Origin of the sequence: Dechloromonas denitrificans (genome assembly GCF_020510685.1) — a bacterium.
GTDB classification, from domain to species: domain Bacteria; phylum Pseudomonadota; class Gammaproteobacteria; order Burkholderiales; family Rhodocyclaceae; genus Azonexus; species Azonexus denitrificans_A.
This window is the reverse complement of sequence record NZ_CP075185.1, coordinates 2,616,055-2,673,725: the sequence shown is the minus strand read 5'-3', so window position 1 is coordinate 2,673,725 and position 57,671 is coordinate 2,616,055. Positions and strand designations below refer to the sequence as shown.

Genomic DNA, 57,671 nt, shown 5'->3' with positions numbered 1-57,671 from the left:
CGCCAAAGGCCCAGGCCAGCGGGTCGCCGCTGCCGTCGTCAAGGAACGCGTCGAGCGAAGCGAAGCGCGGGCCTTCCGGCAGGAAGTTGCGGCCGCAGATGCGATGGCCGATCGATGGGTCGCGGCCCTGCAGGAAGGCGACAGCCGGCGTGATGGTCGCCAGATAGCGGTCGAACTGGTCGGCAAAGCAATGCAGCGTGGCCGAACGTTTTTTCGCCGGCACCGTTTTCACCTTATCGAGAATGGCGCGCAGGCCGGCCGGCGAGAACAGCTCGAGCACCAGCTTGAGGGCAATGTCCTCCTGCTCGGCGGCGATTCCGCGCGAACGCAGAAAGCCGGTCAGATAGGCCGACGACGGGTAGGGAACATTGAGCTGCGTCATCGGCGGGATGAGACACAGGGTGCGCATGGTGCTGGGGAGCGTCATCGGAAAGGGCTGGGCTGTTTGGGCGGCGAATGCCGGCCCGGGCCGGTATTAGACCGGGCTAAATGATCATCGGCAAGTTGGCATGCGGGCACCGGCTGATGAATTTATCAAATATACAGGTTGGCAACAAAATATTTGCTCGAAATGTCAAAAGTGAAATCGTTAAAATGCAGTTTTCGTTTATTCTTCCCGGGTAAATCAGAGATTAATAATCTGGTTATCGACTAAAAGTCACTTCCCCTGGAGAACGTTCCGATGCGACTTGTTTTACCCCTCAGCCTGGCAGCCTTCGTCCTGCTCGTTCCCGCCGCGCACGCGCAGAGCGGAGCGAAAAAACCACAACTGGTCTTCGCGGTCAGCGAAGGCACATCCGGCGGCATCGACGCCGAAACGGCGCGTGCCAAATATCAGCCGCTGGCCGATGTGCTCGGCCGGGCGATCAATGCCGAGATCAAGGTGGCTTTCGTCCGCGAATTTTCGGCTCTGGAAAAGGGCATGAAAGACGACCAGTACGATCTGGTCATCGCCCGTCCCTCCGATTATCCGGCGCGCGGCCTCCGCGACTATCGCTACAACTTCGTCGCCACGGCGAAACCGGACGGTCAGTGCATACTGATCGTGCACAAGGATTCGCCGATCAAGAAAGTGGCCGACCTGAAGGGCAAGACCTTCATCTTCCCCGAGAAGAAGGCTTACATGACCCGTTTCTGCCGCGCCGAACTGCGTGACCAGGGCATCCTGATCGACAACGAGGCAGTCAGCTACGTGCGCGAACAGGGAGCGATTCCGTTCTCCATCGAGAACCGGATTTCCGACGTCGGCGGCATTGCCTCTTACTCCGGTGCCTACGCGCAGTGGATCAAGGGCGAGCATCGGGTCCTGCATCAGTCGAAGGCGCAGCCCTACATGCCGCTGGTCGCCTCGCCGCGCGTCACTGCCGAACAGGTCGGCAAAATGCAGCAGGCGTTGAACGAACTGGCCGGCTCGGCTGCCGGTGGCCAGATCCTCAAGCGGGTCGGCATCACCGGTTTCGTGACCACCGAGGAAGGCCGCCTGCGTAAACTCCTGGAGTGGCTGGGCGTCTGACGACAGGCCGGCCAAGCAAAAAGCCATCCCGCGAGATGGCTTTTTTGTTGCTGGCTGGGCGTCCGCGCTCCCGGGACTACCTGCCCAGTCTCTGGCGAATCTGCGGCAGGGCCGCCTGGGCGGCGCGTTCGCCTTCGAGAATGGCATCGTGGCGGGCGGTAAAGTCCCAGGATTTGACGTAGGGCAGGTTCGGGCGAATGACGATGTCGGCCTGGCGCAGTTCGGCTTTGCCCATGATGCCGCCCATGATGGTCGTCGTCTGCCACAACACGCTGCTCAGACTATCGATCGGCTGACCTTCCGGACGGGCCGAAATATCCACGGCAATGACGAAATCGGCGCCCATTTCGCGCGCCGCGAGGACCGGAACGGGGCTGCTCAGGCCGCCATCGACATAGGTTTTGCCGCGGAAGCGGGTCGGCTGAAAAACGCCGGGAACCGCCGCCGAAGCACGAACTGCCATGCCGGTATCGCCGGTCCGGAAAACCACCCGCTCGCCGCTATTGAGATCGGTGGCGACTGCCGCGAAAGGCTTGTTCAGGCCTTCCAGCGGCCGATTGCGCAGGTGTTGATTGACGAAGCCCTGCAGCGCTTCGCCTTTGAGAAAGCCCTGGCCGCTCAGGGTCCAGTCGGCAAAAATGGTTTCGTCGAGCTGCTGGGCGATCTTCTGCATCGCGTAGGCATCGTGGCCGCCGGCATAGAGCGCGCCGACCACGGCGCCGGCACTGGTGCCGACGACAATGTCGGGGACGATGCCCTGCGACTCGAGCATCTTGATCACGCCGATATGGGCAAAGCCGCGTGCCGCACCGCCGCCGAGAACCAGGGCGACTTTCGGCTTGGCGGGCGGTGGCACCGGCTTGTCGGATGACAGGCTGGCGCAGCCGGCCAGCAGCAAAAGGCTGGCCGTCAGCAGGCAGCGACGTAGGGTGGATGGCCGGGCGGCGCCGGCGAGTTGGCTGAAACTGCTGCTATTGCGCGTCGGACGGGGCGTCCTGGCGGGTTGTTCGTTCATTGTCTTTTCCGGGATCGATGCCATTTCCCGGTTCACGTTCAGACGGTGGCGGAAGCTGGGCATCGGGAAGCGAATGATAGGGGAAAAAGCGGGGCTTGCCCCAGCGCTTGCCCGAGGAAATGGCGCGAAATTACCCCGGGAATCCGGCTGGCATCGTGCGAATGTCATCGAAGCAACAAGTTTGAGGCACACTAGCGCGATATTTTTCGGCCAGCCCGTCAGCATCACGGGCTTTTCTTCTGATTCGGATCTTTTCATGGCATTCATTCAAACCAGCATTGCCGAGCACATCGGCACCATTACCTTGGCTTACCAGAGCAAGCGCAACGCCCTGTCGGAAGCTCTGATTACCGAGGTTTCCGAGGCGCTGCGCGAGTTTCAGGCGCAATCGGTACGCGCCGCCATCCTGCGGGCCGAGCCGGGGGCCAAGGTCTGGTCGGCCGGGCACAGCGTCGACGAGCTGCCGAAAGGCGGGCACGACCCCTTGGGCTGGCAGGACCCGTTGCGCATGCTGATTCGCGACATCGAGGCTTTTCCCGCGCCGGTCATCGCGCTGGTCGAGGGCGGCGTCTGGGGCGGCGCCTGCGAGCTGGTGTTCGCCTGCGACATGATCATCGCCACGCCGGACTCGACCTTCGCCGCCACGCCGGCCAAGCTGGGCGTCCCCTACAACGCCTCCGGCCTGCTTACCTTCCTCAATGCGACGACCCCGCATATCGCCAAGGAATTGCTGTTTACCGGCCAGCCGATGAGCGCGGCGCGCCTCGAGCGCCAGGGCATCATCAACCATCTGGTCGAGGCCGAGCAGATCGAGGCTTTCTCGCGCGACATGGCTCGCGGCATCGCGCTCAACTCGCCGCTGGCGATCAGCGTGATGAAGGAGCAGCTACGCATCCTGTCGGCCGCCCAGCCGCTCTCGCCGAACGACTTCGAGCGCATCCAGGGCCTGCGCCGGGTGGTTTACAGCAGTCGCGACTACAGCGAGGGCATCCGGGCGTTCACCGAAAAGCGCAAGCCGGTCTATCTCGGCGAGTAACCGGCCCGCCTGGCTGGTTTTCAGTCGGTGACGAAAACCAAGCCGAACGCGCCAAGCGAGGTGACTTTGTCGTTCACCGTGGTGTACGAGCCGACGCCAAAGGAGTGGTAGCGCGAGGCGAAGGAGGTCAGCTGGCCGATGCCGAAAACGCGCTCGAGCTGGCTGCGCTCGGCGATCACTTCCTTGATCTTCGCCCGGTGTTTCTCCGGCGAAGGATTGAGCACGAAGGCCAGGGCAATGACTACGGCCGCAACGATCGGGCCGGTAAAAGATTTCGACATGTGGTGCTCCTCGTTGGCGCCGGGCGGCTTCCCCGGCTGGCGCGGCAGACCGGCCTTAGACGTCGGCCTCGACCAGCCCGCCGTCCTTCTCCATCCACGCCCGGCGGCCGGCAGCTTCGCCTTTGCCCATCAGCAGCGTGAAAGTCGCGGTCATTTCCTTGATCGTTTCGCGGCTGGCCTGGAACGGCACCAGCCGGCGGGTATCCGGGCAGAGCGTGGTTTCCCACAGCTGGTCCGGGTTCATTTCGCCGAGGCCCTTGAAGCGCGAGACGGTGATCTTGTTTTCCGAAACGCCTTCGTCGCGCAGCTTGGTCAGCGTCTGTTCCTTTTCGGCTTCGTCGAGGCAATAGACCTTGCGGGTATGGCCGCGCGCCTCGACATCGACGCGGAACAGCGGCGGCTGGGCGACGTGGATGTGGCCGCGCTCGACCAGGGCCGGGAAGTGCTTGAGGAAGAGCGTGAACAGCAGCACCTGGATGTGACTGCCGTCGACGTCGGCATCGGACATCACGATGATCCGGCCGTAGCGCAGGCCGGACACATCGACCGTCCCGATCTGTTCGATGCCGTGCGGGTCTACGCCGACCGCCACGGAAATGTCATGCACTTCGTTGTTCTTGAACAACTGGTCGCGATCCACTTCCCAGGTGTTCAGCACCTTGCCCCTCAGCGGCAACACCGCCTGGGTTTCCTTGTCGCGGCCTTGTTTAGCCGAGCCGCCGGCCGAATCGCCCTCGACCAGGAAGACTTCGTTGCGGGAAATGTCGTCGGATTCGCAGTCGGTCAGCTTGCCGGGCAGGGTGGCGATGCCGGAGGATTTTTTCTTCTCGACCTTCTGCGTCGATTTCATCCGGTTCTGTGCCGCCTTGACCGCCAGTTCGGCGATCTTCTTGCCGTACTCGGCGTGGCTGTTCAGCCACAGCTCGAACGGGTCGCGCACCATCTGCGAAACCAGCTTGTAGGCGTCGCGGCTGGTCAGCTTTTCCTTGGTCTGGCCCTGGAACTGCGGGTCGAGCACCTTGGCCGACAGCAAATAGGTCATCCGGCCGCAGACGTCTTCCTGCGCCAGCTTGACTTTCGCCGGCAGGATGGCGTGGTGTTCGGCGAAAGTCTTGATCGCCTCGAAGACGCCGGCTTTCAGGCCGGCTTCATGGGTGCCGCCGTCCAGCGTCGGGATCAGGTTGACGTAGGATTCCGGCTTGCCGCCGCCTTCCTCGAACCAGGCCAGGGCCCAGGTGGCGCCTTCGCCGATGGCGAAGCCATTGGCCGTCTCGACGTATTTTTCGCTGACGAAAATCGGCGCCACCGGCTGGCCGACCATCATTTCTGCCAGATAATCGGCCATGCCGTTCTGGTAGCACCAGACCTTCTTTTCCTGGCCTTCGATGTCCAGTTCGACCGTGACATTCGGCATCAGCACGGCCTTCGAGCGCAGCAGATGCTCAAGCTGGCCAAGGTTGATCTTCGGCGAGTCGAAATACTTCGGGTCGGGCGAGATGCGCACCGTGGTCCCGGTATTGCGCTGGCCGCAGTCGCCGATCCGGGCCAGTTCTTCGACGACGAAGCCGGCCCCGAAGGCGATGCGGTAGACCCCACCGCCGCGCTTGATTTCAACTTCCAGCCGGGTCGACAGGGCATTGGTCACCGACACGCCGACGCCGTGCAGGCCGCCGGAAAAACGGTAGGCGTTGCCGGCGTCCTTCTTGTTGAACTTGCCGCCGGCGTGCAGCTTGCAGAAAACCAGCTCGACCGCCGGCTTGCCTTCTTCCGGGTGGATTTCAACCGGGATGCCGCGGCCGTTATCGCTGACTTCGATCACCCCGTCGGCCCGGACGATGACGCCGATTTTCTTGGCGAAGCCGGCCAGCGCCTCGTCGGCCGCATTGTCGATGACTTCCTGAATGATGTGGGTCGGACAGGTTGTCCTGGTGTACATGCCAGGACGTTCCTTGACGGGTTCAAGGTCTTTCAGGACGCGGATGGAGGAGGCTGAGTAGTCGGACATGTGCTTCAAATCTGGACAAAAGGGCAGGGGGCCGCGACACGCGGAGCGGGCCGAATTCTAACCCGAGGCCAGGGTGCGCGGGCGGGCGGTGTGGGGCGGGCCGGTTTAGGGTTTGGCCGGTGCGCCCAGGCCATCGATCATGGCGCGTACGGCGTGCATCTGGAGGCCGTCGCGGGTGTGGTAATCGCTGCCGGAATAACCCCACCAGTCCCAGCAGCCTTTCGGGTTGAGCAGCCACTTAAAGGACCAGAAGGCGAAGCCGTTGCGCGTCGTGGTTTGCGGATAGAGCACGATCAGGCGATTGCTGGCGGCCCAGCCGTTGTAACCGGCGCCTTCGACGAAGCGTCGGCCGATTTCGCCGGCACTCTGGCGGCAGCCGTGGAACGCCACATGGACGCGGCAGCCGCCGCCGCGACAGCTGGTCGGGACGAAGGCGTAACCTTCCTTGGCGAGGCTGGCATCGATCGGCAGGCCCTTGATGAAGGGCGCCTGATCGAAGGCAATGATTTCGCCGGCCGGCGGCGCGGCGGCCGGTTGCAGCGGGCCGAGCAGATGGGTCAGCAACTGGCCGGCGGCATCGAAATCCTGGCAACGGTTGATGAACGGCGGCTTGGAAGTATCGCAGGCATTGGCCTTGGGGTCGGCGACCGAAATCATCGCGTGGCCGGCATCCGGCAGCTTGACGTAGCGGATTGCCGACTCGGGCAGCGTGGTGCGGTAGAAGGCGGCGAGGGAATCCATCACCACCGCGTCCACCGTCTTGTCCTGGCCGCCGGCGAGCAGCCAGACCCGGTCGTCGCGCAGATCCTTGAGCGGATCGATCTTGCCCGACTCGGCCAGTTGCCGGATGGTCTTCAGTGTTTCATCGGCGCTTGGCGGCGCTTCCTTGCCGACCGGTTCCATGCAGTTGCCGAGCGCCCGGTTGACCGAGTCTTTGGCGCAGTAATAGGGACCGCCGGCAAGAATGCCGGCGCCGCGCACCAGGCTCGAATAGGCGACCTGAAACTGCACCGCCATGTAGGCGCCGGAAGAAATCCCGGAAACGGTCACCTCCGAGGTGTTGGCGGCCAGCCCGGGAAGTGGCGGGGCGGCGGCAACGCTGCTGGCCAGAAGCAGCAGCGCAAGGGCGAAGGCGGGCGCCGGATGGGAATGGATAGTCATAGAAGCAGTCCTCCAATCAGCAACAGGGCATACGGGAACGCGACGGTCGGTCTGGCCGCATTGCTCAGATATTCGCCGATCAGGCCGAGACTTCCCGGCCGACCGGCTTGCCATTCGCTATGCAGTTGATAGGCCGCGCCCGGCGCTGGCGGGTCTTGCCGGAGCAGCGCTTCGATGTGCAGCAGGCGGTCGCCGAGGCGCGACTGGCTGGTCCGCAGGATGCCCTCCATCAGCCAGAAGACGAACAGCGTCGGGCCGATCAGGACGACGGTGATGCCTTCGGCCAGGGCCAGCGCGCAGAGCACGGTGGCGGTCAGCTTGATCAACAGGCTGCTTTTTTCGTACTGCTCGTGGTTGTTCTGCAATGTCGTCCATTCGTGGCCGAGCGGGGAAAAGCTGTTCATCAAGGGGCAAACTCCGGAGGGGCGGGCGCGTTGCGCGGGCGGGCGTATTCAAACAGGATAGCAGATGCGTCGCCTGGCCCGGCGGCAAGTCCTGCCGGATCGCCCGCGGACAAATTAGAATGGCGTTTTTATTCGAAATGGAAACCGCCAATGGCCGGAGCCAGCCTGCTCGCCCTGATCGATGATATCGCGACCATCCTCGACGACGTGGCCCTGATGACCAAGGTTGCCGCCAAGAAGACCGCCGGCGTGCTGGGCGACGACCTGGCCCTGAATGCCCAGCAGGTCTCCGGCGTCCGGGCCGAGCGCGAATTGCCGGTGGTCTGGGCGGTCGCCGTCGGTTCGCTGAAGAACAAGCTAATCCTGGTGCCGTCGGCGCTGGCGATCAGCGCCTTCATTCCGTGGGCGGTGACGCCGCTGCTGATGCTCGGTGGCTTCTACCTGTGCTTGGAAGGCGTCGAGAAACTGGCGCACAAATGGCTGCACGGCGCCGCTGAGGATGCTGCGGCGCATGCCGCCGAAGTCGCCGCACTGGCCGATGAAAATGTCGATATGGCGGCCTTCGAGGCCGACAAGATCAAGGGCGCCATCCGCACTGACTTCGTGCTCTCGGCGGAAATCATCGTCATTGCGCTGGGCACCGTGGCCGGCCAACCATTCGCATCGCAGGTGACGGTGCTGGCCGGCATCGGCCTGATCATGACCGTCGGGGTTTATGGCATCGTCGCCGGCATCGTCAAGATGGACGACCTCGGGCTGTATTTGCTGGAAAAGGGCAACGGGCTGGCGCGAACCGTCGGCAAGGGCCTGCTGCTTGCCGCGCCGCAGCTGATGAAGGCGCTGACGGTGATCGGCACGGTGGCGATGTTCATGGTCGGCGGCGGCATCCTGGCGCACGGCATTCCGCCGGTCCATCACGGCATCGAGCAGATCGCCGCAGCGGCTGGCCTGCTGGGTGGCGTCATCGGGCTGGCGCTCGACGTCGCGGTCGGCATGGTTGGCGGCGCTCTGGCGCTGCTGTTGGTCAAGGGCGTTGCCCGGGCCGTCGCGGTCTTCAAAGGGGGTAAGTCATGAGCAAGGCGTTGCGTCTTTCGGAAAAATGGTTCCGCTTCGGTCTGTGGCTTGTCGCCATCGTCTTCGCCAGCTTCCTGATCGGGCTGGGCGGGACGATCGTGCAGAACCTGCCGCAGGTCGAACACCGCTACACGCTGGAAGATTTCATCGACAAGCCGCTTGCCGAGCAGACGCGGGCGGTCATCCGGCAAACGCAGAAAACCCGCCAGGATGCCCAGGAAAACCTCGATCAGAGCCGCCTGAAGCTCAATGCCGCGCGGGCCAATTCGGCGACGGCGCGTGACACCTTCAGCAACTGGTTGGCCACCCGGCATGCCACCAAGCAGGCCGATCAGGACCCGGAACTGATCGCCCGCACTCAGGAACTCGACGGCCTGAAAGCGGCCGAGCGCAAGTCGCTGGCCAGGGTCGAGGCCGAACAGCAAATCCTGCTCGATGCGCAGCAGGCCGAGGCCCACGCCCAGACCCGGCTGCGCGAACTAGAGCGGGCGGCTGGCGAAAAGCTGACGAGCGAACTGCGCAGCCAGGAACTGCGGGTCTTTCTTTACCGCCTGACGCTGACCCTGCCGCTGCTCGGCATCGCCGGCTGGTTGTTCGCGAGGAAGCGGAAGAGCACCTACTGGCCGTTTGTCTGGGGCTTCATCTACTTTGCGCTGTTCGCCTTCTTTGTCGAACTGGTGCCTTATCTGCCGAGTTACGGCGGCTATGTCCGCTACGTCGTCGGCATCGTGATCACCGTGCTGGTCGGCCGGCAGGCCATCGTTTCGCTGAACCGCTACCTGGAAAAGCAGAAGCTGGCCGAGGCCATGCCCGATGTCGAACGACGCAAGGAACTGAGCTACGACACGGCGCTCGCCCGGCTGGCCAAGAAGGTTTGCCCGGGCTGCGAGCGGTCGGTCGATCTGGCCAACACCGCGATCGACTATTGCCCGCATTGCGGCATCTGCCTGTTCGACCATTGCGCCCAGTGCCAGGAGCGCAAGAGTGCCTTCGCCCGCTTCTGCCATGCCTGTGGCGCGCCGGCGCGCGACAAGGGCGAGGCCTGAACGGCCGAGGGCTGGCGGCTGCGGCACTGTGCCGCACGTGACAACATGTCACATTCCAATTCGGTTCCCCGATCAATAGCATGCGCCGCCTGCGCGTCCTGCTTTAGGCGCCAGGCAGCATCTATCGGGGAGCCCACATGTCATCAGCAGTTACCGCCAAATCCTTTCCCTTCACGCCGCTGGCCCTGTCCATTCTTGGCCTGTTTCCGGTCGAGGCCTGGTCTGTCGCGGAAACGCCCAAGGAACTGTCGGAGGTTGTCGTTTCCGCTCAGGCCGACAGCAGTCCGGTCGGTCTGGAGAAAAAAAGCACGACGGCCAGCCGCCTTGGGCTTTCGGTTCGCGAGACGCCGGCCACGGTCACCGTCATCGACCGCGAACTGCTTGAGCAGCGCGGCATCGAGACGACGCAGGAAGCCTTGAAAAGCGTTCCCGGCATCACCACCTCGTCGGCCCCGGGGGCGCCGGGATCGGTGCTCTATCGCGGTTTTTCCGGCGGCAGCATCACCCAGTTGTTCAACGGCATCACGGTGCAGTACGACGTGATTGCGGCCCGCCCGGTCGATAGCTGGATCTACGATCAGGTCGAAGCCATCGGCGGACCGTCCACCTTCATGTTCGGCGCCGGTGCGGTCGGCGGCTCGATCAACTACCTCACCAAACAGGCCAATCGTGATGGTGACCTGACTGAATTCAAGGCCGGCTATGGCAGCTATCAATCCACCCAGCTCGCCGCCGGTGCCAATCGCCGGCTGGGCGACAGCCATTACCTGCGCCTTGACGTCAATCGCAACAGCATGGATGGCTGGAGCGACGACAGCAAACGCGAGGCTTGGCAACTGGCTGGTTCCTGGCTGTGGGATCTGACGCCGACGCTCAGCCATACGCTGGCTGTCGAATACCAGAACGAGCGCGTCGACCGGCCGTACTGGGGAACGCCATTGCTGCGTCCGGTTTCCGGCCGGATCGCCATTGACGACGATACGCGCTTCAAGAATTACAACGCCCATGACGGCCGTTATGAACAGACGGTGCGCTGGGCTCGTTCGATCGTCGAATACAAGGCGGCCGACAGTCTGCGCCTGCGCAATACCTTCTATCACTACGATGCGCTGCGCGACTACCAGAACGTCGAAACCTATGCCTTCAATGCCAGCAATACCGCCGTCACCCGGTCGAATGCCTTGCTGCAACGGCATGATCAGGATCTGAACGGCAATCGCGTCGAGTTCAGCTGGGACAGTTCGCTGGGCAGTTTGCCGAGCGCCTGGGCCGGTGGCTTCGATTACAGCGTGAACAAGCAGACGCGGTTTCCGTTGTCGGTGGCGGGGCCGTTCGGCACCGTCGATCCTTACAGCTTTTCGACCGCCGGTTTCTTCAGTCTGCCCGGGGTGAGTGCAACCTATACGCCGGACCGCAGCAACAAGGTCACGACCTTGGCGCTGTTCCTCGAAAACCGCACCCGTTTTACCGAGCGCCTGGCGCTGCTCAGTGGTCTCCGACGCGACGAAATCGATCTTGAAGTGACCAATCATCGTGCTGTCAGTGCGAGCAACCCGGCCTATTTCAAGCGCACCTACAGTCCGCTGACCGGGCGCCTGGCCCTGACCTACGATCTGACGCCGAATGCCAATGTTTATGTCCAGTACAGCACCGCGGCCGATCCGCCGGCCGGCATCCTGACCACGGCGATCTTTACCCAGGTTCGCGATTTCGATCTGACGACCGGCAAGCAATGGGAACTGGGCAGCAAGTTCAGTTTCGCTGACGGGCGGGGGGCGGGTACCGTGGCCTATTACGAAATCACCCGCAAGAACATCGCGGTCAGCGATCCAAACAATCCCGGAACGACGATCCCGGTTGGTCAGCAGTCGTCGCGCGGCATCGAGCTGACCGGGGCTTACCGCATTGCTTCCGGTTTGCAGGTGGCCGGCAATGTTTCGCTGGTCGCTGCCGAGTATGACGACTTCACCGAGACGGTGAGTGGGGTCGCCGTTTCGCGGGCCGGCAATCGGCCGAGCAATATCCCGAAGCGGGTCGGCAATTTGTGGCTGACCTATGCGCCGATGGCCAACTGGGAAATCGGGGCCGATCTCCGTCACGTCTCGTCGCGCTATGCCGATACCGGCAATACGGTCAGTGACGGGGCCTACAACCTGTTCGGCGCTTTCGTCAGTTATCGCCTGAACCGGACGACCAAAATCACGGCCCGCGGCAAGAACCTGGGCGACGAAATCTATGCCGAGAACCTGTCGGGAACGAACATGGCTTATCTCGGCGCGCCGCGCACTTTCGACATTTCCATCCAGACCGGCTTCTGAGCGTCGTTACATGAGCATTCGGCGCATTCTCTTCCTTGGTCACCGCTGGCTGGGCATCGCCTTGTGCCTGTTCATGGCCTTGTGGTTCGTCTCCGGCATCGTGATGCTTTATGTCGGCTACCCCAAACTGAGCAGCAGCGAGCGCTTGCACAGCCTGTCCGCCCTGGCCGGCGACTCCTGCTGTCGCTCGCCGGCCGAGGCCCAGGCGGCCTTGCCGAAGGATTTCGGCCTGCGTTCATTGCGCTTGACGTCGATTGCCGGCAAGCCGTTTTACATCGCGGGTGCCGGCAAACAGCGCTTTGCTGCGGTCGACGCCGAAGATGGCCGGCTTGTCTCGGCGGTCGATGAGCCGATGGCGCTTGCCGCGGCGCGTGCTTTTGCCCTCGCCGCAACAGTGGTCGGCAGCGAACGGCTGGACGAGGATGCATGGACCCATTCGCGGGCAATGGATGGGCACCGGCCGCTGTTCCGGGTCGAAATGGTCGGCGACGGGCTGAAATACCTCTACGTTTCGGGCACCACCGGCGAGGTGGTGCGCGACGTCAGCCTGACCGAAAGTCGCTGGAACTGGCTGGGCGCCTGGTTGCACTGGCTGTATCCGCTGCGCGGCGGGGGGCTCGATCGGTGGTGGACGGAAATCGTCATCTACACCTCGCTCGCCGCGACCGTGCTGACCTTGAGCGGCATGCTGATCGGCCTGCTGCGCTGGCGGAAAACGCCGTATCGGCACGGCAGTCGCAGCCCCTATCGCAACAAGCTGATGCGCTGGCATCACTGGTTGGGGCTCGGCTTCGGCCTGCTGGCCCTGACCTGGATCGCCAGCGGCCTGTTTTCAATGAATCCGTGGAAAATTTTCACCTCTGGTGCGGCCCGGCCTGTCGAGCAGCAGTGGTCGGCCGGCCTGAACATGCCGGAATCGGCGGTGGGCGACTTGCTCGCGTGTTTCCGGCGGGCTGGCTTTGAACCGGCCGAGATCGAGTGGTGGCTGTTCGGCAAGGAGCTGCTGATTCAGGCCCGCACTGCCGACGGCAGTCGTCTGGCCCGTAGCGACGGTGAATGCCGGCCATTCGCGACGCTAAGCGTCGATGAACTGGAGCGGCAGGGCGCCGCCGCGATGCCGACGGCGCAGCTGATCGAAACGCGCGTCCAGAACGACTACGACTGGCACTACTACGGTCGGGCGCCGCATACCATGGCCGGACACGTGGACAAGCCCTTGCCGGTGGTCGTGCTGCGCTTCGACGATCCGCATGGAACCTGGCTCTATCTCGATCCGCGCAGCGGCCGGACAGTGCTCCGCCTGGACAGTCATCTGCGGGCTAAGCGCTGGCTGTTCTCCCTTTTTCACAGCTGGGACTGGTTGCCCCTGCTCGACCGCCGCCCGCTGTGGGACAGCATGCTGATCATCACCAGCCTGGGTGGCCTGGCGATCAGTTTGAGCGGCGTCGTGCTCGGCTGGCGTCGTCTGCGCCGCGGCTGACTTTCAGCCGAGCAGGGTGACGACGATTTCGCGGCGATGGCCGCGGGTGCGGTGCTCGAACAGATAGATGCCCTGCCAGGTGCCGATCTGCAACCGGCCATCGGCGAAGGGAACGCTTACCGAGGTGCCGGTGAGCAACGAACGGGCATGCGCCGCCATGTCGTCGTCGCCTTCCAGGTCGTGGTGATAATCCGGGTCGCCATCGGGCGCCCAGCGTTGCATCAGGGTTTCCAGGTCGCGCCGGACGCTGCCGTCGGCGTTTTCGGTAATCGCCAGGCCGCAGCTGGTGTGGCGAACGAAAACGTGGGCGACGCCGACGGCCAGCGCCGAACTGCGCACGGTGGCGGCAATGTCGTCGGTTATCTCGACCGCGCCGCGGCCATGCGTGTTGAAGGTGAGATGATGCTGTTCGCTCACTGCTTGTTTTCCTTGAGCAAGTCTTGCAGCGCGGCGAACGGGTTGTGCGTCGCGCCACCGCCGCGGGCCGAACTGGTATCGGTATAGCCGCGATCGGCCTCGATCTGTTTCTGATGCTCGTTGTCGTGGCAATAGATGCAGAGCAGTTCCCAGTTGCTACCGTCGGCCGGGTTGTTGTCGTGGTTGTGGTCACGGTGGTGCACGGTCAGTTCGCGCAGGTTGGTCACGGTGAATTCGCGGGTGCAGCGGCCGCAGATCCACGGATAGATCTTCAGGGCGCGTTCGCGGTAACCTTCGGCCCGGGCATCGGCATTCTTGCGAGCATCGAGAACCAGTTTGTCGAGTCGGTTGTGGTCGATGGCTTTCATCGGGCAGTCTCCTGGTGGCGGTTGGTGGTCGTTCCGGCTTGCGGCGAACGACAAAGCGGGCAGTGTAAGCAATATCGCCGACGGTCAGGCTGGTCGAGGTTCTCCGCAGCACTTAAAATCGGTCATCGCCCCCATTCTGGTAGACCTCATGCCGCGTATCAAGATCGAATTGCCCGAGCGTTTCAGTTTTTCGACTGAAGTCCCCATCTATATCGGCCACATCAACTATGGCCATCATCTCGACAATACGGCGCTGCTTTCGCTTGTTTCCGAGGCACGGGTCCGTTTCTTCAAGTCGCTCGGTTACAGCGAACTGGATGTCGAGGGCGTCGGCATCGTCGTTGCCGATGTGGCGGCGCAATACGGCTCGGAAGCTTTCCATGGCGAGACGCTGGTCATCGAAATGGCCGCCAACGACTTCAACAAGTTTGGCTGCGACCTGGTCTGGCGGCTTTCCGACAAGGCCACCGGCCGCGAAGTGGCGCGTGGCAAGCATGGCATCGTCTTCTTCGACTACTCGGCCCGCAAGCCGACATCGGTGCCGCCGGCCTTTGTCGCCAAGGTGAGCGCCTAAATAATGATCCCGATCCGTTACGTCGAACCGGTTTTCCGTCCGCCGAGCGAAGCGGAATCGCTGATCCTGCCGGTGACCGATGGCTGTTCGTGGAATCACTGCACTTTTTGCGAGATGTACACCGCCGCGCAAAAGACATTCCGGGCGCGGGACGAGGCCGAAGTTCTCGAAAGCATCCGGTTGACCGGGCAACGCTACGGCGATCAGGTGCGGCGCGTCTTCCTGGCCGACGGCGATGCGCTGGTCCTGCCGACCCGCCGTCTGTTGAGCATACTGCAGGCGATTCGCACGCACATGCCGGCCGTCCGGCGCATTTCCAGCTACTGCCTGCCGCGCAATTTGCGCAAGAAGTCGCAGGCCGAAATCGACGAGCTGGCCGCGGCCGGCCTGAAAATGGTCTATGTCGGAGCCGAATCGGGCGACGGTCAGGTGCTGGCCGCCGTCAAGAAGGGTGAAACCTTCGAGACGACCCGGGAGGCGCTCGACAAGCTCGGTGCGGCCGGCATTACACGCTCGGTGATGATCCTCAATGGCCTGGGCGGCAAGATCTACAGCTCGCAGCATGCCGAGAATTCGGCACGGCTGGCCAACGCGACACAGCCGGAGTACCTGGCGACGCTGGTGGTCAGCTTTCCGACGGGCGAGCAGCGCTTTCGCGCCGATTTTCCGGAATGGGAGCCGCTCGCTCAGCCCGAACTGTTCGGCGAAATGGAGCAGTTCCTGTCCCGTCTGGAACTGAAACGCACGGTTTTTCGCAGCGACCACGCCTCGAACTGGCTGATCCTCAAGGGTACGCTGGGGGCCGACAAGGAACGCCTGCTCAACCAGGTCCGCCAAGCCATTGCCAGCCCCGGGCAGGCGCCGCTCCGTCCGGCCTGGGCGCGCGGCTTATAAGTCGGCATCCTGTCCCTGCTTCGGGTGCCGTATCCGGCATCGGTTTTCCCGATTTTTGGCATGACAGGTCCATCTACGGGTTGGCGGTCGGCTTTCAGACCCCTATACTCGACAAAGATTCACTCCGGTCAACAGGATAAAACAGCATGAACCCCACCCCCCTCTCCGAAAGCGAACTCGACCATCTGGAAGAGTTGCTCGAAGCCGATGTTTTTGCCGGCGAAGCCATGCGTCTGGACGAAATCCAGGCGATGCTCTGCGCCATCGTCAGCGGCCCGGAACCGGTAACACCCGCCGTCTGGTTGCCGGAAGCCCTGGGCAAGGGGCTGACCAGCACCGACGACCCGGTCGTCGCCGAGACGCTGGAACTGCTGATGCGCCTCAACAACGACATCGCCGCGGCGCTGCTGGCCGACGATACCGTCTCCCCGGTGCTTTATCCGATCGATGAGACGTGCGAAGCCTATGACTACGCCGCCTGGGCGGATTCCTATGTTTTTGGCGCCGGTCTGGGCGGCGACTGGTATGAACTCGCCGGCAAGCATTCCGACGACCTCTCAGAGTTGCTCGAGCCGTTGTTCATGCTGAACGGCATGCTCAAGGAAGATGTCGAAAAAAGCGGCGAACGGTGGTTCGCCCCTACTGAAGAAGCCCGGTTGGTCGCCGATATTCAGGAAAACCTGCCGGTCGTCGTCCAGACGCTCTACAACTTCTGGCGCAACAAGCGGGTGGGCGGGACGGTCAAGCATGAAGAGCCGAAGTCCGGCCGCAACGACCCGTGTCCGTGCGGCAGTGGCCGCAAATACAAGCAGTGCTGCGGCCACCCCGATAAATTGAACTGATTGCCGGGCGGCTTGCGGCCGCCTGCGATCAGACCAGCACCTCGATGACCTCGGGGTGCCCGAGAAAGCCTTGCGGGCTGGCGCTGGCACCGTAAGCGCCGGATTGATAGATCACCACCAGATCGCCTGGCTGCGCAACGGGAAGTTCCATGCGCTCGGCCAGCAAGTCGAGCGGCGTACAGAGCGGACCGACCACCGAGACGCTTTCCTTGGCGACCCCGTTCATCCGGTTGCCGATGGCCACCGGGTAATTCTTGCGAATGACCTGGCCGAAATTGCCGGAAACCGAAAGATGGTGGTTCAGGCCGCCATCGACGACGAGATAGGTCTGGCCGCGCGAAATCTTGCGGTCGACAATCTGCGTGACGTAAATCCCGGCCTCGCCAACCAGGTAGCGCCCCAGTTCGATAACCAGTTCCGCCTCGGGCATATCGACTTCGGCACGGGCCGCCAGACGGGCCAGATTATCGCCGACGGCCTGCAGGTCAAGGCGCTGTTCGCCGGGGAAGTACGGAATCCCGAAGCCGCCGCCGAGATTGAGGAAACGGACCGGCGACGGGGCGTCGGCAGCCAGGCGCAGGGCAAGATCGTAGGATTTTTGCTGCGCCTCGCAAATTGCTTCGGCTTTCAGATTCTGCGAGCCGGCAAACAGGTGAAAGCCCTCGAACTGCAAGCCGGCCTTGCCGATCTCCGCCAGCAGTTCCGGCACTTGTTCGGCATCGACGCCAAACTGCTTCGGGCCGCCGCCCATTTTCATCCCCGAGCCCTTCAGCTCGAAGTCCGGATTGACCCGTACCGCGATGCGCGCCGGGCGCTGCAGCTCGTCGGCAATGGCCGCCAGTTCGCCAACCTCGCGGAACGATTCGAGGTTGATCAGCACGCCGGCCGCCACGGCCTGGCGCAATTCGCCCCGCCGTTTGCCGGGACCGGCGAAACTGACTTCATGCGGATTGGCCCCGGCGTCGAGCGCCACCTTCAATTCGCCAGCCGAAGCTACATCGATCCCGTCAACCAGCCCGGCCATGAAGCCGACCAGCGCCGGCAGCGGGTTGGCCTTCATGGCGTAATGCAGTTTGACCGAAGCGGGCAGGGCGGCACGCAATTCGCCAACGCGCGTCTTCAGCAACCCGCGGTCGTACGCATAAAACGGCGTCTGGCCGACCCGGGCGGCAAGCTGTTCCAGCGGCAGTCCGCCGACCAGCAACTGGCCGGCGGCGACGGCAAACTGCGGCATGGGCGCGTGAATCGGGAGAGGGCGGGGCGGGATAGCGGTCATCTAAAAATTCCTGTTCTTGCTCAATTGATAGCGTTTGGTGTTTGGTTCAAGGACTCAATACGTTCGGCAAAGTAGCCAATGGTTTTCTCCAGGCCATCCTGTAAGGACGTGCTGGCTTGCCAACCGAGCTTTTCCCGGGCCAGGGCGATATCCGGTTGGCGTTGCTTTGGATCGTCGGTCGGCAGTTGTTTGAAAACGATTTCCGAACGACTGCCGGTCAGGCGAATTATTTCGCGGGCCAGTTGAAGCATGCTGTACTCGTCCGGATTGCCCACATTCACCGGGCCGGTGAAATCATCCCCGGTATTCATCATGCGAACGAGGGCTTCAATGAGATCGTCGACATAACAGAACGATCGTGTCTGGGATCCGTCTCCGTAGATGGTGATTGGCTGACCGCTAAGGGCCTGGACAATGAAGTTGCTGACCACCCGACCATCATTGGGGTGCATGCGCGGACCATAGGTATTGAAAATTCGCACAACCTTGATGCGCAGCCGGTGTTGGCGGAAGTAGTCAAAGAACAGGGTCTCGGCACAACGCTTGCCTTCGTCGTAACAACTGCGCGGACCAATCGGGTTTACGTGGCCCCAGTAGCCTTCAGGTTGCGGATGGATATCCGGATCGCCATAGACTTCACTGGTCGAGGCCTGCAGAATCTTGGCCCTGAGACGCTTGGCAAGCCCAAGCATGTTGATAGCGCCATGAACGCTGGTCTTTGTTGTCTGCACCGGATCATGCTGGTAGTGCACAGGCGATGCCGGGCAGGCCAGGTTGTAGATCTGATCGACCTCGACGTAGAGCGGAAAAGTCACATCGTGGCGCATCAGTTCAAAACGCGGATGTGTCAGCAGGTGGCTGATGTTGCTCCGCCGACCGGTAAAGAAATTATCGACACATAGCACTTCACAGCCATCATTCAACAGCCGCTCGCAAAGATGCGAGCCGAGAAAACCTGAACCACCGGTAACCAGTACTCTAGTGTTGTCCATGATGATTTTTCTCCATGTCGAGGCGACGGCGGAATTGGTCGGCAATTTGATCAACCAAGTAATCCCAGTCGTGCAGCAATGCCTGCTGCTGACGTGCACTGACAGCTTCGGCAGTATTTTTATCCGCCGATAGCGCATTGTTCAGCGCGCTATCCCATTCCTGAAGGTTTTCGGCAATGCCGACAATCTTTCCCAGTGGCGTCACCGAATCGATCGGAGAGCACACGACTGGCCGTCCGGTTGCCAGATATTCGTTCAGTTTCAGGGGGTAGATGAAATGGGTGTAATCGCAGACTTCGTAGCACATCAGACAGACATCCATTGCCTGCATGTAGGCTGGCAGTTCGGCGAGCTGGCGGTTTCCCATGAAGTGGACGTTGGGCAAATTGCCTAGCTCTTCAAGGATCGTCTCCTTCCCTCCGACGTAACCCTGCGGCCCAACCAGTACGAACGACCATTCAGGGCGTTGTGTTGCCAGTTGTCGAAGAAGCGCCAGATCAAGCTGCGATTTGATCACGCCGACATAACCCATGCGTGGATGGGGGATGGCGGAAATGTCTGCTGGCTCGGCTACAGGGGTCGCGTATGCCGAATAATCGACGCCATTGGGAACATGCATCGTCTGCGAATTGAAACTGCCTTTCTTCTCCAGCAGTTTTCGGGAATGAATGATTACCTGATCGACCCGCTTGATTAGGGCAATTTCCCGCGGGTCATTGGGCAGATCCTCAGTCGAGAAACGATATTCGTCATCGATGTGATAGCAGGTCAAATCGGCATGAATGGCATCCAGAGACCAATCGAATTCAGGGCGCCAGAGGTACAGCACGATATCGGTACAGCCCCGGTTTCGGAGGGTACGTTCGGCCTGAACGAGTCGCTGCTTTTTGATCCATTGCGCTAGCCATTTCGGGCGGTAGAGTTCGGGTAGCCAACGACCGGGACTATAGAGTGTCAGCCCGAACTCATCCGGAGAGATTGACTGGATATTGGGTTTGGCGGGGGCGGGCGAAAGCCAGTAGTCACGCCAGCCTTTGGCTGGCTCGACCCAGATAACCTCGAATTGTCGAGCGAGGCGACCAACGACGTGGTGTCTCGGCATCCAGATTCCATGCCAGTTATCTGGAACCAAGGCAATGACGCCGATTTTCCGGTTTTGGGAACTTGAGGTGTCTTGGCTGACTGTCATTTTCATATGCTAGGCACCCCTTTGGTCATTGCTTGGTATTCCAAGTCAGATATTTGGAATCGGTATCCCGCAGTTTTCCCTGCGGACTTTCGTCTGGCGCGAGGGAGAATCTTTCAACTTAAACCGCGTTCTTGTCGCCCCATTCGGTCGACAGCGTCTTCCTGTCTATCTTGCCGTTCGGATTGCGCGGCAGCGGGCCGCTACGCACCTCGATGCCGGCCGGAACCATGTAGGCCGGCATGCGGGCACGGCACTCGGCGAGCAGGGCAGTGACATCGAGTTCTGAATTGACGGGCGGCGTGGCTATTACCTGAATGGCCTGGCCGAGCCGCTCGTCGTCGACGCCAAAGGCAACACATTCGCCGACCAGTTTGGTCGCGTAGAGGATTTCCTCGACCTCGGTCGGGCTGACTCGATAGCCGGAGGTCTTCATCATTTCATCGCGGCGGCCGATGAAGTAAAGGAAACCTTCCTCATCCATTCGTACCGTGTCGCCGGAGAAGACGGCGATTTCAGGGAGAACGAGCCCCGCCTCGCGCCCCGGAGCATGCACCGGCAGGGGTTTGTAACGCTCCGCAGTTTTCTCCGGATCGTTCCAGTAACCCATGCCGACCAGCGCCCCGCGATGCACCAGTTCACCCGGTTCGTTGGGCGCGCACGGCGAGCCATCCTCGCGCAGCACAAGAATTTCGGCGTTGGGTATGGCCTTGCCTATCGAATCCGGGCGTCGATCGACTTCGGCCGGCGGCAGGTAGGTGGAACGGAAAGCTTCGGTCAATCCGTACATTAGGAAAGGCTTCGATTTCGGCAGATGGCGGCGCAAGGCATCCAGCGTTTCGCGCGGCATGCGGCCGCCGGTATTGGCGAAGTAGCGCAGATGCTCGGTGATCGATTCCGGCCAGGGTAGTTGCGTGAGCTGAATATAAAGGGGTGGCACGGCAGTCAGTCCGGTTACTTTTTCCCGTTCGATAGCCTTGATGACGTCGCGTGGCAGTAGGTAATTCAGCAGCACGACTCGGGCGCCGACATGAAAAGCCGTGGTCAATTGGCTGAACCCGGCATCGAACGACAGCGGCAGAGCGGCCAGCAGCGTATCGTCGGCGTGATTGCCCAGATAGCTAGCCACGCTCTTGGCACCGGCCACCATGTTGCGATGGGAGAGCACAACCCCCTTCGGCTTGCCGGTGCTGCCTGAGGTGTAAAGGATGCCAAGCATGTCCGTGTCGATGACGCGGTGGCCGGTGGCGGGTGTCTGAGCGAGTAACTCGCCCCAGCGACAGATGTTTAACGCGCCCAATGCCGGTACGCTCTCCGGCGAATCAAGAACTACGACATGACGCAGATCGTGACAGGCGGGCAGTGTTTCCTGCAGCAGAGCCAGGCGTTCCGGGGAGGTGACGAGCACGCGGACATTACAGTCGCGCAGGATGTAGCCAACCTGTTCGGCTTTCAGCAGTGGATTCAGTGGTACGAAAACCCCGCCAGCAGCCGGAGCACCGAAACTGGCGATCACCGTCTCGAAACGCTTCTCGAGATAGATGGCGACGCGCTCGCCGCGCTGAATTCCAAGGTGTATCAGTCCCGATGAAAATCGCCCAACCAGATCATGCAATTCTCCATAAGACAGGGAACTCTTGCCAGCTATCAAGGCAGTTGTGCCTGGCGAGCGTGCGGCGGAGCGGGCAATTAATTCATGAAGCAAGGTGGTATCGGACATGGATGTAAATCGTCAGGCTGGGGTGGGAGTGCTCTCCGAAAAGAGCGTACGGATTGCGCTTAGTTGCAAGCCTTTAATCGTGATGACCAAAGGATAGTGTATCGTCTTTCGTGCACCGTTGTCCTGTGACGCTTTGCGGCGATTTTTCTCGGAAATGAGGGCTCGATCATGAGCAAGCTTAGAAAACTGTTTGCATATTCTGGTTTGGTCCGAGCACAGACGGGAAAGTCCAGACGTCAGCAAATCCTGGAAATCCTCGAGTTATTCCGGGGGCGACACAAGCTTGGCATTGAAGAATATTACGAACTTGGCGTGTTCGATGATGTTTTTTTCTCGCCGGAAGCCAAGGCACAGTGTCTCGGGTGGCGGAGCAGCGTAAGGATCGATCGTATTCTCAATGATGACTACTGGCGGGCAACGGCCAATGACAAAATTCTTAATTATGCGTTGCTGGTGCATTACGGGTTTCCGGTTCCCGAAACATTACTTACCTACTCGCCATCCGGAAGAAGGGTTGCCAATGAACGCCTTCTTCGCACCGAGAATGAACTCAGGGCATATTTGTCGGCAGACTTGATTTTTCCGGTATTTATCAAACCGGTTCATGGTACCTACGGGCGAGGCACGTTTCATTTGCAGAGTGCTCTAGGCGATAGCGGATACCTCGACATTAGGGGACACACCGTCAGTCGGGAAGCGTTGCTGAGTGCATGCACGAACGAAAAGTATGCCGGAATGCTCTTTCAGAAACCTCTAGTTCAGCATCCGGAAGTTGTTGCACTGGTCGGCCCGACGGTGAGTTGCGTTCGCCTCATTGTTGCGCTTGGTATTGATGGTGCCCCGGAAGTCGTCCTGGCGTTCTGGAAAATCGGTCGGCAAAAAAACGTCACGGACAACTTTTGCATGGGGGAGAGCGGGAATCTTCTCGGCTGGGTTAGCACCGATACGGGAGAAGTCGAGCGGGTCATAACCGGTCTGTGGCCAACCGGTACCGAACGTGTCGATCATCCAGACACCAATGAACGCCTTGTCGGGGTGCGCCTACCCGCTTGGTCCGAGGCGTGTTCATTGTGCTGCAACGCAGCTGAACATTTTCCCGGCTTGAGATTGCAGCATTGGGATGTTGCTTTCTCCGATCGAGGGCCGGTCCTCATGGAACTCAACACCGAGGCAGATCTGGGGGTTCCGCAATTTCTCGGACGCCGGGCTTTCGTCACTGAGCGGATCGATGCCTTGCTGTCAGCGCGGCCGCGAGGCTAGTTCGAGAAGCTGCTCTTTGGCCGTTTCGAACGATTGTTTGATGGTCGCGTAGGCTGCTTCGTCGAATTGCTTGAGGACGGCCGAAGTGTCGAAGTGGGTAGGTGACGCGCTTTTGATGCCGATCTTGACGCGCCGGAGCTGGTCGGTTTGTAATGCGTCCAGAATGGAAGCGACGCCGCGATGCCCGCCGGAACTTCCGCTCATACGAATTCGCACCTTGCCAATTGGCATGTCAATGTCGTCGAACACCAAGATGCATTGATCTGCGCCAAAGTGCATGCCTTCAGACAGATTTTTCAAAGCTGGGCCGGTCAGATTCATTGCTGTCTTGATCTTGATGAGCCAGAGGTTGCAATTATCAATTGATGCTTTAGCAATCCAGGCTTCAGGATATTCACGCCATTCGCCAGCGGCCGATGAACACAGTGTGTCCAGTGTTTCATAGCCAACGTTGTGAGGCGTTCGGGCAAACTCGGTACCCGGATTACCCAGCCCGATGATGACCTGGTCGCTTGGAGTTGCGACGGGCAGGAGAGTTTCTGGGGCTGCGCTCGCAGGATTGGCCGACAGCTGTGCGATGGTCCCTGGTGTGCCGCGATGAGCTTGCAGGTGGCTGCATTCCGAACAGAACATGTCGCGTCCGCAGTCATCAACCCAGCAATTTACCGTACCCATCAATGACATTGATATCCTGATCAGGTGATCTTTTTTATTGGTTCCCTTGAGCAGGATGAGGTCACCGTCCTGCTGGATCGACTCGAGGTAGGTTGCTACATCGTGAATTTGGGTAAAGGCCTGCAATCGTGATTCGGTTCCTGACCGATGTGCCTTGAGTGCTGCCGAGGCAAGGCGACCGGTGAAAATTGCAATGTCAGCGACCTGCAACGCTTCCTGGGCGAGCTTGAAAATTTCATGCTCTTTGTGTTGGCAATTTGAGATGGTGCCGAGAACGAAAATTTTCCGCTTGGCACGGGCGGCGCCTAGCTGTTCGAGGAGTGGTCGGACTGTCCAGGCCGGCGACTTGAAGTCATCGCGGATAAACGTGATTCCTCGGGGGGCGATGACGGGCTGCATGCGACCTTCGGCGGGAGGCGTCCGGCTGATTCCTTGGGCACAATCGGCCAGTGTGAGGCCAGCAGCGAGTCCGCCACCAATGGCGGCAAGTGCTGATGTCAATAGTTGCCTGCTATAGAGTTGCGTGTGGATGGCAACAGATTCGCCCTTGAAATTTGCCGTGAATTGAAGTGGATACGGCCAGATGGAAGTGATATCGGTCGCTTGCAGATTGGCATTTGCACTGGTGCCATAGGTAAGGACGGGACATTTTGCATACGTGTGCAGACCGGAGACCAGTTCGTCATCGATGTTGAGAACGATTGTTCCATGTGCGGGAATTGCCTCGACCAACTTGGCGAATTCGCGGGCGATAGCTGAGCGGGAGCCGAAGGCTGTCAGATGATCGTCGCCGACCACGGTGATGATGCCGATAGACGGCTGCAATACCGCCAGTTGAGTGTCCAGCGAGCCGGGCGAACTCTCGCCCAGTTCAGCGGCACAGAATCTATACCATGGTCGTGTCCTCAGCACCACTTTTGCGACCTCAGGCGCTGCATTGAGCGACAGCGGGGTACCGCTCGTCTTTCCGCAAACGCTCAGGATGCCGACCAGGATATCCTTGGCCGTGGTTTTGCCGACGCTGCCGGCGATTCCAATAAACTGGGTGGCATTAACTAGTTGTCTGTATTTCAGGGCAATCCGAATGATGCTTGAATCGATAAGCTGATCGCCAATTCTTGAGCGTATACGCCATTCGAGCGCTCCGGAAATTGCCTTCCAGTGGCGATAAAGCGGTTTTCCAAAGAGCTTGAACTTCAAGAGGGCGCTTTCTGTTTAAACTGAGTTGATCCATGGGTGGCAGGTTCTGTTGCCGAACTGCTTCAAAAAACTGCGTGTCCGCTCGGTAAGGAGTCCGCGCCCATGGAGTTGGGCGATCCCGCCAATGTCATTGAGTTCAAGGATTTTTGGCCCTTCGTTGGTGAATGCGAAATCGATATGTTGAATTTGCATCATCGGGATCAAATCCCCCAGTGCGTGGCATGACTCAAGCACTTGTGGCCAATCTGGTAACTGAAAGCCCTCGAAGGAATTGCCTGAGATCGGATGCTCGTTAAGCAGTTTTGTTTCTGGCCAGAGCCCGCTGATGACCCGGCCGATCGTTCCGGTTGCCGGATCGACATCGGCAAGGAGATTGCCGTGTTTTCCCATGCCGAAATTGTCGACATGGTTCGGCGGAACGGCGATTTTCCAGATTGCTTGAAGTGGACTGGATCCATCGGGACCATTCAGACAGACGATACGGGCACCGCAAATTGCCGGCCAGCCGGTAAGCTGCTCGATTGACTCGGCAAGCCTCAACGGTTTCTGAAACAGATAACCGCACTCGGGGCGATGGTAGCGATGATCGACCGTTCGTTCGAGCCGAATCAGGAATTTCTCGACGGCTATGCGCTCGCCATTAAGCAGCACAAGACAGTCACTCGCTTGCTCGTAGCCTGCAAGATAGGCGCTGCCATATCCCTGTTGGGAATAGGCTGGTTTTCCGAACAGCGGAAAAACGCTTGGATCACGAAGGAATGTGGCTGCTTCGGCTATGTTTCGTAAATGCTTGCCGAGCACGGCAGGCAGGCGGGAAGAGGTTTTGAGGGTTGCTACCGTCGGAACAACGGGTAGTCCCACGGAGTCGGCCATGGTCATGAAGACCGTTTTGTCCCAGGCTGGTAGTACGACGTTGCGCGGGTTCAGGGCAAGACTCAGTTCCGAATGCAACCGCCAGCCGAGAAAATCCTCTATTCCCCGGCCCAGAAGAAAAGTGGAGTCGTAAAGTTTGTTCCAGTAATAATCACTGATTCCGCATTGCCCCCCTGTTTTCTTGAGAGCCAGGATTTCGCGGAACTGCTGGAGCGGGCTTTTGCCGGTTTGCTGGGTGGCGAGGCGCTGCCAGTTTCTATAAGTTTCGAGTCGCGCCTTTAGAGAATTGACCTGATTCATGAATTTTTTAAGGTTCTTTGAGTCGGTACGAAAGGCTACACTCGTTGTAATCGATGCTGCCGTGCAGTATCTCACGATCATGCCGGCATTCTCCCCCTATAATGCGGCCTCCCCATTCTGTTGTCGTAGGAGCAAGGCTTGAATACCGAAAAAGAAGTATTGTCCCTTCTGGACGAAATTCTCAGTTTGAACGGCCGTTCCGCGGAATTTTCTGCAAGTACGCCGCTTCTCGGTGCAATTCCAGAGCTTGATTCGATGGCTGTTGTTGCCTTGATTACTGGCTTCGAAGAGCGTTTCGGCTTCACCGTCGATGACGATGAAATCGAGGGTAGTACGTTTGCGACGGTCGGCTCGTTGGTCGAGTTCGTCGAAGGCAAGCTGGCCGGTTAAGCGGCGAGTCAGTCGTGCAGCCCTTCTTTCTTCCCGGCGAAAGGGGGCAACGTTTTTGCCTCTATCACGCCCCCAGAGACGTGGCGCGTGGCGCGATCATCTATCTGCACCCTTTTGCCGAAGAGATGAACAAAGCGCGCCGGATGGCGGCAATGCAGTCGCGTGCCTTGGCCGAGGCCGGTTTTGCGGTGTTGCAGATAGACTTGCTCGGCTGTGGTGATAGCGCCGGCGATTTTTCTGAAGCAACCTGGCGGGCCTGGCAAGATGATGTCATGTTGGCTTACCGTTGGTTGCGTAGGCAAACCCAGGCGCCGTTGACCCTTTGGGGTTTGCGCGCAGGTTGCTTGGTGGCGGCCAGTGCTGCACTTAACCTGCCGGAAGCAACGAATTTCGTCTTCTGGCAACCGGTCGTTTCCGGCAAGCAACACTGGCAGCAGTTCATGCGCTTGAAAATGGCTGGCGAACTGGCTTCCGGGCAGGCCAAGGGCGTCACCGAACAACTGCGCCGCCAACTTGCTGCCGGCGAATCTGTCGAAATTGCCGGTTATACGGTCTCTCCGGCCTTGGCTGAAGGTTTGGAGGCAGATGAGCTTGAGCCGCCGGCCGGTGGGGGAGGGCAGATTGCATGGCTTGAGACCTCTTTGCGCGACGAAGCGATCCTTGCCCCAGTCTCGCAGAAGCGGATTGAGCGCTGGCAAGCTGCGGGTTATGTGGTTCATGCCCAAGTCGTTCGGGGGCCTGCCTTCTGGCAGACGACGGAAATCGAGGATGCGCCCGAACTCCTTGTCGCGACGCAGGCGGCGCTGGCGAGATGGCCATGAGCTTGACCGAACAGGCCATCGTCTTTCCTTGTGCCGGAAATGAATTGCTTGGCATTGTTACCTTACCGGAGCAGTCGGGGGGCACCGGCGTTCTCGTTGTCGTCGGTGGGCCGCAATATCGGGTCGGCAGCCATCGGCAATTTCTTTTGCTATCCCGCGCGCTAGCGAGTGCCGGTTACCCGGTGATGCGCTTTGACTGTTGTGGCATGGGTGACAGCAGCGGGGAGTTGGCGGATTTCCAAGGGTTGAATGGTGACATATCAGCTGCCATTACTGCCTTTCAAAAGCAATGCCCGACGATAAGCAATGTGGTTCTTTGGGGCTTGTGTGATGCGGCATCGGCGAGTCTCCTTTACTGGGATGCCACGCACGATTCACGAATAGCAGGGCTTGTCTTGCTCAATCCGTGGGTGCGCTCTGAGGCGACCCTGGCCAAGACACACATTAAACATTACTACGGTCAACGTCTGTTGCAGGTCGAGTTCTGGCGCAAGCTGCTCACCGGAAATCTCGGCATCGGCCGGGCGCTTGGCGGGTTTGTCGCGAGCTTTGTGCAGGCACGACGAGCCTCTGATTTAACGACAGGTGCCGCGGTTCTGCCTTTCCAGACAAAAATGATGAGGGCCTTAAAGGAATTTCAGGGGCAGGTTCTGCTGATATTGAGTGGTGATGACTACACGGCCAAGGAGTTCATCGAAGCCATTCAGGCCGATTCGGAGGGGGCGGCTGCGCTTGAAAATAGCCGTCTTAGGCGCGTCGATATTGCTGGGGCAGACCATACCTTTTCTTCTGCCGAGTGGCGCCAATCGGTTGAAGCGATGACGATTTCGTGGATTGAAACCTCCGTCAGGGTAGTGGATTATGCTAAATAAGAATTTGGAGCTTGCCATCCTTGTCGCCAAGCTTCTGATCATTTATAAGAGTCAGCATTCAATTCCATTCAGATAAATCGTGCCCCTCGACTATTGGATCTTTGATCCTTCGACCTGCCAATTTCCGAAACCGCGCGTGCCGATCTTGCCCTCGACATTCGATTACTCGGTGTCGTCAAACGAAAAGAGTGCCTTCCCGGATATCGGCTTCCGACACTTCAGTCGCGGCCGCTATGCGCTCGGCGAAGCTTTTCGCCTTGCTGGCGTTGGTCAGCACGGTGCGTTACTAGCGCCGGCCTACCATTGCGTAACGATGCTTGATCCGGCCTTGGCGTTAGGGGCACCAGTCCTGCTTTATTCGCTGAAGCCCGATCTGATGCCCGATCTGCATAGTCTGGACCAGATTTACGCCGAATCGACCGTGCCGGTAAAGGCATTGCTGGCGACCCATTTTTTTGGATTGGTCCGGGATTTTTCGCGGTTGAAACAATGGGCGGATGATAAAGGGATTGTCCTGGTTGAGGATTGCTCGCACGTCCTGTTTACCGAGCGATATCGGGCATGCGGTGCCGGCCTTTACGGGAAATTCATTGCCTCAAGCCCGTACAAGTTTTTCCCCTGCACCGACGGCGGCTTGCTTGCAGCGCAAGATGCCCATTTTCTGGACGGCGTGAAAACCGAGTCTGCTGGTCTGCTTTGTGAACTTCGCGGAATCAAAAGCACCATCGAAAAGTCCAGATTGCCAAAACTTTCAAAAAATGATCTCGAACAGATTGATCGGCGGCTTGATTCTCTTGTCTTTGACTCTCTAAAGCCAGGGGTTGATCAACGCATTGAACGCTCAGCGCAATCGATCCAGTATTCACCGGCTTCTGCCACAACGGCATCCCTTCTTAGTTCCCGGTGGCTGACCAGTCATTCATCAGCGACAAACAACCTTTCCCGCAGGCAGGAAAATTATCGTCGCTGGGTTACCGCTCTTTCGGATGTGCCTAATTGCCATGTGCTATATCCGGAAATTCCTGCCCATGCCGCCCCCTATATGTTTCCGCTCTATCTGAATTATCCAACGCCTCATTTTTACTGGTTGAAGCTGTTGGGGCTTCCGGTATGGCGTTGGGATGAAATGGTGGTTTCCGATTGCGCGGTTGCCGAAGACTACCGTCTTCATTTGCTCCATTTGCCATGTCATCAGTCATTGAGCGAAGACGAAATGGGGTGGATGGTTGCGGTGGTGAGAAAAACGCTCGCTCTCCCGGTCGTTGGCGTTCAGTGATGTCTTGGGAAATTTACCCCGCGAAGACAATATTTCCGACATATGCCGATGACTGGGATCGTCTGAATGCTGAACTCTATGACAGCCACCCTTACTTCGACAGTCGCTTTGTCGGTCCGCTGCTCAATTTCTTTGCCAGCGGAAAAGAGAAACTCTGTATCCACCGGTCGAATGGCGTCATTTCAGGCGCCTTGATTTTACAGCCAGATGGCATGGGGCGTTGGTCAACCTATCGTCCATCGCAAGTTCAAGTCACCGCGCTGCTTTTTGGTGACGCCCGGCTTCTGGATAGCTTACTAAAATCACTTCCTGGTTTTGCTTGGACAATCGAGTTTTACGCCGTAGATCCACGCTATTCACCTGATTTCTCGCGATTCAAACCAGCACAGATCGTTTCTCCACATGCCTATACGATCGGAATTCATCCCGATATCCGATTCGCGGACTACTGGAACACGCGCTCAAAAAATTTAAGAGCCAACGTTCGTCGCTATTTCAATCGCTCGGAAAAAGAGTCGACTACTCCACTTCTCTCTAAATCCGTGACTACGGCTGACATGAGTATTGGCGTTGCGCGCTTTGGTGAACTGGAAACTGCTGGATGGAAAGGGGCTGCTGGAACTGCGGTTTCCATCGACAATGAACAAGGACTGTTTTATTCGGAAATTCTCAGTCGCTTTGCCCTGTCAGAGCAGGCTACAGTCTACGAACTGTCGATTGGGGCGCAACTGGCGGCTTCCCGCTTGGTGATTGCCAACGATAAAATGGTTGTCATTCTCAAAACGACTTATGACGAATCGCTGGCTCGTTTCGCTCCTGGTCGATTATTGCTCTATCGCATTATTGAAGAAGAGCTGGCGAGTCAATCGGGCAGGACTATCGAGTTCTACACCAACGCCACCAGTGACCAAGCCGAATGGGCCAACTTTGGTTGCACCATTCAAAATATTCAAATATTCAAGAGCGATTCTTACGTCGCTGCCTTCTCGATTCTCAAAGTATTGTGGCAAGTGTTGAGCGGAGTCGATCGCAAAGGTGCAAATCCAGCTAGCATCGGGGAGCCAGTTGCAGTCAAGAACTGCTCCAGGATTGACGGCCTTGCTGCCGAGCTTGGCGATCTTCAACAGTTTTCCGCTCGTGACAACATCGAGGTCTCAGTTGACTGGTTCGAGCTTCTTCAGAATAACGTTTACCCGAACGATTCCGGTGTGCGCTACTACTTCGTAGCCGGAAGAAGTATTTCATCGACGATCATCCCGCTACGGCTGACTACAGAAGGCCGCATTCGCACTGTTGAGGCGCTGGGCAACTACTACACATCGCTTTACACCCCGTTGCTAATCAACGATAGCGATCTACTCACCGTCAGGCACGTGCTCGCTTCCGCCTCTCGTGACCATGGTGGGGCACATGTCATGCGTTTTGCTCCGATGGATCCCGAATCACCGGCCTTCAACGGTCTGGTGAACGAATTACGGGCAATCGGCTGGATACCTTTCAGATTTTTTTGTTTTGGCAACTGGTTTCTCACAGTCGACTTTAATTGGGAGGGGTATCTCAAAAAGCGAAGTGCCAACCTGCGGAGCAGTATCAAGCGCCGGAACAAGGATTTTGCTGCACAAGGTGGAACGCTTGAAGTAGTGACAAATGCCGATGGGGTTGAACAGGCAATCTTGGACTTTCAGGAGGTCTATACCGCCAGCTGGAAAATTCCTGAGCCCTATCCCGACTTCGTACCCTCGCTGATCCGCAGGCTATCTGCCATCGGTATGTTGCGCCTTGGTATTGCACGGCTACAGGGAAGACCAATCGCTGCGCAATTGTGGATTGTCGGCCAAGATAAGGCCAGTATTTATAAAGTTGCATACCACAAGGCGTTTGCCGCTCTTTCACCGGGAACCGTGCTGACCAGTTATTTGCTGAAACACGTGATTGAGCAGGATAACGTCAAGGAGGTCGACTTCCTGATCGGTGATGACGAGTATAAGAAAATCTGGATGAGCGATCGTCGAGAACGCTGGGGAATAGTGGCTTACAACCCACGTACCGCGATTGGTTGCCTATTGCTGATTAAAGAAATTGCCGGACGAGTTACCAAACTAGCTGGAAAAAAGCTCAAAGAAATTATTCTTAAAAAAAAATACCTGGGTAGTCGTGCTAGTTGAGTATCTGACCGATATCTCAATTGAGTATTCCCTCCATACTTGCCCCAAGAGACTAAAAATGATCTGGACCATTCATCCTATTGCGCAATTTGCCGATTTTAAAATTGAGTGGGATACCCTGGTAAGCTCCCGCCCGGGGACTCCGTTTCTCGAGTCGGCATTCCTGCTGCCCATACTGGATATCTTCGGTACAGGGGAAGAGCTGCTGTGCCTGCATCATGCTGACGGTCAACTTTGTGCTGCAGCCATTATGCAAAGGGGGCGAAAAAATATTTGGCAGACTTTTCAACCCTCACAACTTCCTCTGGGGGCTTGGGTGACAAATGGGAACATTGATCTGATCTCCGCCTGCAATGAGTTGATGCGCCGACTTCCTGGCCTGACTCTGGCTATCGGAGTCAGCCAACTTGATCCGCAAATTCAGGTTCGAGCAGAGGATAGCCCTAAAGTACGTACCCAGGACTACATCAAGACTGCATGGGTCGACATTGAAGGTGGTTTTGAAGCGTACTGGGAAGCACGCGGTAAAAACCTCAAGCAAAATACCCGTAAGCAGCGTAACAAGCTGCAGGCCGAAGGCATCAATACCCGGATTGAATGCATAAGCACCCCTGCGGATGTTGCAAAGGCGATTGAAGATTATGGCCTGCTTGAGAGTGCAGGCTGGAAGGCAGCCGATGGCACTGCGATCCGTCCGGACAACGCTCAAGGTCATTTCTATCGCGAAATGCTGAAAAATTTTTGCAGCCTAGGGCGTGGGCGCATATACCGCTATTGGTTTGGCGAAAAGGTTGTTGCAATGGATCTGTGTATAAACGATGACAAAGTTATCGTGATCCTGAAAACGGCTTACGACGAATCCTATAAGACCGTTTCACCATCAACGTTAATGCGCCAGGATGAGTTTCGGCAATTATTTGAAGAGCACAAGTTTTCCCGGATCGAATTCTATGGCAAGGTCATGGAATGGCACACCCGCTGGACAACGCAAAATCGCACCCTCTACCACGCTACTGATTATCGCTGGGGGTGGCTAAAAAAAATACATGCGTATCTTTCTCCACCGGTTGATCAGCTATCTCAGCAGCTGCCATTGCCTTCTGAAACCTGACCACTGATCAATACAAAATATCGCCACTAGCTTCTCAATAGAAAAACATGAAACGCTTATTAATTATTGCCTACCATTTCCCCCCTTTGGCTGGCAGCAGCGGGATTCAGCGCACATTGCGTTTTGTGCAGCATTTACCAAAGTTCGATTGGGAGCCCATCGTTCTCTCGGCGGACCCCCGCGCCTACGAGCGTACCAGTGAAGATCTTATGAAGGATATTCCTGAGGGGGTGGTGGTTCGACGGGCCTTTGCCCTTGATACTGCACGCCATCTCTCCATTGCCGGTCGCTATATTGGTGCGATGGCCCGCCCTGATCGTTGGGTAAGCTGGAAAATCGGAGCTGTTCGTGAAGGAATGCGAATGATCAGAGAGTTCAAGCCGCAGGCCATTTGGTCAACCTATCCAATTGCGACGGCGCACTTGATTGGCGCCGAGCTTCAAAGGCGAAGTGGCTTGCCATGGATTGCCGACTTCCGTGATCCGATGGCGCAGGACGGATATCCAGCCGACCCGCTCGTTTGGCAAAGTTACAAATCGATTGAAGAGCGGACTTTGTCGACGGCAAGTTACAGTACCTTTACCACCCCCGGCGCAGCGCAGACTTACCGCTCGAGATATCCAAATTCAGCAGAGCGCATCGTGGTGCTCGAAAATGGTTACGATGAAGAAACGTTTGCCGAAGTGGAGAGTATTGGCCCTCTGAATCAAAAAATTCATCCGAAAGCAGTCACATTGCTACATAGCGGCATTGTTTACCCGGAAGAAAGAGACCCGACGCAGTTTTTTGCAGCGCTTGGCCAGCTAAAAACATCGGGGAAGATTCAGGCCGGCACTTTAAAAATTCGCTTCCGAGCATCTGTACATGATGATTTGCTCAACTCACTGGCCAAAAAATACGACGTTGCTGAATTTATCGATTGTCAGCCACCCATCCCATATCGGGAGGCGCTCGCCGAGATGCTTAATGCAGATGGGTTATTGGTCATGCAGGCATCAAATTGCAATGAGCAAATACCAGCGAAGATTTACGAGTATCTGAGGGCGAGGCGCCCAATTTTCGCTTTGACCGACCCGCTTGGGGATACTGCTGCAACGCTTCGGAATGCGGGGGCTAGTGATATGGCACGGCTCGACTCAAGCTCGGAAATCTGTGACGTCCTACCAGCATTCATTGATGCGATCAGGCGCGCAAAAGGGGCCTCGTCCTTGCCGCTTACACCGGCTATTGAACAGGCCTCACGAGTAGGGCGTACCGCTCAATTGGCGAAACTACTTGATTCAATCACGGCACGATGATGCTTGTGGCTTCAAATTCGGCTTCTCTTTCACCTGATTTTGCCAAGGCAAAAAAATGTTAAGCAGCGCCATAAATCTGCTGGTGGCCCTTGCTGCATTGGTGGCTGGAAGTGTTTTGGCTTTGAACTACCCGATTGGTCAGTTCACGGCATTTGTTTGCTTTCTTCTCTGCGCATTGCTTGTTTTTTATAGACCAAGTCATTTGCTTGTCATTATTCCTGCGATTTTGCCGGTGATTGGGTTTGCTCCGTGGACCGGCTGGATAAGTTTTGAGGAACTTGATTTACTAATTCTCGCTAGTGCAGCAGGTGGGTATGCCAGATGCGGCATTGATGGAAGGGAGCGTTCTAGCCAGCAGCGTACATCGTCGCTGTGTCTTGTGTTGGCTACCCTGATGTCAATATCGATTCTGATATCCATGACCCGTGGGTTTGCTGATGCAGGTGGTTTCCACTTTAGTTGGTTTCAAGGCTACGATGGCCCGATGAACAGCCTGCGAATTGGCAAGAGTTTCTTTTTTGCGCTGCTGTTGATTCCATTAATCACAAGATTTCAAGATTCCCCGGAAAACAAAACTGGCGGTAAATTGGCCTTGGGCATCGCGATTGGCCTCGGTGCTGCTTCGCTGGCAGCGCTATGGGAACGTCTGGCCTTTACCGATCTGCTGAATTTCTCAAGCGATTACCGGTCGACCGCCCTATTTTGGGAAATGCATGTTGGTGGTGCCGCACTCGATGGATGGTTGCTTCTGACATTTCCATTTGCCATCTGGGCTCTGCGGAATTCTCGGAGTACCGTGCAGTTTGCGCTATCAATGTGCTTGATCGGGCTTGGCCTGTATGCAGCGTTGACAACGTTTTCCCGGGGCGTTTATCTGGCGCTGATTATTTCCTTGCCATTGCTGGCATGGCAAACACGCGGGTATTTGAAACCAGCAGTGAAAGGACTCGAACCGTCAACTTGGGGGATAGGGCGGTGGATGATCGCGCTGGTGTTTCTCGGCGCAATGGCTGCTCTCGTTTTTCCCACAGGAGGGTACCGCGCACTCTCGGCGCTATTGGGGCTTGTGGCCATTTCGATATCAATTCCCTTCGTGCTGAGGGGCATGTCCTTCACGCAGTTTTTTGCCGGTGGTTTGGCCGGTTTGTTGTCAGGTACGCTGCTGGTTGTTTTAGCCAATTTTTTGCCCAAAGGCCCATATGTGCTTTATGGGCTTCTGTTCTTTGTAACGTTTTTGACAATATATTGGCAACCAACAAAGAAACCTCAAGGCAGGGCATACATCTGTACGACCAGCTTTGTTGCGTTGATGCTTTCTGCCGCAAATGTTGCAGATTTTTGGGGGGGGGTAGAGGCGTTGCGGGGAATGGGCTGCGCGCTATCAATGCTTTTCGTTTTATTTGTTTGGAATACTTTTTCCAGGCAGCCACTTTGGCCGAATGATCTACGTTGGCAAGGTGGTTTGCTAACGACTGCCGTTGCAACTAGTGCGGTGATAGCTGTATTTGTTGGTGGGGGCTATATGGAAGAACGCTTCTCCACCTCCGGAAAAGATCTTGATGGGCGGAAAACGCATTGGGCGCAAACAATAGGCATGCTCCAAACGCCGTGGGATATGACCTTTGGCAAAGGTTTGGGAAGGTTTCCGGCAAACTATTATTTTGCAATCCCGACTGGTGACTTTCCAGGGACGTATCAAATCAAGGAGCAAGAGGGCAATTCAATGCTCTCTCTCTCCGCTCCACGCCACCCAATGAGCTTTGGAGATATCTTGCGGGTTTCTCAGCGGATAGACATCGCTTCGGATGGTCCGTTTTCGGTTGAGTTAAAAGTCAGAGCCAAGGCGGATGTGGCGATTCATGCGGAGGTTTGCGAGAAGCACCTGCTTTATGTAGGTAACTGCGCAATTGGCCAAGCGTCAATCAAGGCGACCCACGGTGAGTGGCAGTCTGCACATATTCGACTGGAAGGCCCCGCATTAAACGGTGGCCCTTGGTATGCACCAAGATTAAAGATGTTTTCATTGGGGATTGGCAACCAGAGTGGAACTGCTGATATCGACGATGTGGTGCTGACCACCGTCGGAAGCGAAAATCTTCTGGAAAACAGTGGGTTCAATAATCAAATGCAGCGCTGGTTCTTCAGCAGTGATCACGACCACATGCCATGGCATGCCAAGAATCTGCTAGTGAATGTAATGTTTGATCAAGGTACTTTGGGTTTGATGGTCTTCCTGCTGCTTACCGCTAGCGCGCTATGGCGCTTGAATTTGGGCCGAGCCCGACAGCATGAGCTAGCGCCCTACCTGACTGCCGCGATCATTGGATTTTTGGCTGTTGGCATGTTCGATAGCCTGACAGACGTGCCACGCTTGGCTTTTCTCTATTATCTGCTGATCTTATATGCATTATCTATTGGCTTGCGCTCCCGGAGGCGAACGTCACCTCAATTCAAGCACGCTGCGTCAGAGTCGCCAGCGGTCCGGTGATAAATCGCCAAAGTTTAAGGTACGTCGATTTAACCACCAGTTTTCCCGTGCAGGGCTTTATGATTACGGCTTATCCGGAATCAATATCGGCGGTTCTCCGGTTTAGGGTAGGGGATTTGAGGAGGGGGTTTTGACTTCCATCTTGATGACTCATTCAATTTCAGGTCTATAGAGCTCATCCATTATGCGTACCGATCTTGCAGCATACCGTGCCACTCATTCGGAACAAGAGCGTATCGCTGACCTCTTTGCGCTGCTGCCGCTTAGCGGGAGGCTGGCGCTAGACATCGGTGCCCGAGACGGATACCTTGCCAATTTGCTCGCCGAAAGATTTGACAAAGTCGTAGCACTTGATCTTGCCAAGCCAGACATTGATCACCCCAAGATTGAACCAGTCCAAGGTGATGCGACTTGTTTGCAGTTTTCCGCTAATCACTTCGATGTTGTCTTGTGCGCAGAGGTTTTAGAGCACCTCCCCGACAATATCCTTGCCAAAGCCTGTAGCGAAATTGCTCGGGTCGCTGGAAATTACGTTGTAATCGGAGTTCCCTACCGTCAGGATCTCCGATGTGGGCGAACTACTTGTCAGTGTTGTGGCGCAGTAAACCCGCCTTGGGGCCATGTCAATTGCTTTGATGAAGCGAGACTCAGAGCCCTCTTTCCAAGCTTGACTTGGGAGCGCTCAACTTTTGTCGGGAGCAACCTTGAACGTACCAATTTTGTTTCCGCCGCACTTCTGGATTTTGCCGGGAATCCGTTCGGCACTTGGCAGCAGGATGAACCCTGTGTCCATTGCGGCCAATCAATTGGCTCGGCCAAGGCACGCAGCCTTGAACAGCGTCTCGCTACTCGCACAGCATTCATATTGAATCGGTTACAGGCAAGTTTTCTCAAGCCCCAAGCTAACTGGATCCATGTTCTGTTTTCAAAACACTCGGCCAAATTAAACGCATGAATCGTAGCCCCATGAAACCTAACAACGCTCATTTCACATCGGAATTTCCCAGTGCGGCATTCAGTTCTGGTCGACACCAGTTCAAGGATAAACAGCTTCAACAGATTGCCCAGGAGAGGGGTGGGGTTGCGGCATGGACGGAAGCGTTCAAGCGCTCGGGGGAGCGAGCACCATTGGCCGTCCAAGGCGATTTTGCTGTCGCAATTTTAGGCTCGAATGGTCGTGCTTTCATTGCTGTGGATCGCTTTTCCGTTTGCACTCTTTGCTATCAGATAAAGAATGGTCAGCTTCATGTGGCGGAACGGGCAGATGACCTCGCCGGCAACGATGGAGAACTTGATCCGCAGGCGCTTTACGATTATCTCTACTTCCATATGATCCCGGCTCCACGCACCGTGTTCAAAGGAGTCTACCGATTGCCGGCGGGACACTATGCCCTGTTTGAAAACGGACAACTCACGGTCGCTCCTTGGTGGAAACCGCACTTTGTCGAAGACCAGCGGGTACCGGTCGGCGAATTGAAATCCGAGTTCCGGCAGATTTTGCGCGATGCCGTGACCGACCGACTTGATGGCGAAACGACAGGATGCTTCCTCAGCGGCGGTACCGACAGCTCGACGGTGGCCGGGCTGCTCCGGGAGGTTACCGGGCAGCCTGCCAGAGCCTTTTCCATTGGTTTCGAGGCGGCCGGCTATGATGAAATGGAGTATGCGCGCATCGCCGCCCGGCACTTTGGTGCCGAGCACCACGAATACTATGTGACACCGGATGATCTGGTCCGCAGTATTCCCGAAGTCGCCGCCTCGTACGATCAGCCCTTCGGCAACTCCTCCGTCGTTCCATCCTTCTATTGCGCCAAGGCGGCGCGCGAAGCCGGCGTCACCCGGATACTGGCCGGCGATGGTGGCGACGAGTTGTTCGGCGGCAACACACGTTACGCCAAGCAGCGAGTTTTTGGCACCTACGAGCAGATTCCCGGTGTCCTGAGGCACGGCCTGCTCGAGCCTTTGCTGACTGGCACCGCGCTGCCGGGACGGATCCCTGGCATCAGGAAGGCCGTCAGCTACGTCGAGCAGGCCAGTGTTCCGATGCCGGACCGGATGCAAATGTATAACCTGCTGACTCGGCTTGGCCTCAGTGAGGTGCTGACCCCGGAATTCCTCGCCCTGGTCAATCCGCAAGATACGCTGCGTCAGCAGCGCGATGCCTACCGCTCGGGGGACGGTCAGGCGCTGGTCAATCGCATGCTCTGGTACGACTGGAAATACACATTGGCCGACAACGACTTGCCGAAGGTCTTGGGGGCCACTAGCCTAGCTGGCCTGGAGGTGGGATTTCCGCTTCTCGACGACCGGTTGGTTGATTTTTCGATGCGGCTCGACCCAGAATTAAAGCTCAAGGGGCTGACCCTGCGCTGGTTCTTCAAGGAGGCTCTGAAGGACTTCCTCCCGCCGGAAATCATCACCAAGAAGAAACACGGCTTCGGCCTGCCGTTTGGAGTATGGGCCGTCAAGCATGCAGGGTTGCGAGAACTAGCTCTGGAATCTGTCAATTCTCTGCGCAGTCGAAACATTGTCAGAGGGGATTTCATTGACCGCTTGATTAAGGAGTATCTGCCACAGCATCCTGGCTATTACGGGGAACTGGTATGGGTATTGATGATGTTGGCGCAATGGCTGGGGCAGGGGAGATGGCTTCGTTAAAATTCGTCATCGCCATCTTTGCCTTGTCCCAGATCGGCTATTCCGCGACTTAGCTGTTTCAAGGTTAAGGTCGAAAACAATAAGGCTTGCTGTGCAGATGATCGCGTTAAAGAAACTCCCCATATATATCCGTGAATTTGGCCTTGGTGCAGGGGTGATGATTTTTGCGGCTGTCGAGATCGCCATCCGCCAATGCTCCGGTCGGATAATTCCGCTTTCGGTTCCTGGCTATGCTGAAAAGATATTCATCAGGGACTCTGTGGCTGATCGGAGTACCTTCTGGCAATGTCTGGTCCAGCGTCAATATGACATTAAGAGGTTCCCCCAGTGTGCCCATCTTGTCGCGCACTATAACGAAATATTAAGGCAGGGGAAGGTTCCGCTAATTATCGATTGTGGCGGCAATATTGGTCTAGCTGCGATCTGGTTTGCGCGGGAGTTTCCGAAGGCCAACATCATTTCGATCGAACCCGACGACGCCAATCTTGAGATATTTCAGTTCAATATTCGGGCCTTCAAGGAGCGAATTACGATCATCAAGGGCGGCATATGGAACAAGCGTGGTTCGCTGAAAATCATCAATCCCGAATCAGGGGCGGCCGCATTTCGCGTTGTCTATTCTGAGGAGTCGCATACTCAGGGGGCGATCAGTGCTTATACCATTGATGATCTCTGCCTACTCGCCGGATCCGACAATCCGCTTATCGTGAAACTGGATATCGAAGGATCGCAAGCGCAACTGTTTTCAAGTGATACCGAGTGGGTCGGCAGAACCGATCTGATCACACTGGAACTCGATGACTGGTTACTTCCATGGCAGGGCACCAGCAGGAATTTTTTCTCCTGTCTTTCTAGTTACCCGTTCGACTATTTGCTGGGTGGTGAGAGCATTTTCTGCTTTAGGGACAATATTAGTCTCCTAAGGAAGCCCCCCGGCCCTGTCGAGGAGGCTGCAGATGTTTGACAATTTGTTCCTAGAACATAGGACGATTGCTGTTGTAATTCCTTATTTTCAGCGTGAATCAGGAATTCTGATCAAAGCACTGAACTCGGTTTTCTCGTCGGAAGGCGTCAGTGATGTACGCATTATCGTGGTTGACGACGACTCTCCTGTATCAGCAAAAAGTGAACTTGCAAACCTTGGTCCCACGCGATTTCCGGTTACCGTTCTTGAACAAGCCAATACGGGGCCAGGGGGGGCGCGCAACACGGCACTAGATAATTTGCCTGCGGGCACAGACTATGTCGCATTCCTCGACTCCGATGACGTCTGGAATAGCAGTCATCTTAAAAATGCCATGATTGCGATGGCTGCTGGATATGACGTCTACTTCTCAGATCATGTCCAGTTAGGCGCTGAAACCAGCGCTTTTCATCGTGCCGGGCGAATTGTCATAGAGCAGCATCCCCGAATTGGAGGGCGCGACGACTTACGCGCTTACGAAGGTGACATGTTCGACCAGATCATTACAGGAAACGTAATTGGTACTCCAACAGTTGCCTACAATTTTCATAAATTTTCCAAACTGCGTTTTCGTACGGACCTAACCTCTGCCGGTGAGGACTACCTTTTCTGGCTCGAGCTCACATCTAAAGGCGCTAGTTTTTCTTTTGGTGTATTTCCAGAAGTTACATGCGGAAAAGGCGTAAATGTCTATGCCGGTGCCGGATGGGGTACCGAGGGCCATGCTCGCCGTGTTTTACACGAGCTAGCCTACAGGCAGGCTTTGGTGACGCTCTACACTCTGAATCAGCGCCAATTTCATATAGTCGTTTCTGCTATTAAGAGCCTGCGCGATGCGTTCATTGTTGATTGCCTGCATCGCTGTATTCATCGGAAAAAAATTGACTGGAAGTTGGTAGTAATGGCTTTGAGGCAGGAACCGAAAATTATCGCCAGATTTCCAATAGTTATTTTTAAAAAACTCTTTGGCACTACTTAAAGAGATTTTTAGCAAAATCAGGAGAACCGAAAAATGACGCAGCATCGCGCAACGCAATAAGCTCTGTTCCCCTACCCAATGCCAGTTTTTCTGATCTGATGACCTTGCTCCAAACAACCATTTCTCTTGGTTCTGCATTGACCTGTTGATTGCGTTTGGAATATTTCTTGCCGGATTCCCATTTAATGTAGGACTAGTTTTCCGTGGAGTAGTTTGATAGTGCCCGAGTTTAAGAAATCAGAAGATGCGGGCAAACCCGCAAAACGCATGACAACAAGAAAAGCTCTCGCCTTATCCTTCTTGGATCGATATTCCGGACTCGTCTTGCATACCCTTTCGGCAATGGTAGTAGCCAGGCTATTGACGCCAGGAGAGATTGGCGTTTACTCGGTTACCATGGTGTTATTAGGGTTTGTAGCAACTTTCCGTGATCTTGGCGCAGGTCAGTATCTGGTCCAACAGAAGGAACTGACTCCGGAACGTATTCGAGCGACTTGGAGCGTACAGCTTGGCCTGGGTTTGTTCCTCGCCTTAATCATTCTTTCCGCGGCCAGTCCAGCATCCATGTTCTACAACGAACCTCGGATGTTTGAGGTTATGTTGGTGCTTGCGCTCAATTTCGCGATTACTCCATTTCTCGCCTTTCCCTACGCTTGGCTCGCACGGGACATGCGTTTCGGTACGATTGCAGTCATCCGCTTTTCGGGCTCGCTTGTTCATGCTAGTGCTGCAATAGGGTTGGCCTGGGCTGGATATGGCCCAGTGAGTTTGGCCTGGGCGAATGCCTTGACTACGCTCTCAGGAGTCTTGGCTATCTGGTTGTTGGCGCGTCCCGATATGCCTTGGAAGCCAACATTTCGCGGAATATCAGAAGTTGTCTCATTCGGCGGAAAACTAACACTGACATCCCTAATGAACACTCTGGTTGGAGGTGCTCCAGAGCTCGTTCTCGGCAAGGTTCAGTCGATGGTCGAGGCCGGTCAATTTAGTCGCGCTCAAGGATTGGTAAGTATGTTTCAGCGGCTGGTCATGGATGCAGTGAATGCGGTGGCATTACCTTACTTTGCCAAGCAATCTCGCGAAGCCAAGAGCCTTGGCAGCGCCTTCATCGTTGCGATGGAACTGGTAACGGGATTAGGGTGGGCATTTTTTGCTGGGATCGGTATTCTTGCTTATCCGGCAATACATATCCTCTATGGTGATCAATGGGGGGCGGCGGTAGACCCTGCCCGTTGGCTAGCCATAGCCTGTGCCATAACAATTCCTTCAGCAACTTGTTATGCACCTCTGATTGCCGCAGGCGCGGCAACCGAAACCATGAAAATAACCATGCTAGCGACCTTGCTGACCTTGGGCGCTACCGTGCTTGGCGCTCAGGCCGATCTTGTTAGCCTGAGTCAACTACTGATGGTTGCCGCATCCATCACTTCGCTTCTGTGGCTTCGACTGGCTAGGGAACAGCTCGGTTTTTCTGTTGCCGCTCTTTGTCGCTGCTGGCTCAAGAGTCTGTGTCTGGCGATTGGTACTATAGCCATTCCCTTGGTGACAGTAATGCAGTTTGGGTGGCGCTCTCCGGACATATATATAACCACGCTTATCTCCGTTAGCGGTGGGGCCCTTGGGTTCTTCGTCGCGGCCTATGCGACGAAACATCAGGTCTGGATCGAACTGCGCAAGGCAATTAAAAGATAAAACCAATATCGCTGCTAATTTCCGAGGGAATTACCGTGGCATCCGGGGCGCCTCAATGGCGGCTGCTGCGAATATGGAGGATGCTACGTGCTGCAAATCGGAGAGGCGTTCGATCCCACGGCGTAAAGCGTGGCAGATGAAATATCTTTGAACTAGCACTTGCACAAGCCTGCTCGGTAGTGACTGCCGCTTGAAAACCAAGCTTTTTAACCATCTCTCCGTGCCGTACTGAGCAATCTTTACCCGGTACCCCATTGGGATAGGCGAAGACATTGATGGCTTCGCCGAGAATTGATTCCAGCTCAATTTTACCTGCCTCTATTTCGGCAAAGGCTTTGTCGTCATCAAGAAGTTCAAGAATCGGGTGGGTCTGTGTGTGCGCACCAATTTCAGCACCTGCAGCATGTAATTGTTTTAGCTCGGTACTAGTCATCATTAGTTCACTTTGCCCGGGGACATGATTAAGGAAAGCAATTTCGCGTGCAATTTGCGTACGTTTAACGTGTTCGAAATACTTGAGTTTGCCAAGTATTGTCTCGTAGGTCCGGACGCGGGAAACCGTATCGGTAAGTGTATAGGCTCCCAAGGAAAATTTGCTGAGATCAAATTGCCCAGCCTCTGCATTTCGCACGGCTTCAATTATTTCATCATTCCACATCCTGCCGCCATCAAGGAATGAAGTTGCTATAAAGAAGGTTGCTGGAATGCCATATCGGTTAAGGATTGGCCATGCAACTTCGAGATTGTCTGCATAGCCGTCGTCAAACGTGATTACCGCTGCCGCTGCCGGGAGTGTTCCATTCTGGATTCGCCTTGCTGCTTCGCTGAGCGTCAGTACATTAAAATTACGAGCAATAAAACGTGCCATCCAGTTGAATTGCTCCGCCGAAGGCTCAAAGGGCAGCATCGGATCGGGCTGTGGTAAAACCCGATGAAAAATGAAAATATTGAGTTTTGCTGAGACTCCTGCTGGCGAAAGAGCACGAAATATGAGTGGAAGCAATTGATCGGCTCCGTTAAAATTTATTTGTCCCGCAAGGCGAAACAGGTTTCCCGTGCCACTTGTGCGTAACGACCAGTATTGAAGCGGACGTATCCGATAAAGTGAAGGAAGACAGTTTTCGGCCGCTCTCGTCCTGGATGGCAATATTTCGGGTGGGGTAGTACGCGAGCTTTGGGCGAATTGGAAACCATGAAATTTGAAGTGAACTGTTCCGTTCCCCAAGCGCTCCATTTTTCACCCAGAATATTCCCCATAACTTGGCTGAAAGCTCTCAGTTTTTCTCGGCTAAGGCTACCTGGTGCAAACCCAGAAAAACCGGCACAGCCACGCACATATTTAGCAGAAACGGCTTCTGGCAATTGATTCAAATTAGACTCTGCAAGGATCTGGATGTGTTCGCCAGATTCTGCTCGTGGCTTAGCCCATTGGGATGCTTCGCTGCATGATAAAAAATTCTGATTGTCTTCCGTTGCAAGGACAAATGAGCTTCCATCGACAACGGCATTTCTTACCTCAGTCATTTCTGAAAGTGAAACCGTGTCAGCATCGAGTTGAATTACATAGTCGCTTTGTACGAAATCGGAAATTGCAATTAGCCGTTCCCAGCATCCGCCTTGTGGCATTCCTGGCTCACGATAATCAGCAGCATGCACGAATTCTACGCCAAAGACATGTCGTGAAATTTGCGAACGATCCGAATCTAAAATACTTGGGTCGCACACAACAATAATTCGCCGAGGATGGAGAAAACGGCAGAATGATTTTATTGCCAAAAGATAGGCATCGACATCACGGTGATGAACCATGGAAAGAGCAATAAATGGGTCGTTACCCATGGTGATGGGGGGGGTTGTGATTATTTGGCGCAATTCTCGATCAAACCGATAGCGATTAATTCTCGTCAGAACTTTTTTCAGAATATTATTTAAGTTGAGCATATGAGGCCAATTTAATAGATTAATACTACTCAGAACAGATTAATCTTGCCATTTTCCTAGGCGTTGAAGACGATTGCGTAGGCCAGGCAGAGCGAAACCCAATTCGTAGGCCCGTTTGGCGGCTCCCACTGATTTTTCATAATCTTTCATCTCAAGGTAGGCGAAAGAAATATATACGTACGTGTCAATATTCACTGCATCTAAAGCTTCCGCTTTTTCTAGCTGTTTTTTGGCTTCTGCAGTTTTTCCTCGGCGGGCGTAGTAGTAACCATATATCGCACGAATCAAGGCATCGTCAGGCGTAAATCTAACCGCTCGCTGGAAAAAACAATGGACGCGAATGAGGGCTCCCGGCAAGGTTTCAGCTTTGTACCGAATACTCAAATCTTCCATTGCGGCCAGAGCCTGCGGATGATTTGGGAAGGCCCACAATGTATAGCCGAAACCCGCCGCCGGAGGGAGTTCATTCGCATGGCGTGACGACTTTTGCTTACCCTGAAGATACGCTTGATATTCAAGAGAGAAATGCGCTCCTTCAACAAGCTCGCGGTCGGCCGGTCCCGCTGCGCGGTAATCAAATGGACCATATTTGTTCGGAATCCAGAGTGGGCGGCAGTCAGGTTCGTAAATGTCCTCGGCGGGCCAGCGTTGCGCCCAGTCCGGATAATGTCCTTGGTTCAGGGCGGCTGAAACGCCATTGGCAAGTGATATGCAGACTAGAAAGATCGAAGCATGTGGAAATTTAAACAAGGAGATAGTATTCATGGAAAGCCTTGCTGCCAGGGGAAAGAACACGTGTATCAAGTCGGAAAATGCCAACGGAAACACCTCCTAAAGTTGCAGGTTCAATGGTTGTTGCCCCAAGCGAGCGTTTGTATTCGCCGGAAAATTTGATATGGCCTGTTCACCGGAGAGTTGATCCAATATCCAACGTTTTGCCAGGATCACAATAATCAAGATGTTGTATGGTAAGTCGTAATAGGCCAAGCTTAAAAATGCACCGCCGACTGCATAACCTATAAGTGCAACTTGGCACATTGCGCCAAGATCTTTGCACCAGAGAGTTTGTTCTGCCATGCCGCCATTCTTGATTAGCCAGCTGGCAGTGCGCCATACCGACCACCAGATTCCAAAATAAAGAAATAGGCCGATAAAGCCATGTTCGCCGAGAACTTGGAAATAGATGCTGTGGGCTGCGTGAACGTCTAGTGGGTCTGGTGCAAATATTGCGAATATTTGCGGTGTGTACATATCGAATCCCGCCCCAGTAATATGTGTCTTGGCAACGTTAAATGCGGCCCACCACGCATTTATGCGTCCCATCGCCGAGGCATCCTCTTGATAATTCTGAATTGTGTCCATTCGAGAGGACCAATGCTCGGGCATGAAAGCAATCATGGCAGCGCCCATCACCACGATAGCTGCTCCTAAAGCCATTTTCTTTGGACTCTTTACCCACAAATAAAATGCCATTGCTGCAATAGCCAGCAGCGCGCCGCGTGAATGACTTCCCAACGATGCTGCCGCAGTGAGCAACATCGCAGCAGTTAGCCCGTGGCGCACCCATTTTCGAGTAGTATTTAACTGCAGAAATCGCATCAAGGGGATCGTTATAATCAATGCCAATGCGAGCTCATTGTTGCCCCCGATAAATCCGCCAGGGCCCCACACACGGTAATTTCCGCCGGTTAGGATAGTAAAAATTCCACCTTTTATTCCATAGAAACCTAATGAAAGGACAACAACCCAAACAAATATTTCGATGTGCTTGCGAGTTCTCAATAACATGAGAATTACGAAAGTCATGAAATAAATCTTCATGACTTTTATCAGCATCGACGTACTGCCTTCGATGTCGTACGAAAAGAAATAGGTAAAGCATATCCAGCACATAAAAAGTGCTAGCCATTTAGAGGGAGTCTCTACGAAAGGATTTAGCCGGTCTTTGTTGACCATCAAACCGATTAGCGTTGCAACGGCTACGATGGCAGCGACTGGAAAGCTTAAGGCGAATCCATAAGTCAGGCTGTGAGGATTCATCAGGCTGACCCAAGTCCATAACATTGCGCCAACCCATGGCTGACGCAATGCATATAAGCTACCTCCCAATACGATTGAGACAACTAGTAGGTCACGCACTGGATCACTTTCTCCAACAATGATTTGTGACTCAGGCTGAGTATCGAAGTCATTGTTTGGAACGCCGATGAAATAGAACAAAAATAATCGGTTATCAGGTCCAGCACCTTCTAGTTCCCCATAACCAAGCTCTGAACATATCGGTATTTGCCAGATTTTTCTCTAGGTATATCGTCTACGCGGAGTACATGAACATTTACCGTCTGCCCGAGTCGTGCTTTGATTCCATCGGAAATCAGAGTTTCCACCTGTTGAGTGCAGCTATCTCCGAGAACAATGTGAACCACAACGCGTTCAAGTGTTTCCTGGACGACTTTGAAGGCTGTAATACCGGGAATGTCCCGAATCGGGTAGACCAACGCTAAGCCATGCATAATGGTGCCATCGGTGGCCATGACAAAATCTGTAGTACGTCCCTGTATCTCTTCGAGCATTGGCAGGCCGCGACCGCATGCACAATTTGCCTCGGACAAGATTGCCACGTCGCCGGTTCGGTAGCGGATGAAGGGGAATTCGCTGGTTGCTAGGTGGGTAACGACAACTTCACCTGCGCTGCCATTGGGGAGTGCGTTGCCGTCCTTGTCGACGATTTCGACAATGATGTCTTCAGCGGTGATGTGCATTCCACCTTGGGGGCACTGGTGGGCGATGAAACCGGCGTCGCGTCCTCCATATCCGTTGGCGACCGGGCAGCCAAATACTCGGGCGATATCGTTACGTTGATGGTCGTAAAGTCGTTCCGAGGTCACGAAGGCTACCTTGATGCCGAGGTTGTTCATCGCTATGCCATGCTTTTCGGCATGGCGGGCGATCAGCGAAAGGGATGACGGATAACCGAACAGCATGGCGGGGGCGGTTGTCCTGATGGTGTCGACAAAACCATCAAGGTTGGCCTCGTTCATTTCAAAGGCGGGGAGCAGTCGGGTACGCAACAGGTAGTCGCGGATCTGGCGCACGCGGTCCTGCGAGGTTAACTCGATGGGGCTCCCCCAAACTACAATTTCCGGGTCACCAATGTCTACATTCCACCACCGGGTAGCGCGCCATTTGGCGGCTACGTCATGGCTGACTCGTTCGTTACCGATAAAGAAAATAAGCGGCTCTCCGGAGGATCCTCCGGTATTGAACCGAGCCAGTTTTCCAGCATGCTCGGCTTTGAGGCGTTCCTGATTTTTCCGGATGATCGGCTTGGTCAGGAAGGGAAGCCGTTTCAGTTCATTTAGCGAACTGATCTCTTCCGCGCGAAAACCCAGGCTGGCAAAAAGGTCTCGATAGTAAGGGACATCGCTTTGCGCTTGCGTCAGCAGACCCCGTAACCTTTCCAGTTGCAGGGACTCAAGACGCTCGCGTGACCACCATTGGGTCTCTTCCAGTCGCTTGTGTACATTTACCGTGCTGTGGTGCTTGAGGCGTTCGTGTATGGGAAATATGATTCCGGAAACAAGTTTTGTGTAAAGCCCGCTCATATTGTCTGCCTTGGTTTTCGCGAAATATGCATGAATTTTTTGCACAGTCGCGTTACGCGATCGTCCCAGGAGTTGCTCTCTGCATAAGTGCGGATAAGCTGTTTCTCCCAGTGCCGTTCGAGTGATTCACGGATTGCCTTGGCCAATGCCGCACCGTCGCCAAAAGGTACAACAAAACCCAATTGGTCGTTACTGACGACTTCCTGGTTGCCACCAACATCTGTTGTGACAACGGGTAAGCCACAGGCCATGGCTTCGAGGAATACATTTGCCCAGCCTTCGTTACTCGTTGCCAGAACAAAAACGTCGGCTGCCGAGAGTGCCGATGGAAGCTCGTCAGGTTGTATAGGCCCGAGGAGTTTGACGCATTTTTCGAGTTTGAGTTGTTTGACTTGTTGTTCGAGTTCTGGGCGGTTATTGCCCTCAGCGCTTCCGCCGCCAACGATCAGGAAAATCAGCTCAGGAAATTCCAAGACTAGTTGGGGGAGTAATTCAATGACTCTATGGAAACCTTTTCTCGGCACCAGACCACCAACTGAAATCAGTACTTGGGCGCTTGGCGGGATACCCAGTGAATTCCGGCAAATGGCTCGATCGCGTGGCGAGAAGCGCTGGGCATCAACACCATTGCCGACCACTTCAATCTTGGCGGGATTGGCTCCGTGGGCGATGGCCAGCTTGCGTAAAGACTCTGATACCGAAAATACCTGTGCGGCTTGCTCGATTGCTTTCAAAAGCTTCCGGGAAAATCTGTCATCCTGGATGTGTCGAGTCTCAGTTCCTCGCAGGGTTATGGTGAATGGAACCTTGAGCCATTTCGCCAACAGGCTTGCCGCATAGCCATCTGGATAAGCAAAATGGGCATCAATGATATCCAGACGTCCTTCGCTTTTGAGCTGGCGCATGCGCGGAAGCACACTTAGCGCCATCATCAATCCATCCAGTGTCTTTAGAAGGCTGGGTATCGAGAAAAAGCGGGGGTACCAGACATCAATACCTGATTGCTTTTCATAGGCCGGAGCGCCGGGGCGAAAATGGGGCTTGATTCGGCGAAGCAAGCCTTGAAGGGGAAACCATGGCGTTGGCGCAATTACCGAGACAGGGAGCTTCTGGCCAACCCGAAACATGCGTTCACGAATGAATAACCCGGCCCCAGGCTGAATCCGACTCGGGAAAAGGCTGGAAAGAACGACAATATGGGGTTGTCGTGCTTCTGGCATCCTAAATACTCTTACCGATCAGGCGCTGGTAAGGGGCTGTGTAATTGGCGACGCTGTTTCGCCAATTACGCACATTTTCGACAAAGGTTCGGCCGTTGGCTTTGAGTTCAGGCCAGCGATCTTGTTCATCGAGCAACGATAGCAGGGCATGGGTCAACGAATTGCGATCTCCTGCCTTGAAGAGGATGCCGTTCTTGTTGTGCTCGACGAGTTCCTTGTGCCCACCGACATCCGAAGCAACAAAAAGCTGGCCTTGGGCCATCGCTTCCAGTGGTTTCAGCGGGGTAACCAGTTCAGTCAAGCGCATCGGATGACGCGGATAGGCGAGGACGTTGATCAGGTCGTAATAACAGTTAACGTCACTGTGCGGTACGCGACCAGTGAAAACAACAGCATCCTTCAGGCCAAGCCTTTCCGCTTGCTGGCGCAGATTCGCTTCTTGTGGCCCGCCACCGACCAGTAAAACCCGAATGTCAGGCCTTTGCTCGAGAAGGGCAGGGAGTGCATCCAGCAACAGATCGAGACCTTCGTAGGCATAAAAGGAACCGATGAAGCCGATCACGGTTTTGCCGGTGAGCCCCCATTTTCTCAACAGTTCAGTATCCGGTGGGCTGGCCAGATTGAATGAGGCGATATCGACGGCGTTCGGGATGACGGTGACTTTATCGGCCGGAATGCCGCGCCCCACGATGTCAGCCCGTAGCCCTTCACAGATGGTAAAGACATGGTCGACCTGTTTGATGGCGCGGGTTTCAAGTTTTCGCGTGGCACGGTAGCGCAGGCTACCTTCCGTCGTACTGCCGTGGTCGACCGCTGCATCTTCCCAAAAGGCGCGAATTTCGTAGACGACGGGTATGCCCAGCTTACGGGCAACCTTGATGGCCGGGAGTGCATTGAGAACAGGGGAGTGGGCGTGAATTATGTCGGGGCGAATCTCGCGGGCGACTTCTTCAAGCCTCGTTTCCAGTTGCTTCATCAGCGCCAACTCTATGCCGAGTGGCAACTTGGTCAGTATGCCGCGCGGCGCAGGGGTGCGGTAGAAGCGTAGGCCGTCGACGTCTTCAAAGGGGGCCGAGACTTCACCCTGCTTGGGTGAAGTGAGGTGGAACGTTTCCCAGCCGAGGGCACGCTGTTCGCGCAGCAGGGCCGCCGTGCGGAAGGTGTAGCCACTGTGTAGCGGGATGGAGTGGTCAAGAACGTGCAGTGTGCGAATCATGCCGGTTCGCCTTGTTCCATGACGTTACGCAGGAAGGCTTCAAACATCAGCATGGTCCAGATCGGGGCGCTGTAGTCACGACTACCGTTGTTGTGGGCGTCGACCAGATGCTGAAGGTAGTCGCGATTGAACCAGCCGGTATCGGCCAGACGGGGGCCGAGCAGCGATTCCTGGACGCGCTGCTTGAGCGGGCCGCGGAACCAGCGGGCAAGCGGTACCGAGAAACCCATTTTCGGACGATAGAGCACGTCGTTCGGGAGGTAGGGCTCCATCGTCTTTTTAAGCAGGTATTTGGTTTCCTGGCCGCGGATTTTCTGTGAGGAATTCAAGGTCGCCAGCCATTCGATTAATTCGTGGTCCATCAGCGGTTCGCGAACCTCAAGCGAATGGGCCATGCTCGCCCGGTCTACCTTGGTGTTGATGTCACCGATCAGGTAGGTTTTCAGGTCGAGGTACTGGATCAAGGCCAGCGGGTCATCGGTATTGGCTTTTACTGCATGTCCCGTGAAAACTTCACTGGCATCATAGCCGCCCAGCGCGGCTTTGAATTTCGGGCTGAACAGTTGATTGCGCATCGGGGCACGCAAGATCGAAACCGAGTGGAAATAGGCTTCGACCGAGGTTCTGGCCATGCCTTCAAAAGTGGTCTTGGCACGGAAAACGCGCGGCGCCCAGTCGGCTTTCGGGTAGAGCTTGCCGAGCGCCCCGAAGATGGGCCGGCGCAGGCTCAAAGGCAGGGCCGACCGCATTTTTTCTTCCATCAGGTGCATCTTGTAACGACGATAGCCACCGAAGCTTTCGTCGCCACCGTCGCCGGAAAGCGCAACCTTGACGTGCTTGCGGGCCAGTTCGCAGACGCGGTAGGTGGGGATGGCCGAGCTGTCGGCATAGGGCTCGTCGTAGAGCTTGGCCAGCGTGTCGATGAGATCGAAGTCGTCGCTCTCGACGACGTCGAGGTGATGATTGGTCTGGTAGCGGTCGGCTACCATCTTGGCGAATTCCGATTCGTTGAAAGCCGGGTCGGAAAAGCCGATGGCGCAGGTGTTGACCGGCGTGTTCGACAGGCCGGCCATCATCGCCACCACCGCGCTGGAGTCGACGCCACCGGAAAGGAAGGCGCCGAGCGGTACTTCGGAAATCATCCGGAGGCGGATCGATTCTTCGAGGCGGTGAGTGAGTTCGGCACAGGCATCGGCGTCATTGATCGGGTTGTCGAGCGTAAAGCGGACATCCCAGTATTCGCGAGGCTCGCCGACCGGCTGGCCACGGCGGAGCAGCAGGGTTTGGGCCGGCGGCAGCTTCCTGGCTTGCTTGAAGATGGCGCGCGGTTCGGCGACGTAGCCGAGGGCGAAGTATTCCTCAACCGCGCAGGGATCGATGTCGCGCTTCAGGCCGCCATGGGCGAGCAGGGATTTGAGTTCCGAGCCGAACAGGAAGGTTCCGTCATCGAGCAGGGCGTAGAACAGCGGCTTGACGCCGAGCCGGTCGCGAGCCAGGAACAGGGTTTCACGGTTGCGGTCCCAGAGGGCGAAGGCAAACATGCCGCGAAAACGCTGGACGCAGCTCTCACCCCAGGCTTCCCAGGCATGCACGATGACTTCGGTGTCGCTTCGGGTGTGGAAGGTATGGCCCAGTGCCTGGAGTTCGGGGATGAGTTCCTGGTAGTTGTAGATTTCGCCGTTGAAGACGACGCAGACGCTGTTGTCTTCGTTGTAGAGCGGTTGCTGGCCAGTCGACAGGTCGATGATGGAGAGCCGCCGGTGGCCGATTCCGACACCGGGTTCGATATGCAGGCCACCTTCGTCCGGGCCGCGATGGAATTGTGATTCGTTCATGCGGTTGAGGACCGCACGGTCGATGTCGCGTTTGCCTCGGATGTCAAAAATGCCGGTAATGCCGCACATGGGGTTTCCTGTCAGTGCTTTGCGTTTGCACCGGTACGGTGCAGGAGTTTGTCATAGGTGCCTTGGTAAGCTGCCACCATGGCCTTCATGCTGAATTTTTCTTCGACCGTCTGACGTCCGGCCAGGCCCATGTCGCGAGCTACATCGGTTTGCGTGGCGAGGCGGACGATTTCCTGGGCCATTGCTTCGGGATCGGCTGCCGGGATGACTTGCCCTGTCTTGCCGGCGATCACCAGATCGGCGTTGCCACCGACATCGGTGGCGATCACCGGCAGGCCGGAGGCCATGGCTTCCAGTATGGTGTTCGAGATGCCTTCGGCCAGTGAGGGCAACACAAAACAATCCAGACCACGCATGATTTCCGGGACATCGTTACGCTCGCCGGGTAACCAGGCCAGATCACCAACTCCAGCCATTTCGAGAAGCTGTTGGCATTCGTTACGCAACGGGCCATCGCCTACCATGACCAGGCGCAGACGTTGCCTCAATTCGGGGGCGATCTCCAGTGCACGAATGAAGGCATGAGCCAGAGTCGGTTGATCCTTGACGGTCTGCATGCGACCTACGGTGCCGACCAGCCAATGGGCTGGGCGGGAGAACGGGCAGCCGACGGCCGTCTGATCGGCCGGGCCGGAGTGAAAGCGGATGGAGTCGACACCGTTATAGACCTGAAGCACTTTGGTTTGGGGGACGCGAATTATACCGATGAGATACTCGGCGAGGTCGCGTGAGAGTGCGAGGTAATAACTCACGAATGGACGGTAAAACCGTCTCACCCGTTGATAGGTGATATTGCTGCCATCAAGATCACCGACGTCGCGGCCGTGCTCGCCGTGAATGCGCACCGGAACGCCTGCCGCCCAAGCGGGAAGTTGGGCTTCCAGGGCTGCCAGATTGCGGCTATGGACGATGGCCGGGCGTAGTTGGCGAAAAATTCTGAACAGTTTCGGGAACAGCCAGATACCGTGACCGGGAGCCTTGTTCAGCGAAATGAACTGGACGTCGTCGCGTTGGATGCGGTTTTTGAAGTCGGTCACTTCGGTGAGGGCAATTACCGCGTGGCGATAGCGATCTGCCGGCATATGGTTGATCAGGTTGACCACACCATTTTCCAGACCGCCCGTATCGAAACGGTACATGACATGGGCGACGAGGGGGCGTTGGTCGTAACTCATCGTTGGTTACGGGTAGACGTGAGCATCTGGTTGATCTGGCCCCGGGCCTTTTCTGCAAAGATGGGGAGACTTTCCGCAGCGATTTCGCGGGGGGCGTAAAGCATGATGACCGCCGAGTCATCGCCTTGGCCGCGCAGGCGGGAGATGGCTGTGAGTAATTTGGCCTCGGCATCGGAGGCGGTCAGTGTGCCGTTGATCCAGTACCACTGCCAGACGACGAGGCGGGTTTCCGGCGTGCCGACCTTGCCGAGAAGCTCTGCTGTGCGGATAGTCGGAGGCAGGCCGTCAAGCTTGAGGGGCAATGCGCCTCTGGTCGTGACTGCCCAGGTTTTATCGGTACTGACAGCCAATGTGTTGGTCGAAGTTACCAGCTTGTGCTGGTAATCCTGGTTCCGGTAGTAACCGATGTACAGGCCAACTGCTTTTCCATCCATTACGTAACTCGCCTGGTTCTCGGCTGACTGGCCGGTATAGGCTGGCTGCCAAGTCGTGATCGGGGTGGTTTCACGCCAGCCTTCTGGTGGCAGTAACTGTGCGAGATTCGGGGCATTGGCCTGATCGGCCTTGGTGATTGCAATAAACGCCAGCGGTCCGGCTGCAGTAAGCAAGGCAATACCCAGCATCGCCAGCCAAGTTTTTGTCGGCGCAGCCTGAACGGTTCCGGTGAGTACGGCAGATTCGTGGTGTTCCTTGGGGGCTTCGCTCCAGCGCATGCCAATCATGAACATGACCATGATGACTAGACCGAAGAAAACCCAGCCGTAGATCAGGTGATCGACGCCGGCTGCAAGTTTGTTCCCAGACAGGTGCCCAAGCATGACGATCATATAGGCGCGCAGCCAGTTGGCGACGATTGGAACAAGAACGGAAGCGATGATGAAGATCAGGCGCCGGCGTAGAGAAACGTAATTGAGGTAGGCGAACAGGGTTCCAACGGTAACCGAGGCAATGATGTAACGGATTCCACTACAGGCTTCGACGACCGACCAGCGCCCGGACGGGATAATGAACTGCAGACCTTCCTGATAGACAGGTATGCCACTGGCGCGCAGAGCCAGGATGGTAAAGGTAGCTGTCCATTCCATCAGCTTCGGCATCAGGAAATCGCCGAATGGTACGGAAAAAAACAGGAAGGCGAGGGGGAAGGCGATACGCTTGCTGACGCGTATGCCAAGCAGAGCCATGGTGGCGATCACCAACGTTGCGACCAGAGCAAACTGGGTAAGTGCGTTGACTGCGGTTAACTCGCCAAGGAGCCAGAGAAAGGTGGTTAAAGCGACCGGCAGCGCTAGCAACAGCGAGGCTCTTGGTTGTTCGGCGAGAAGTTCGGTGCGCTGACGCCAGATCAGCCAGAGCGTAATCGGGGGGACGATGAAGGCATGAGCATAGGTGTCGGAGCGCGCCCAAACATTGACCATGGCGACGACGGTGTCCCAGTACCAGAAAACCAGCCAGGCGATCAGCGCAAACAGTAATGGAATGGCATGTCGCCACGAGGGAGTGAGTCCGCGGGCTGAGATGCTCATGTTCCTCCTCCCATGACAGGAGACGAGATATAAGGATCGATACCGCTCATGTGCGCCTCCCAACTGTAACGGGCGATTACTCGAGCCCGCGCAGCCCGGCCGATGAGCGCTGCGCTTTCAGGGTCGTCCAATTGTCCGGTGATGGTCTCGATGAATTCAGACGCGCTGGTTGCGGTGAGCAATTCGGTTGTTTTGTTGGCATCCACCGCAGCAGCGCAGTCGGCGGTGGCAATGACCGGGCGTTCCATAGCCATGGCTTCGAGAATCTTGTTCTGAATGCCGCGGGCAATGCGCAGCGGGGCGACCACGACGCCAGCGTGCTGCAGGTAGGGACGGACATCGGGCACCGTTCCGGTAACGATGACATCGTCGCCGGCTAGTGCCTGAACCTCGGGCGTCGGGCTACGACCGACGATGTAAAAGCGAATTTTCGGTCGGTACCGGCGCAGTCCGGGCAATACTTTGCTGGCAAACCAGGTTACCGCATCGACATTTGGCCAGTAATCCATGGCGCCAGTGAAAACGACGGGGCTTTCGTCGCTGGCGTAGGGCGATGGACGTTCCGGATCCGGGCAGAAGTAGTCGGCATCGACTCCGTTGCACATGGCCTCGACGCGTACGCCGCATTCTGGGGCCTGTTTGGTGAAGAGCTCGGCCTCGGCCTCGGTGACGAAAAACGAACGAGTGGACAGGTGCGCCATCTCGCGTTCGTAGGCGAGCAGGATTTTGCCCTCGCGGCGGTAAAGCCAGGACATCGGCCAGCGATGCTTGGGGGCGTATTGAGTCCATTTGGCGGAGTCGACGTCGACGAAATCGATGAGCACCGGCATCCGTCGCTTGTCCTCAACGTATTGCGCCATGGCTGAAGAGAAAATCACCGCTGCGTCGATTTTCTCGGCATGGCAGGTGGCATCAACCCAATTCTGCAGCGCGGCATCGCGGTAATAACGCAGCGTCAGGGGTTCGCCGGCGAGCAGGCCATTGAGACTGCGGATCTTGGCAAAGCGCGGGTCAAGCCTGGCAACATGGAGATCGGCGCACATGCCGCGTAGCGTGGCGATGTGTTGTTCGTCGTCGGGGTCGTCGATGAAGGTGCCGAGAAAGACGCGGTGTTGCTTGAGCAGGTGCTTGAGCAGATTGTACGAACGTACCTTGTCGCCTTTGTTAGGAGGGTAGGGCAGGCGATGGACGAGATAGAGAATGTTGGCCAAAGCGACTCAGCCCAGGTTGCGAACGATGTGCGGCCCAAGCCAGTTGGCGAGTCCGATCGGCATACGCCGCCAGGCTTCGATGAACAGCTTGTATTTGGCGTTGTTGGGGTTGTTCTGGGGGATGCCGTCACGCTTGTAGAGGCAGTATTCGTAATGCAGCGGCTGCGGCTCGAAGCCCCAGTTTTTCTTGAAAGCATAAGGCCCGGTGCCGGTCTTGCTGCGGCCGTAATCGAAGAGCTTGATACCGCGCTCACAGGAGCGGCGCATCAGTTCCCAATACTTGAAGTCGTTGGCGGCCAAATGGCGGGCGCTTTCATCATCGCCGGCGTAGTAGGGCAGCACTTCGTCGCGGAAATAGAAGGAGAGCACGCTGCTCAGCAATTGGCCGTCGGGCGCGGTGACGGTCAGTACTTCGCAATCGTTGCCGAAAACCTTGAGGAGGGTGTCGAAATAACGCTTGGGCATGGCCGGCGTACCGTGGCGATGTACGTTGTCGGCAAAGAGCTTGAAAAATCGGTCTGCGTTGCGATCTACCGTACTGACCAGATCATTCTTGATGCCTTTGCGGACCATGGCGCGCTGCTTGCGCGGAATGGCCAGCATGTTGGCTTCGACGTCAGGCAGGATTTCCTTGCGGAAAGTGACGTATAGATCCTGCGTTGGCCAGTCGGAATGGCGTGGCGCGACATTGCGAAATTCGAGGTGTTCGACATCCAGTGTTTTTGCCAACCGTTGCGCTTCATCCTCCAGTGCCTGAGCGGCATCCTGATTGTTCGCGGCAATCCCGCCGTATACGGCAAAGGGCATGGCAATCAGCGCATTGCCGAAGAGCAGGCTTTTGACGTGGGCCATGGGCAGCACGCCCTGGATCTCGCCGGCTTGCTCGGCATAAAGGAAATAGGTCGGGTGGCGAAATACGTCGCGCAAGATGCCTTGCCAGGCAGATCGGTGAAAGAAGCTGGCTTCCGGGCAGGCAAAGACAAATTCGTCCCAGCGTCTTGCATTCCCTTCGTCAGAAGGGGCCAACTGCTTGATGATCATGGTGTTTCAGGCCTCGGCTAGAAAGAGTTCGTCCATTCGGCCCCAGGAGAAGTCGGCCAGCAGACGATTGAGGCGATGCTCCATGCGATGGATATTGACGTAGTGACGAAAGCGGGTTTTGGCACCAATGCCCGGAATACGCGGTTGTCCGGCGTCGATTTCCCAAGGGTGGAAATAAAAGACCGCCGAGAGTTTGTCTACCGTGTTG

Annotated in this window: 50 protein-coding genes (2 of these 50 only partly in view); 23 read left to right on the top strand and 27 right to left on the bottom strand. The window is 56.4% G+C overall.

Annotation, left to right across the window (positions count from 1 at the left end; translation table 11 throughout):
• Positions 1-427 carry the 5' portion of a B12-binding domain-containing radical SAM protein gene (locus tag KI611_RS12750; RefSeq protein ID WP_226415965.1) on the bottom strand. The gene continues 1,484 nt to the left of window position 1, outside the view, so 427 of the gene's 1,911 nt are visible here — the first part of the coding sequence; its start codon is at positions 425-427; its stop codon lies off the left edge, out of view.
• Positions 428-682: 255 nt separating this feature from the next.
• On the opposite strand from KI611_RS12750, the gene KI611_RS12745 reads away from it, so the two are divergent.
• Positions 683-1,513, top strand: a complete 831-nt coding sequence (locus KI611_RS12745) for a phosphate/phosphite/phosphonate ABC transporter substrate-binding protein (RefSeq protein WP_226415962.1) — start codon at positions 683-685, stop codon at positions 1,511-1,513.
• A gap of 76 nt (positions 1,514-1,589) precedes the next feature.
• On the opposite strand, the gene KI611_RS12740 is transcribed toward KI611_RS12745, so the two are convergent.
• Entirely contained in the window at positions 1,590-2,528 is a 939-nt protein-coding gene (locus KI611_RS12740) for a patatin-like phospholipase family protein (protein WP_226415960.1), read from the bottom strand.
• Positions 2,529-2,784: 256 nt separating this feature from the next.
• Between KI611_RS12740 and scpB the strand changes: the two genes are divergently transcribed.
• Positions 2,785-3,564: a methylmalonyl-CoA decarboxylase gene (gene scpB, locus KI611_RS12735; RefSeq protein WP_226415958.1), complete on the top strand. Its 780-nt coding sequence runs from the start codon at positions 2,785-2,787 to the stop codon at positions 3,562-3,564.
• A gap of 20 nt (positions 3,565-3,584) precedes the next feature.
• Here the strand turns inward: scpB and KI611_RS12730 are convergent, their stop codons facing one another.
• The 4 genes from KI611_RS12730 to KI611_RS12715 form a co-directional block, all read right to left on the bottom strand.
• Entirely contained in the window at positions 3,585-3,845 is a 261-nt protein-coding gene (locus tag KI611_RS12730) for a hypothetical protein (RefSeq protein ID WP_226415956.1), read from the bottom strand.
• Between the two features lie 55 nt (positions 3,846-3,900).
• The gene (gene parE, locus KI611_RS12725) at positions 3,901-5,850 is read right to left on the bottom strand and encodes a DNA topoisomerase IV subunit B (protein WP_226415954.1); all 1,950 of its coding nucleotides are present in this window, start codon (positions 5,848-5,850) and stop codon (positions 3,901-3,903) included.
• Positions 5,851-5,955: 105 nt separating this feature from the next.
• Entirely contained in the window at positions 5,956-7,011 is a 1,056-nt protein-coding gene (locus tag KI611_RS12720) for a PHB depolymerase family esterase (protein WP_226415952.1), read from the bottom strand.
• Positions 7,008-7,415, bottom strand: a complete 408-nt coding sequence (locus tag KI611_RS12715; protein WP_226415950.1) for a hypothetical protein — start codon at positions 7,413-7,415, stop codon at positions 7,008-7,010. The genes KI611_RS12720 and KI611_RS12715 overlap by 4 nt, the downstream gene beginning before the upstream one ends.
• 150 nt (positions 7,416-7,565) lie before the next feature.
• On the opposite strand from KI611_RS12715, the gene KI611_RS12710 reads away from it, so the two are divergent.
• The 4 genes from KI611_RS12710 (at position 7,566) to KI611_RS12695 (ending at position 13,333) form a co-directional block, all read left to right on the top strand.
• Entirely contained in the window at positions 7,566-8,489 is a 924-nt protein-coding gene (locus KI611_RS12710) for a DUF808 domain-containing protein (RefSeq protein ID WP_226415948.1), read from the top strand.
• A complete protein-coding gene (locus tag KI611_RS12705) occupies positions 8,486-9,535 on the top strand; it encodes a serine endopeptidase (RefSeq protein WP_226415946.1) in 1,050 nt (349 codons plus the stop codon). Before KI611_RS12710 ends, KI611_RS12705 begins: the two co-directional genes overlap by 4 nt.
• Positions 9,536-9,672: 137 nt before the next feature.
• Positions 9,673-11,853 carry a TonB-dependent receptor gene (locus KI611_RS12700; protein ID WP_226415944.1) on the top strand — a complete coding sequence of 727 codons (2,181 nt, stop codon included), beginning with the start codon at positions 9,673-9,675 and terminating at the stop codon, positions 11,851-11,853.
• A gap of 10 nt (positions 11,854-11,863) precedes the next feature.
• A complete protein-coding gene (locus KI611_RS12695) occupies positions 11,864-13,333 on the top strand; it encodes a PepSY domain-containing protein (protein ID WP_226415942.1) in 1,470 nt (489 codons plus the stop codon).
• 3 nt (positions 13,334-13,336) lie between these two features.
• Here the strand turns inward: KI611_RS12695 and KI611_RS12690 are convergent, their stop codons facing one another.
• On the bottom strand, positions 13,337-13,750 hold the full coding sequence (locus KI611_RS12690) for a secondary thiamine-phosphate synthase enzyme YjbQ (RefSeq protein ID WP_226415940.1): 414 nt from the start codon (positions 13,748-13,750) through the stop codon (positions 13,337-13,339).
• Positions 13,747-14,118, bottom strand: a complete 372-nt coding sequence (locus KI611_RS12685) for a YajD family HNH nuclease (protein ID WP_226415938.1) — start codon at positions 14,116-14,118, stop codon at positions 13,747-13,749. The genes KI611_RS12690 and KI611_RS12685 overlap by 4 nt, the downstream gene beginning before the upstream one ends.
• A 148-nt stretch (positions 14,119-14,266) precedes the next feature.
• On the opposite strand from KI611_RS12685, the gene KI611_RS12680 reads away from it, so the two are divergent.
• From KI611_RS12680 to KI611_RS12670, 3 genes are all read left to right on the top strand, one after another.
• Positions 14,267-14,692: an acyl-CoA thioesterase gene (locus KI611_RS12680; protein ID WP_226415936.1), complete on the top strand. Its 426-nt coding sequence runs from the start codon at positions 14,267-14,269 to the stop codon at positions 14,690-14,692.
• A gap of 3 nt (positions 14,693-14,695) precedes the next feature.
• Positions 14,696-15,586, top strand: coding sequence for a radical SAM protein (locus tag KI611_RS12675; RefSeq protein WP_226415934.1), 891 nt, complete (start codon positions 14,696-14,698; stop codon positions 15,584-15,586).
• A gap of 146 nt (positions 15,587-15,732) precedes the next feature.
• Positions 15,733-16,428, top strand: coding sequence for a YecA family protein (locus KI611_RS12670; protein WP_226415932.1), 696 nt, complete (start codon positions 15,733-15,735; stop codon positions 16,426-16,428).
• Positions 16,429-16,456: 28 nt separating this feature from the next.
• Here KI611_RS12670 and KI611_RS12665 read toward each other — a convergent pair whose 3' ends face one another.
• From KI611_RS12665 to KI611_RS12650, 4 genes are all read right to left on the bottom strand, one after another.
• Complete coding sequence (locus KI611_RS12665; protein ID WP_226415917.1) at positions 16,457-17,704, bottom strand: pyridoxal-dependent decarboxylase, exosortase A system-associated; 1,248 nt, start codon at positions 17,702-17,704, stop codon at positions 16,457-16,459.
• A 20-nt stretch (positions 17,705-17,724) separates the two neighbouring features.
• The gene (locus KI611_RS12660) at positions 17,725-18,696 is read right to left on the bottom strand and encodes a UDP-glucuronic acid decarboxylase family protein (RefSeq protein ID WP_226415915.1); all 972 of its coding nucleotides are present in this window, start codon (positions 18,694-18,696) and stop codon (positions 17,725-17,727) included.
• The gene (locus tag KI611_RS12655) at positions 18,683-19,891 is read right to left on the bottom strand and encodes a glycosyltransferase (protein ID WP_226415913.1); all 1,209 of its coding nucleotides are present in this window, start codon (positions 19,889-19,891) and stop codon (positions 18,683-18,685) included. The genes KI611_RS12660 and KI611_RS12655 overlap by 14 nt, the downstream gene beginning before the upstream one ends.
• A 112-nt stretch (positions 19,892-20,003) precedes the next feature.
• Positions 20,004-21,602, bottom strand: a complete 1,599-nt coding sequence (locus KI611_RS12650) for an acyl-CoA ligase (AMP-forming), exosortase A system-associated (protein WP_226415910.1) — start codon at positions 21,600-21,602, stop codon at positions 20,004-20,006.
• Between the two features lie 168 nt (positions 21,603-21,770).
• Here KI611_RS12650 and KI611_RS12645 point away from each other — a divergent pair, with 168 nt between their 5' ends.
• A complete protein-coding gene (locus tag KI611_RS12645) occupies positions 21,771-22,862 on the top strand; it encodes a sugar-transfer associated ATP-grasp domain-containing protein (protein WP_226415908.1) in 1,092 nt (363 codons plus the stop codon).
• Here the strand turns inward: KI611_RS12645 and pth are convergent.
• Entirely contained in the window at positions 22,842-24,737 is a 1,896-nt protein-coding gene (gene pth / locus KI611_RS12640) for an aminoacyl-tRNA hydrolase (protein ID WP_226415905.1), read from the bottom strand. The genes KI611_RS12645 and pth overlap by 21 nt on opposite strands.
• Before the next feature lie 15 nt (positions 24,738-24,752).
• Positions 24,753-25,991, bottom strand: a complete 1,239-nt coding sequence (locus tag KI611_RS12635) for a sugar-transfer associated ATP-grasp domain-containing protein (RefSeq protein WP_226415903.1) — start codon at positions 25,989-25,991, stop codon at positions 24,753-24,755.
• A 57-nt stretch (positions 25,992-26,048) separates the two neighbouring features.
• Here KI611_RS12635 and KI611_RS12630 point away from each other — a divergent pair, with 57 nt between their 5' ends.
• From KI611_RS12630 to KI611_RS12570, 13 genes are all read left to right on the top strand, one after another.
• Positions 26,049-26,300, top strand: coding sequence for an acyl carrier protein (locus tag KI611_RS12630; RefSeq protein ID WP_226415901.1), 252 nt, complete (start codon positions 26,049-26,051; stop codon positions 26,298-26,300).
• Positions 26,301-26,314: 14 nt separating this feature from the next.
• The gene (locus tag KI611_RS12625; RefSeq protein WP_226415898.1) at positions 26,315-27,121 is read left to right on the top strand and encodes a hydrolase 2, exosortase A system-associated; all 807 of its coding nucleotides are present in this window, start codon (positions 26,315-26,317) and stop codon (positions 27,119-27,121) included.
• Positions 27,118-27,993 carry a hydrolase 1, exosortase A system-associated gene (locus KI611_RS12620; protein ID WP_226415885.1) on the top strand — a complete coding sequence of 292 codons (876 nt, stop codon included), beginning with the start codon at positions 27,118-27,120 and terminating at the stop codon, positions 27,991-27,993. Before KI611_RS12625 ends, KI611_RS12620 begins: the two co-directional genes overlap by 4 nt.
• A gap of 79 nt (positions 27,994-28,072) precedes the next feature.
• Positions 28,073-29,269 (top strand): DegT/DnrJ/EryC1/StrS family aminotransferase, encoded by a 1,197-nt coding sequence (locus KI611_RS12615; protein ID WP_226415882.1) that lies wholly within the window; start codon positions 28,073-28,075, stop codon positions 29,267-29,269.
• Positions 29,269-31,434 carry a GNAT family N-acetyltransferase gene (locus KI611_RS12610; RefSeq protein ID WP_226415880.1) on the top strand — a complete coding sequence of 722 codons (2,166 nt, stop codon included), beginning with the start codon at positions 29,269-29,271 and terminating at the stop codon, positions 31,432-31,434. Before KI611_RS12615 ends, KI611_RS12610 begins: the two co-directional genes overlap by 1 nt.
• 58 nt (positions 31,435-31,492) lie before the next feature.
• Positions 31,493-32,545, top strand: coding sequence for a GNAT family N-acetyltransferase (locus tag KI611_RS12605; RefSeq protein WP_226415878.1), 1,053 nt, complete (start codon positions 31,493-31,495; stop codon positions 32,543-32,545).
• A 47-nt stretch (positions 32,546-32,592) separates the two neighbouring features.
• Entirely contained in the window at positions 32,593-33,843 is a 1,251-nt protein-coding gene (locus KI611_RS12600; protein WP_226415876.1) for a glycosyltransferase, read from the top strand.
• Positions 33,844-33,898: 55 nt separating this feature from the next.
• Positions 33,899-36,331, top strand: coding sequence for a hypothetical protein (locus tag KI611_RS12595; RefSeq protein WP_226415874.1), 2,433 nt, complete (start codon positions 33,899-33,901; stop codon positions 36,329-36,331).
• A 184-nt stretch (positions 36,332-36,515) separates the two neighbouring features.
• A complete protein-coding gene (locus KI611_RS12590) occupies positions 36,516-37,286 on the top strand; it encodes a class I SAM-dependent methyltransferase (protein ID WP_226415861.1) in 771 nt (256 codons plus the stop codon).
• Positions 37,287-37,297: 11 nt separating this feature from the next.
• Positions 37,298-38,989 (top strand): asparagine synthetase B family protein, encoded by a 1,692-nt coding sequence (locus KI611_RS12585; protein ID WP_226415859.1) that lies wholly within the window; start codon positions 37,298-37,300, stop codon positions 38,987-38,989.
• A gap of 97 nt (positions 38,990-39,086) precedes the next feature.
• A complete protein-coding gene (locus KI611_RS12580) occupies positions 39,087-39,953 on the top strand; it encodes an FkbM family methyltransferase (protein ID WP_226419907.1) in 867 nt (288 codons plus the stop codon).
• Positions 39,946-40,932, top strand: coding sequence for a glycosyltransferase family 2 protein (locus tag KI611_RS12575; RefSeq protein ID WP_226415857.1), 987 nt, complete (start codon positions 39,946-39,948; stop codon positions 40,930-40,932). Before KI611_RS12580 ends, KI611_RS12575 begins: the two co-directional genes overlap by 8 nt.
• Positions 40,933-41,151: 219 nt before the next feature.
• Complete coding sequence (locus tag KI611_RS12570) at positions 41,152-42,624, top strand: lipopolysaccharide biosynthesis protein (RefSeq protein WP_226415855.1); 1,473 nt, start codon at positions 41,152-41,154, stop codon at positions 42,622-42,624.
• 52 nt (positions 42,625-42,676) lie between these two features.
• Here KI611_RS12570 and KI611_RS12565 read toward each other — a convergent pair whose 3' ends face one another.
• The 13 genes from KI611_RS12565 to KI611_RS12505 all read right to left on the bottom strand — a co-directional run.
• On the bottom strand, positions 42,677-43,627 hold the full coding sequence (locus KI611_RS12565) for a polysaccharide deacetylase family protein (protein ID WP_226415852.1): 951 nt from the start codon (positions 43,625-43,627) through the stop codon (positions 42,677-42,679).
• A gap of 20 nt (positions 43,628-43,647) precedes the next feature.
• Positions 43,648-44,565, bottom strand: a complete 918-nt coding sequence (locus KI611_RS12560) for a hypothetical protein (protein ID WP_226415850.1) — start codon at positions 44,563-44,565, stop codon at positions 43,648-43,650.
• A gap of 39 nt (positions 44,566-44,604) precedes the next feature.
• Entirely contained in the window at positions 44,605-45,330 is a 726-nt protein-coding gene (locus KI611_RS12555; RefSeq protein WP_226415848.1) for a hypothetical protein, read from the bottom strand.
• A 66-nt stretch (positions 45,331-45,396) separates the two neighbouring features.
• Positions 45,397-46,785: a putative O-glycosylation ligase, exosortase A system-associated gene (locus KI611_RS12550; RefSeq protein WP_226415845.1), complete on the bottom strand. Its 1,389-nt coding sequence runs from the start codon at positions 46,783-46,785 to the stop codon at positions 45,397-45,399.
• Positions 46,786-46,814: 29 nt separating this feature from the next.
• Complete coding sequence (locus tag KI611_RS12545) at positions 46,815-48,170, bottom strand: phenylacetate--CoA ligase family protein (RefSeq protein ID WP_226415843.1); 1,356 nt, start codon at positions 48,168-48,170, stop codon at positions 46,815-46,817.
• A complete protein-coding gene (locus KI611_RS12540; protein ID WP_226415841.1) occupies positions 48,167-49,390 on the bottom strand; it encodes a glycosyltransferase in 1,224 nt (407 codons plus the stop codon). Before KI611_RS12540 ends, KI611_RS12545 begins: the two co-directional genes overlap by 4 nt.
• 1 nt (position 49,391) lies before the next feature.
• Positions 49,392-50,603 (bottom strand): TIGR04063 family PEP-CTERM/XrtA system glycosyltransferase, encoded by a 1,212-nt coding sequence (locus KI611_RS12535; RefSeq protein WP_226419906.1) that lies wholly within the window; start codon positions 50,601-50,603, stop codon positions 49,392-49,394.
• On the bottom strand, positions 50,603-52,510 hold the full coding sequence (locus tag KI611_RS12530) for an XrtA/PEP-CTERM system amidotransferase (RefSeq protein WP_226415839.1): 1,908 nt from the start codon (positions 52,508-52,510) through the stop codon (positions 50,603-50,605). Before KI611_RS12530 ends, KI611_RS12535 begins: the two co-directional genes overlap by 1 nt.
• 11 nt (positions 52,511-52,521) lie before the next feature.
• Positions 52,522-53,685: a TIGR03088 family PEP-CTERM/XrtA system glycosyltransferase gene (locus KI611_RS12525; protein ID WP_226415837.1), complete on the bottom strand. Its 1,164-nt coding sequence runs from the start codon at positions 53,683-53,685 to the stop codon at positions 52,522-52,524.
• Positions 53,682-55,211, bottom strand: coding sequence for an exosortase A (gene xrtA / locus KI611_RS12520; RefSeq protein ID WP_226415835.1), 1,530 nt, complete (start codon positions 55,209-55,211; stop codon positions 53,682-53,684). The genes KI611_RS12525 and xrtA overlap by 4 nt, the downstream gene beginning before the upstream one ends.
• Complete coding sequence (locus KI611_RS12515; protein ID WP_226415833.1) at positions 55,208-56,422, bottom strand: TIGR03087 family PEP-CTERM/XrtA system glycosyltransferase; 1,215 nt, start codon at positions 56,420-56,422, stop codon at positions 55,208-55,210. The genes xrtA and KI611_RS12515 overlap by 4 nt, the downstream gene beginning before the upstream one ends.
• Before the next feature lie 6 nt (positions 56,423-56,428).
• A complete protein-coding gene (locus tag KI611_RS12510; protein WP_226415830.1) occupies positions 56,429-57,463 on the bottom strand; it encodes a FemAB family XrtA/PEP-CTERM system-associated protein in 1,035 nt (344 codons plus the stop codon).
• A 6-nt stretch (positions 57,464-57,469) separates the two neighbouring features.
• A protein-coding gene (locus tag KI611_RS12505; RefSeq protein ID WP_226415827.1) for an XrtA system polysaccharide deacetylase crosses the window boundary here: on the bottom strand, positions 57,470-57,671 show its 3' end. It continues 638 nt past the right edge of the window; the window shows 202 of its 840 coding nt (coding positions 639-840); its start codon lies beyond the right edge, outside the window; its stop codon occupies positions 57,470-57,472.

What these genes read in the sequence shown, in the direction of transcription:
- KI611_RS12745 (WP_226415962.1), top strand. Translation starts at nt 683, where the DNA reads ATGCGACTTGTTTTACCCCTCAGCCTGGCAGCCTTCGTCCTGCTCGTT.
- KI611_RS12740 (WP_226415960.1), bottom strand. Translation starts at nt 2,528, where the DNA reads ATGAACGAACAACCCGCCAGGACGCCCCGTCCGACGCGCAATAGCAGC.
- scpB (WP_226415958.1), top strand. Translation starts at nt 2,785, where the DNA reads ATGGCATTCATTCAAACCAGCATTGCCGAGCACATCGGCACCATTACC.
- KI611_RS12730 (WP_226415956.1), bottom strand. Translation starts at nt 3,845, where the DNA reads ATGTCGAAATCTTTTACCGGCCCGATCGTTGCGGCCGTAGTCATTGCC.
- parE (WP_226415954.1), bottom strand. Translation starts at nt 5,850, where the DNA reads ATGTCCGACTACTCAGCCTCCTCCATCCGCGTCCTGAAAGACCTTGAA.
- KI611_RS12720 (WP_226415952.1), bottom strand. Translation starts at nt 7,011, where the DNA reads ATGACTATCCATTCCCATCCGGCGCCCGCCTTCGCCCTTGCGCTGCTG.
- KI611_RS12715 (WP_226415950.1), bottom strand. Translation starts at nt 7,415, where the DNA reads ATGAACAGCTTTTCCCCGCTCGGCCACGAATGGACGACATTGCAGAAC.
- KI611_RS12710 (WP_226415948.1), top strand. Translation starts at nt 7,566, where the DNA reads ATGGCCGGAGCCAGCCTGCTCGCCCTGATCGATGATATCGCGACCATC.
- KI611_RS12705 (WP_226415946.1), top strand. Translation starts at nt 8,486, where the DNA reads ATGAGCAAGGCGTTGCGTCTTTCGGAAAAATGGTTCCGCTTCGGTCTG.
- KI611_RS12700 (WP_226415944.1), top strand. Translation starts at nt 9,673, where the DNA reads ATGTCATCAGCAGTTACCGCCAAATCCTTTCCCTTCACGCCGCTGGCC.
- KI611_RS12695 (WP_226415942.1), top strand. Translation starts at nt 11,864, where the DNA reads ATGAGCATTCGGCGCATTCTCTTCCTTGGTCACCGCTGGCTGGGCATC.
- KI611_RS12685 (WP_226415938.1), bottom strand. Translation starts at nt 14,118, where the DNA reads ATGAAAGCCATCGACCACAACCGACTCGACAAACTGGTTCTCGATGCT.
- KI611_RS12680 (WP_226415936.1), top strand. Translation starts at nt 14,267, where the DNA reads ATGCCGCGTATCAAGATCGAATTGCCCGAGCGTTTCAGTTTTTCGACT.
- KI611_RS12675 (WP_226415934.1), top strand. Translation starts at nt 14,696, where the DNA reads ATGATCCCGATCCGTTACGTCGAACCGGTTTTCCGTCCGCCGAGCGAA.
- KI611_RS12670 (WP_226415932.1), top strand. Translation starts at nt 15,733, where the DNA reads ATGAACCCCACCCCCCTCTCCGAAAGCGAACTCGACCATCTGGAAGAG.
- KI611_RS12665 (WP_226415917.1), bottom strand. Translation starts at nt 17,704, where the DNA reads ATGACCGCTATCCCGCCCCGCCCTCTCCCGATTCACGCGCCCATGCCG.
- KI611_RS12660 (WP_226415915.1), bottom strand. Translation starts at nt 18,696, where the DNA reads ATGGACAACACTAGAGTACTGGTTACCGGTGGTTCAGGTTTTCTCGGC.
- KI611_RS12655 (WP_226415913.1), bottom strand. Translation starts at nt 19,891, where the DNA reads ATGAAAATGACAGTCAGCCAAGACACCTCAAGTTCCCAAAACCGGAAA.
- KI611_RS12650 (WP_226415910.1), bottom strand. Translation starts at nt 21,602, where the DNA reads ATGTCCGATACCACCTTGCTTCATGAATTAATTGCCCGCTCCGCCGCA.
- KI611_RS12645 (WP_226415908.1), top strand. Translation starts at nt 21,771, where the DNA reads ATGAGCAAGCTTAGAAAACTGTTTGCATATTCTGGTTTGGTCCGAGCA.
- KI611_RS12635 (WP_226415903.1), bottom strand. Translation starts at nt 25,991, where the DNA reads ATGATCGTGAGATACTGCACGGCAGCATCGATTACAACGAGTGTAGCC.
- KI611_RS12620 (WP_226415885.1), top strand. Translation starts at nt 27,118, where the DNA reads ATGAGCTTGACCGAACAGGCCATCGTCTTTCCTTGTGCCGGAAATGAA.
- KI611_RS12610 (WP_226415880.1), top strand. Translation starts at nt 29,269, where the DNA reads ATGTCTTGGGAAATTTACCCCGCGAAGACAATATTTCCGACATATGCC.
- KI611_RS12605 (WP_226415878.1), top strand. Translation starts at nt 31,493, where the DNA reads ATGATCTGGACCATTCATCCTATTGCGCAATTTGCCGATTTTAAAATT.
- KI611_RS12600 (WP_226415876.1), top strand. Translation starts at nt 32,593, where the DNA reads ATGAAACGCTTATTAATTATTGCCTACCATTTCCCCCCTTTGGCTGGC.
- KI611_RS12595 (WP_226415874.1), top strand. Translation starts at nt 33,899, where the DNA reads ATGTTAAGCAGCGCCATAAATCTGCTGGTGGCCCTTGCTGCATTGGTG.
- KI611_RS12590 (WP_226415861.1), top strand. Translation starts at nt 36,516, where the DNA reads ATGCGTACCGATCTTGCAGCATACCGTGCCACTCATTCGGAACAAGAG.
- KI611_RS12585 (WP_226415859.1), top strand. Translation starts at nt 37,298, where the DNA reads ATGAAACCTAACAACGCTCATTTCACATCGGAATTTCCCAGTGCGGCA.
- KI611_RS12580 (WP_226419907.1), top strand. Translation starts at nt 39,087, where the DNA reads ATGATCGCGTTAAAGAAACTCCCCATATATATCCGTGAATTTGGCCTT.
- KI611_RS12575 (WP_226415857.1), top strand. Translation starts at nt 39,946, where the DNA reads ATGTTTGACAATTTGTTCCTAGAACATAGGACGATTGCTGTTGTAATT.
- KI611_RS12560 (WP_226415850.1), bottom strand. Translation starts at nt 44,565, where the DNA reads ATGCTCAACTTAAATAATATTCTGAAAAAAGTTCTGACGAGAATTAAT.
- KI611_RS12555 (WP_226415848.1), bottom strand. Translation starts at nt 45,330, where the DNA reads ATGAATACTATCTCCTTGTTTAAATTTCCACATGCTTCGATCTTTCTA.
- KI611_RS12545 (WP_226415843.1), bottom strand. Translation starts at nt 48,170, where the DNA reads ATGAGCGGGCTTTACACAAAACTTGTTTCCGGAATCATATTTCCCATA.
- KI611_RS12540 (WP_226415841.1), bottom strand. Translation starts at nt 49,390, where the DNA reads ATGCCAGAAGCACGACAACCCCATATTGTCGTTCTTTCCAGCCTTTTC.
- KI611_RS12530 (WP_226415839.1), bottom strand. Translation starts at nt 52,510, where the DNA reads ATGTGCGGCATTACCGGCATTTTTGACATCCGAGGCAAACGCGACATC.
- KI611_RS12525 (WP_226415837.1), bottom strand. Translation starts at nt 53,685, where the DNA reads ATGAGTTACGACCAACGCCCCCTCGTCGCCCATGTCATGTACCGTTTC.
- xrtA (WP_226415835.1), bottom strand. Translation starts at nt 55,211, where the DNA reads ATGAGCATCTCAGCCCGCGGACTCACTCCCTCGTGGCGACATGCCATT.
- KI611_RS12510 (WP_226415830.1), bottom strand. Translation starts at nt 57,463, where the DNA reads ATGATCATCAAGCAGTTGGCCCCTTCTGACGAAGGGAATGCAAGACGC.